Genomic DNA, 57,671 nt, shown 5'->3' on the forward strand with positions numbered 1-57,671 from the left:
TTCAATCACACGCCCTCGTTCATCGACAAAGCAGGCGTAATGAACATGCTTAGCAATGTCCATACCGACAACGAGTGTATTTTCAGTAACTTGATCAAGGGAAAACAGCTGAAGAGCTTGTATTTCTTTACCGTCAGGTAGAGGGAATACGAGCCCCACAGTTGCCTAAAGCAAAGCTTCTTATTAAAGTAGCGAAGCAATCTATCGGAATAACAGAAGGGACACAGATGGCACAACATGAAATCGCCACGCTCCTACGTCAGTATCGCCTATTAGAAAGCGAAATTGAATCTGTAAATAATCAATTAGCCGAAATGGCTAAAACAACGATGGAATATGATTTACTTGCATCAGTTCCAGGTTTAGGAGATGCAACGATTGTTGATTTACTTTCAATCCCTTATGTGGAAAGCAATCAATGGTGGTACTGTGTGGTAAATTACTGAAGGTATTACATGGTATTTGTAAAAAAAAAGTCCGTTTTAACGAGAAACATATGATGAAAGACCTCTACTGTCTCGCAGAGGCAGGATAAACAAATTCTTTTCATCGAACTATGACAAGAAAGATGACACGGAGAAGCCAGCAACATAACTAAACTTAGACCAAGAGTCCCCGGGGCAGCTTAGCAGGCCTCTGCCTTATGAATAGACCGAACGAAGGAATGTAAGCGCACTGACGCTAAGAGACATGGGAGGGTACGTCGTCATAAGCATTGCAGAGATCCATTGTGCATCAAATAATGGACTAAAAAAGTTAATGATTTTCATTAGTTTTAGCGAAGCGTACGCTAAAATTGGTAATAAAAACTATAAATTCAATCATCTGTTTACAAAAGAGATGAAAAATATTTTTCTTACATCACTAAGTGATGAAAACCGTTGATACTTCAATGTTTATAGAGGGAGTTTAGTTCAATAAGGGATCTGCTAATTAAAGGAAATTAAAGCTTTTTGTAGAATGAATATTAATAAGTTGGAGGAGGGATAACTTTGCAAATTTCTATTTATCCAATAGCTATAGTAAATAATAATCGTAAAGCTATTGAAGATGATAATTGGGGTTCAATTATATCAACCATTGAACTTGCAGAAAATATAAATGAATCTTCTTTGAAAGGTATTAATGAATTCTCTCACTTAGAAATCATTTTTTACTTTGATAAGGTTGCTGATGATAATATTCAATTTGAAGCAAGATATCCAAGAAACAATAAAGAATATCCTAAAGTTGGTATTTTTGCACAAAGGGGTAAAAATAGACCTAATAAGTTAGGAGTTACTATTGTGGAACTTTTGGAAATAAATAATAAAAAATTGATTGTTAAGGGATTAGATGCAATAGACGGAACTCCTATTATTGATATTAAACCAGTGATGAAAGAGTTTCTACCAAAAGGAGAAGTAATGCAACCAAATTGGTCAACATCTTTAATGGATAGATATTGGAACTCCTAACTGATGGGGCAAGAGCTGAAGATCAGGGCTGTCATTTAGACGGCTTTTTCTTATGCTGCTAGGCAGCCTCAAAACGGAACACGTTAATATACATCTTGGGGTTTCCCTTTTTTGATAAACAATCAAATAAAGGGTAAAGTTTGTGAATAAATGCACTTCAACTAAACCAGCTAATAGTTTGTCAATAATTTTCTTTGAAAAGTTTAATAGGCAAGTGCTATACTAAAAAGTGTATGACAAATAACCTTCCTAAAGTTTATTTTTGGAAGGTTTTGTTTGATATAGCTGTACTTACTTATCAGGCTAAATCTTGGTACATAGTTCTGTTTTTTAATAAGGCAAAAATCCAATGTAATAGTTTATTAACACAAGCTATCATCGCTACTTTAAAAGATTTTCCTTCGTTACGTTTTTTATCATAAAATTCACGTAATTTCTTGTTTCGAGGAATGATTTTATCGTCTGTTTTAGTTTTCCTGCAATCTCGTATTGCACAACGAACAGCCATGAACAAGGAATGACGAAGTCTACTTGAACCTCGTTTTGTAATTCGATTCTTGGTCGCTGAAAACTTACCTGATTCGAAAACACTTGGATCAACACATAAAGGGCAAAAACATATCTCCAAACGAGGAAGAAAGAGACTTAGATATATTCTGTTTAAAGTAATAGTACCACTCATTCGTCACAATGAAGCACTCAAGAAGCTTCATGAATATTACACAACACGCCAACAAAATCCCTTACGTGGAAAGCAATCAATGGTGGTACTGTGTGGTAAATTACTGAAGGTATTACATGGTATTTGTAAAAAGAAAGTCCGTTTTAACGAGAAACATATGATGAAAGACCTCTACTGTCTCGCAGAGGCAGGATAAACAAATTCTTTTCATCGAACTATAACAAGAAGGATGACACGGAGAAGCCAGCAAAATAACTAAACTCAGGCTATGAGTCTCCGGGGCAGCTTAGCAGGCCTCTGCCTTATGAATAGACCGAATGAAGGAATGTAAGCGCACTGACGCTAAGAGACATGGGAGGGTACGTCGTCATAAGCATCGCAGAGATCCATTGTGCATCAAATAATGGACTAAAAAAGTTAATGATTTTCATTAGTTTTAGCGAAGCGTACGCTGAAATTGGTAATAAAAACTATAAATTCAATCATCTGTTTACAAAAGAGATGAAAAATATTTTTCTTACATCACTAAGTGATGAAAACCGTTGATACTTCAATGTTTATAGAGGGAAGTTAGTTGAAGAAGCAGGTATTTTTAGAATGGCGTTGAAGTAGTATTATGGTAAAAAAAGTGGGGGAATTAAAAATGAACATAAAACAATTAAGGAGAAAGTTAAAATGAGATTAGAGAGTGAGAGAATTTATTTAAGACCTCTTTGCGAGTTAGATGCACCTATTATATTAGAAAATACAATGGATAAAGAAATACGTTATATGACTGGAACGAATTCTAATTTTTCACTGGTTCAAATTAAGACACATATTGAAAATATTAATAATGATTCAAGTCGCTATGATTTCGCTATTTGTTTAAAAGGCACTGACGAAATGATCGGGGAGTTATCGATTTTCGATATAGATGAGGAGAACAAAAAAGCAGGATTCAGAATATCGATGGCTTCTATTTCATTAACAGGTAAAGGATATGGTACTGAAGCTACAAAAATTGTTCTAAGTTTTGTTTTTGAACAACTCCAATTAAATCGTTTACAGTTAGAAGTATTTAGCCATAATTTGCGTGGAATTAGAGCGTATGAAAAGGTTGGGTTTGTAAAAGAAGGAGTCTTACGTCAATCCTTATATTATAACGATTCGTACTCAGATGAAATTATTATGGCATTACTTAAATGTGATTTTAAAAGTATGCTATTGTAATAATCCAAAATGATACAAGTGTAACGTTGATAGCTTTTTAATACATAAATATGGAATCATTCAATTAGCAGATTGTGAAGTAATATACTTAAACTAACGGGGTGCTTTAGTTGAAGAAGATAGCCAAACTAAAAGCAACAATCTTTGAGAAAACAGCCAAAAATAAACATGAGTATATTAAATGGGTTTCATAGTACAATAAGAGCTAAAACATGTCTACGGTTGTTTTATAGACATGTTTTTAATTTCGTAAAATTTGATGTATTCTGTATTAAAATGAAAAAACAACATTTTCGAGAGTGCTTATGGCATTTGAAAAAAGGTCATAAATAAAACTTATTACAATCTATAATATTAATGTAATTTACTTATGAACAAATTTAGTTTATTATTATTGGTGGAGAAAAGAAGCTATTTATAAAGCCTTTTCATTAGTTAATTAGAGGGGGAACCAACCTATGGCAATCAAAAACTTGCATAACAGCCGTGCTTCATTCGATGTAAATGGTAAACAGTATAACTTCTACCGTTTAGCTGCAATCGAAGAAGCTGGTATCGCAAAAGTATCACGCCTTCCTTATTCAATCAAAGTATTATTAGAATCTGTTTTACGTCAATACGACGGCTATGTAATCAAAGAGGATCATGTTGATCAATTAGCAAAATGGGGCGCGGATGTAGATCCTAATGCTGAAGTTCCTTTCAAACCATCACGCGTAGTATTACAAGATTTCACTGGTGTACCAGTAGTAGTTGACTTAGCATCTCTACGTTCTGCAATGAAAGAAATGGGCGGAGACGCTAACGAAATTAACCCTGCAATTCCAGTTGACCTTGTAATTGACCACTCAGTACAAGTTGACAAATACGGTACTGCAACAGCTTTACAAGCTAACATGGACCTTGAATTCGAGCGTAACGCTGAGCGTTATAACTTCTTAAAATGGGCTCAAACATCTTACGACAATTTCCGTGCTGTACCTCCTGCAACTGGTATCGTTCACCAAGTTAACCTTGAGTACTTAGCTCCAGTTGTACACGTGAATGAAAATGCAGACGGAACTTTCGAAACATTCCCTGATTCAGTTGTTGGTACTGACTCTCATACTACGATGATCAACGGTATCGGCGTACTTGGATGGGGTGTAGGTGGTATCGAAGCTGAAGCAGGTATGTTAGGTCAACCTTCATACTTCCCAGTTCCAGAAGTAATCGGTGTTAAATTAACAGGCGATCTTCCAAACGGAACTACAGCTACTGACTTAGCTCTTAAAGTAACTCAAGTTCTACGTGCTAAAGGTGTAGTTAATAAATTTGTTGAGTTCTTCGGTCCTGGAATCCCTCAATTACCACTAGCTGACCGTGCAACAATTTCAAACATGGCTCCTGAATACGGTGCTACATGTGGTTACTTCGCAATTGACGAAGAATCACTAAACTATATGCGTTTAACTGGTCGTGACGAAGAGCACATCCAAGTTGTTGAAAAATACTTAAAAGAAAACAACATGTTCTTTGATCCTGAATTAGAACCAGTTTACACTGACGTTGTAGAAATTAACCTTGCTGATATCGAGCCTAACTTATCAGGTCCTAAACGTCCGCAAGATTTAATTCCACTTTCAAACATGAAAAAACGTTACCACGAAGTAGTCGTAGCTCCTTCTGGTGTACAAGGTTTCGGTTTAACTGAAAAAGAATTCGAAAAAACTGCAACTGCTAAATTCGCTGAAGGCGATGTAGAAATCCCTGCAGGTGCTGTAGCAATCGCTGCAATCACTTCATGTACAAATACATCTAACCCTTACGTATTAATCGCTGCAGGTTTAGTAGCTAAAAAAGCTGTTGAAAAAGGTTTAACTGTTCCTAAATGGGTTAAAACTTCATTAGCACCAGGTTCAAAAGTTGTAACTGGATACCTAAACGATTCTGGTCTAACAACGTACTTGGACGAAATCGGTTTCAACACTGTAGGTTACGGCTGTACTACATGTATCGGTAACTCAGGTCCATTACTTCCTGAAATCGAAGAAGCGATTACTTCAAATGACTTATTCGTAACTTCTGTACTTTCAGGTAACCGTAACTTCGAAGGTCGTGTACACCCACTAGTTAAAGCTAACTACTTAGCATCACCACCACTTGTTGTTGCTTACGCATTAGCTGGTACTGTAGATGTAGATCTTCAAAATGATTCATTCGGTAAAGATAAAGATGGCAACGATGTATTCTTCGCTGATATCTGGCCTACTACTGAAGAAATCAACAATGTTCTTGGTAAAGTTGTAACTCGTGATCTATTCCAAAAAGAATATGCACGCGTATTTGACGAAAACGAAAAATGGAATGAAATTGAAACATCAACTGATTCTCTATACACATTTGATGAAAAATCAACTTACATTCAAAACCCACCATTCTTCCAAAACCTTGCGCCAAAACCAGAAGACATTAAAGGACTTTCTGGCTTACGTGTACTTGCGAAGTTCGGTGACTCTATCACAACTGACCATATCTCTCCTGCAGGTGCGATCGGTAAAGATACACCAGCTGGTCAATATTTACGTGCTAACGGTGTAGAACCACGTAACTTCAACTCTTATGGTTCTCGTCGTGGTAACCACGAAGTTATGATGCGAGGTACTTTCGCTAACATCCGTATCCGTAACCAAGTAGCTCCTGGTACAGAAGGTGGTTACACTACTTACTGGCCAACAGGCGAAGTTGAGTACATTTACGATGCAGCTATGAAATACGCTGAAAGTGGTACTGGTTTAGCTGTTCTTGCTGGAAAAGATTACGGTATGGGATCTTCACGTGACTGGGCTGCTAAAGGTACAAACCTTCTAGGCGTTAAGACAGTTATCGCTGAATCTTATGAGCGTATTCACCGTTCAAACCTAGTAATGATGGGTGTTCTTCCATTACAATATGTTGATGGACAAAACGCTGAATCTCTAGGCTTAACTGGTAAAGAAGAAATCTCAGTTAATATCGCTGAAGGTGTTAAACCTCAAGATATCTTAACTGTAACTGCTAAAGCTGAAGACGGTTCTGTTAAAGAATTCAAAGCTCTTGCACGTTTCGATTCAGAAGTAGAAGTAGACTACTACCGTAACGGCGGTATCCTACAAATGGTACTTCGTAACAAATTAACAAAATAAGTTAGGTTGATTCATTAAGAATTTACCTATCATTGTATACATGTGTAGCGTATCTTAATTGTATGCTACACATGTATTTTTTTGTTTTAAGTTGGAAAATAAATGATATTTTGAATCAATCTGAGAAAAAAATAGTAGAGGTGTACCGATTGGGATTTATGAAAAAGAAACTACTTCAATTTTCCGCATACTCAATTGCCTTCATAATTGCCTTTAATGTGCCTTTTGCCTATATGAGTGCAGTATATGCAGCACCAGTAAAGGAACAACATAAAGAGGGTTATGAGGAAGCTGAGATAGGCGAGACAGTTGTACCGCAAGAAGCAATTACAATAGAAGAAACATCAGATACATCGGGAAAACAAGATAAACAATCATCTGTAGAAACACCAAATAATCCTGAAAGAATTGAAGAAAAAGCGAATGTAGAATCACCAAATCTTATATATACATATGTAACAGTGAAAGCAAACAGTCTACTATACGAACCAAATAACACTACAAAAGCTCTGTTACAATTAAATGATTCGTCAACTAAATACCATGTAAATCGAACAGATAATGAAGATTGGTATGAATTATCAATTGGTCAAAGTACATATTGGATCGCAAGTGAAAACTTGAGTGAAGCAAACTTAGATGTAGTTACACCTGAAGTGAAAAAGTCAGTGAGTATTACAACTAAGAATACCTTCAAAATTTACAATCAACCAAGCACTACTTCGACAGTATTAGCGGTAGGTTCACAAGCAATAAAGTTTAAAACAATCGATATTGTTGACAACTACTTTGTACTAAAATTAGGAGATCAAACTGGCTATATTGCATTCAAAGATGTCGATTTATCGTTCAAATTAACAGATAAAGTCGAAATAGTAAATAAGTCAGTAGCGTTATATACTGTCATAAATAGTAAATTCAAAAAAATTGGTACATTAAAAACAGGTGCCATTTTTAAACCAACAAAAACAACGAGTAAGTATCATTACATTAAGAAGAGTGGCAAACAATACGCAATTTCAATAGCTGGTACAATGCCTACGAAGAAGGCGGTATCATTAGCAAAGCTGAAATCAGCAACGTATCCAATCACACTGTATACGGAAAAAGCTTCTGCTGTATATGATCAAAATGGTGTCAAAATCGGTTCTTTAAACAAAGGGCAAACTGTACATTTAAAAGGTATTTCTAAAGGCCGTGGCATAATTGAGTATTTAGGTCAGTCTGGATATGTTGATTTATTGAATTTCTATCATAAAAACATCGTTAATCCTACAAAAAACGTTACCTATAAGGCGTATTCTTACTATGTAAAAGTTTTCGCTAAATTATATCCCGAATTTACATCTTTAGAGAAAATTGGTGAATCTGTCGAAGGTAGAGCAATCTATGCTTTAAAAGTGGGTAATGGTAAGAAAGAAATTTTAGTAGATGCAGCCATTCATGCTCGTGAGCATATGACTACTAACGTTGTGATGGAAATGATTGACAACTACTCTTATAGCTACAACAAAAAGACAAGCTTTGCTGGCTATAAAGTACGTCAAACTCTAGATACAACAAGTATTTGGTTTGTACCAATGATTAACCCTGATGGTGTCACATTAGTGCAGAATGGTATAAATAGTATGGCAAATAAGAACTTGATCAAGAAGATCAATAAAAGCTCGAATTATAAACGTTGGAAAGCTAATGCCCGTGGTGTCGATTTAAATCGAAATTTCGATGGTGAATGGAAGTATGTAGCGTTTACTCCAAAAACCTATAAAGGTTACAAAGGGCCTCGCGTATTCTCAGAACCTGAAGCGCAAGCACTAAAAGCTTTCGTTGAACGTCACAAATTTAAATCTGATATTTCATATCATTCATCTGGTCAAATGTTATACTGGTTTAACTTCCAAAATAGTACTAATTATAAGCGCGATTTGGAGTTAACACGTCAAATTAGTCGTGTAACTGGCTATTCAATCATCCCACCTATGTATGCAAAAGGTAGTGGATCATCTGCTGATTGGTTTATCATGTCACAGAAAAAGCCTGGTATTACAGTTGAAATAGCACCGTATGCAGGTGAAGGTCCAGTATCCCATAGACATTGGAATAATGTATGGAAAAAAAACAAATCAATCGGTTTATTAGTATCAAAAGAAGCTAGTAAGCGATAACAAAATACAAAGCTAGTGGTTTCTTCTTTTATTATATAGATGTATAAATTCAATAGTTTGATGTCGAATGCGCTATATATAAGGCTTTTATGAGTAATTTCAGCTAGACTTCTGTATAATAGAGTTATGAGGTGAATTAAATGTTTGTTAGCAATAAAGAGATAGAAATCCGTTATGCGGAAACAGACCAAATGGGTGTAGTATATCACTCAAATTATATCATTTGGCTTGAAGTGGGACGTACACAGTTAATCCGTGATTTGGGGTTTTCAGTAAACCAACTTGAAGCGGATGGTTATGTATCGCCAGTGATGGATATTTCCATTCAATACAAAGCTGCGATGAGATATGGTCAAGTTGCGACAGTTCGAACTTGGATTGAGTCCCACGGGAAGTTACGTACAGTATATGGCTACGAGGTTCTTCATGAAGATGGCTCTGTAGCGGTAACAGCAACATCAGAACATATTTTAGTGAAAAAAGAGAATTTTAGACCTGTTTCTTTAGGAAAAGTAGACCCTAAATGGGATGAAAAATATAAAGAAATTGAAAGAAAAGAAGCTTAATGGCATTAGGTGTCACTAGAGTGGAGCTTGAATTATGGAAAGAGCGCGTGATAGCTGGTGAAATCGCTTTTCTTACACATTATTGGAAGGACGAGCGTTTCCCGGGTTGTAAGACAGTGACAAAAGTAGGTTGTGCGGACGTTGAAAAACTCATCAAATGGGGGGCAAACTATGGTTTAAAGCCCGAGTGGATCGATTATAAGCATTACCCTCATTTCGATCTTTTTGGTGACTATGAACGCCAGATTTTGTTAAGTGAAGGGCAATTACAGCAGTACAATCGCTTTAATGCATAACAAAAGCATGGCGCACTTCACATTGGCGCCATGCTTTTCATTTGTCTTATTAAGCTTCTTTTATATAATCATATTTAATCTCATTAAGTGTTGCATCCACTAAAATGTGAAGATCGTGATTGTCGAAAAACCACAAATCATCTTCTTCGATGTAGAAAGTTGTATTATTCTTTTCAACTTCAACTGCAGGATTCATTGATTGTTCACGATTCATACCAAGTGAAAAACCTTCATGAAAAGGGCTAGAGCCACCATAACGAGCATAAAAACGAATTTGGTCCCCGTCTTCTATATCCATTTCTTTTTCAAACCATTCTAGTGCTTCAGCTGATACGACAATTTTCATGCGGTGTACACTCCTTGTAGTTTACAACCATTTAACCTTAGGCTCAGTGCCTGCTTTAATACGTACAATATTCGAACGATGTCTGTAAAAAATAAAGGCTGCTAAGATTGTAATGATGATTAATAAAAAATAGTCTTGCTCAAAGAACGTATATATAATAGCATAAACAAAAGCTACTACAGAAGCAAACATAGAAGAAAAGCTGACCATTTTGGATACTTTTAAGCAAAGTATGAATGCAATAAATAAGATGATGAAAATTGGCCAATGGTAACCTAATACTACACCAGCTGAAGTGGCTACTGCTTTACCACCACGGAATTTTGCGAATACAGGGAACATATGACCAACAACTGCAAGCGCTCCTACAACTAGAGGATGAATGCCACTATCAGCAAAGTATGCGAGTGTTGGTAATAGCGTCGCTATCGTTCCTTTTAAGATATCCATAAGTGTTACGACAATACCTGCTTTTTTTCCGAGAATTCGGAAGGTATTTGTAGCACCTAAGTTTCCGCTGCCGTGTTCGCGGATATCGGTCTTATAAAATAGTTTACCGATCCATAAACCTGAAGGAATTGAACCTATCAAGTATGTCAAGATGATTAATAGAATCATATGCATATAAAACTCCTTCTTTTTTAGTAGTTGGTACTAATAGTTTATCATAATACTATATTGGTACACAATATACACATCTTCTTAGAGTATTATCTTATTCTTATTTTGTTTTAGATTCAACGTTTGGTACAATAAACTCTATATGAAATTAAATTACCTCTTGTTGACAGTAAAAGAGAAAGTGCGTAATATAATTTTAAGTGGAACGGGTGTTTGTATTTAGGGGGAATTTTTTTGACAGATAAACAAACAGTCATGTCTTACAATGATGATGCAATACAAGTACTTGAAGGATTAGAAGCTGTTCGTAAACGTCCAGGTATGTATATCGGTTCAACTGATAGCCGAGGATTACATCATCTTGTTTATGAAATTGTCGACAATGCAGTCGATGAAGCATTAGCTGGCTTTGGTTCACATATCATTGTGAAAATTCACGAGGATCAAAGTATAAGTGTACGTGACTACGGTCGAGGCATGCCTACAGGTACTCACAAAACAGGTAAACCAACACCAGAAGTTATTTTTACCATTCTGCATGCAGGTGGTAAATTTGGACAAGGTGGCTATAAAACAAGTGGAGGATTGCACGGTGTAGGTGCTTCCGTAGTAAATGCATTATCCTCATGGCTTGAAGTCACTATTCACCGTGACGGCACAAAATATAGAATGCGCTTTGAAAATGGTGGTAAACCCGCTACTACATTAGAGAAAATAGGGACAACAAAAGAATCGGGAACATGTATACATTTCCTACCAGATGACACTATATTTTCAGCGACAAAGTATAATTTTGACACCCTTGCTGAACGGTTAAGAGAATCTGCCTTTTTATTAAAAGGCTTAAAAATCGAGCTAATTGAAGAACAAACAGGCAATCATGAAACGTATCATTATGAAAATGGTATCGAGGCTTTCGTTGCTTACTTAAACGAAGAAAAAGACGTTTTACACCCAGTCAAGTATGTTGAAGGATCACAAGACGAAATTGCAGTCGAATTTGCTTTCCAATTCAACGATGGCTACTCAGAAACGATTTTATCATTCGTTAATAACGTTCGTACTCGTGACGGAGGCACACATGAAACCGGTGCCAAGGCAGCCATGACACGTGTATTCAATGAATATGCACGCAAAATCGGCTTATTAAAAGAAAAAGACAAAAACTTAGACGGCTCTGATATTCGTGAAGGCTTAGCAGCTATTATCTCCGTTCGAATTCCTGAAAACTTGCTACAGTTTGAGGGACAAACGAAAGGGAAGCTAGGTACTAGTGAAGCTAGAAGTGTCGTCGATTCGGTTGTGTCTGAGAAATTACTTTACGTGTTAGAGGAAAACGCTGAGCTTAGTGCTTCCCTTGTACGTAAAGCAATTCGTGCGCAACAAGTTCGTGAAGCAGCGCGTAAAGCACGTGAAGATGCACGTAACGGCAAGAAAAACAAAAAATCTAGTGCGCTATTGTCTGGAAAGCTAACTCCAGCACAGTCCCGTAACGCCGCTAAAAACGAATTATATCTTGTCGAAGGAGATTCTGCGGGCGGTTCAGCAAAACAAGGCCGTGACCGTACATTCCAAGCCATTTTGCCACTTCGCGGTAAAGTCATTAACACCGAAAAAGCAAAATTACAAGATATCTTAAAAAATGAAGAAATCGCTACGATTATTCATGCAGTTGGCGCAGGAGTAGGAGCTGACTTCACTATTGAAGATGCTGCATATGATAAAGTCATCATCATGACCGATGCCGATACAGATGGTGCCCATATCCAAGTCCTGTTATTAACTTTCTTTTATCGCTATATGAAACCGCTAATTGAAGCGGGTAAAGTCTATATCGCACTGCCACCACTTTATAAAGTTTCAAAAGGTGTAGGTAAAAAAGAAGTATTGGAATATGCTTGGACTGAAAAAGATTTACAACAAGCGATTGATAAAATTGGTAAAGGCTATATTTTACAACGTTATAAAGGTCTCGGTGAGATGAATGCCGACCAATTATGGGATACAACGATGAATCCAGAAACAAGAACATTAATCCGTGTTAAAATCGACGACGGTGCTAGAGCTGAACGCCGTGTTACAACGCTAATGGGTGATAAAGTAGAACCACGTCGTAAATGGATAGAATCAAACGTTGATTTTGGTCTAGAAGAAGACTCCAATATTCTTGACAATGAATTCATTCAAAATGAGGAGGACTTAGTATGACACAGACCGAAAGTTATCAAGATTTACCACTAGAAGAAGTCATCGGCGATCGGTTTGGTCGATACAGTAAGTACATCATTCAAGATCGTGCCTTACCAGATGCTCGTGATGGTTTAAAACCAGTACAGCGCCGTATATTATATGCAATGTTTATGGGTGGTAATACACATGATAAACCCTTCCGTAAATCAGCAAAAACAGTCGGTAACGTAATCGGTAACTATCATCCACATGGTGATAGTTCTGTTTATGAAGCTATGGTGCGTATGAGTCAAGACTGGAAAGCGCGTCATATGCTTATTGAAATGCATGGTAATAACGGTTCTGTCGACGGTGATTCAGCGGCAGCAATGCGTTATACAGAAGCGCGTCTTTCTGCTATCGCAGCCGAGATGCTTCGTGATATTCAGAAAGAGACAGTAGATCTTGTACCAAACTTTGATGACCAAGATATGGAGCCGACTGTATTACCTGCTAGATTTCCAAATCTACTTGTTAATGGCTCTACAGGGATTTCCGCAGGTTATGCAACGGATATTCCTCCGCATGCATTACACGAAGTATTAGATGCTGTTTTAATGCGTATGAAAAACCCAAATGCGACTGTTAATGAACTTATGACCGTTATAAAAGGTCCAGATTTTCCAACCGGCGGTATTATCCAAGGTGTGGAAGGTATTAAAAAAGCATATGAAACAGGTAGAGGGAAAATTATCGTCCGTGCAAAGGCCGAGATCGAAACGCTTAAAGGTGGCAAAGAGCAAATCGTTGTCACTGAAATACCTTATGACGTCAATAAAGCAAATTTAGTTAAGAAAATTGACGAAATGCGTTTAGATAAACGTCTTGAGGGGATTGCAGAAGTACGTGACGAATCAGATCGTACAGGTTTAAGAATGGTCATTGAACTAAAAAAAGAAGTTCCAGGGAAACCAATTCTGCAATATTTATATAAAAACACTGACCTTCAAATTACGTATAACTTTAATATGATTGCGATTTATAAACGTCGTCCAACGATGATGACATTGCCATTACTATTAGATGCATATATCGATCACCAAAAAGAAGTAGTTACAAGACGTTCTCAATTTGACTTAAAAAAAGCGAAAGATCGCCTACATATCGTAGAAGGATTAATGAAGGCATTATCGATTTTAGATGAAGTTATTCATACAATCCGTCAGTCAAAAGATAAAAGAGATGCTAAAAACAACTTGATGTTAAAATTCAACTTCACTGAAATTCAAGCTGAAGCAATTGTTTCATTACAGCTATATCGTTTAACAAATACCGATATTACGGAATTGCGTGAGGAAGAAGAAGAGCTAAAAGTGAAAATTGCTGAATTACAAAGCATATTAGAAAGCGAAGCAAAACTAATAAGTGTCATCAGAAAAGAATTACAAGATGTGCGTAAACGTTTTGCTGAACCACGTCGCTCAATTATTGAGGCTGAAATTGAGGAAATAAAACTTAACTTAGAAGTTTTAATTCCAAGTGAAGATGTCGTAGTGACGGTTACAAAAGACGGTTATGTAAAACGTACAAGTCAACGTTCTTACAATGCTTCGAACGGTAAAGACTTTGCGATGAAAGATTCCGATCATTTATTGTTCGAATCTCAAATTAATACGCAACAGCATTTACTGCTATTTACAAGCAAAGGACATTATATTTATCAGCCAGTACATGAGCTACCTGATATTCGTTGGAAAGACTTAGGTCAACACATTTCAAGTATAGTACCAATTGATTCAGATGAAGAAATCATCAATGCTCGAGGGGTAGAAACATTTGAGCCCGATGTATTTGTGATGACAATCACTAAAGGTGGACAAATTAAGCGTTCACCATTGAATGAATACGTGGTACAACGTTATTCAAAACCAATTAAAACAATGAACGTCAAAAAAGATGACGAAGTAATTTATGCTGATCTCGTAGCGATTACAGATGAAGTTATTTTGACTACGCATTTTAGTTATTCAGTTCGATTCCTAATGGAAGATGTACCAGTTACAGGTGTTAAAACAGCTGGTGTTAAAGCCATAAACTTAAAAGAAGAAGATTATATTGTGGCAGCAAATGTCATTCCAGAAAATGATAATGGTGATTTACTGCTTGTTACACATCGTGGTGCTGTGAAGAAAATGGCTGTCTCTGAAATTGAAGTGAGCGGTCGTCCAAAACGTGGCGTCGTAACAGTGCGTGAACTAAAAAAGAATCCACATCGCGTCTATACAGTCATTTATGTTCATAAAGGCGATGTTTTACTTCTAGAAACTGAAAAAGGTGTCCAAGAGCAAGTTCAAGAAGATAATTATCGTGGAGCGGATCGCTACTCAAACGGTTCATTTGTAATTGATATTGATACTGATGGTGAAATTACAAGAGTTTTGAAGATGAATCCTACACAATAGAATAAGATGATATACATTTTGAAAGGAGCTCATTGTAGCTCCTTTCTTTTTAAGGAGAAAAATATGTGGAAAAATCGAAATGTTTGGATTGTTTTGTTTGGTGAATTAATCGCAGGGTTGGGGTTATGGGCAAGTATAATTGGCAATCTAGAATTTATGCAAGAAAAGGTGCCTTCTGATTTTATAAAGTCAATTATTCTATCAAGTGGTTTACTAGCAGGAGTGTTGATGGGACCATTAGCTGGGCGTATCATTGATCAATCGCGTAAAAAAACGGTGCTAATTTATTCAAGTATAGGGCGAGTTGTGAGCGTATTATTTATGTTTATAGCATTAGCAACAGGTTCTATTTGGTGGATGGTTGTCTTCTTAATACTTATACAAATTTCTGCATCTTTTTATTTTCCTGCACTGCAAGCGACTTTACCTCTAATTGTAAGTGAAAGAGATTTATTGCAACTAAATGGTTGGGATATGAATGTTTCGACAGTCGCTCGTGTTGCAGGGACAGCCTTAGCGGGTTTGATATTAGTTTATTCAGCAATAGATACACTTTATATCCTCTCATTCGCCGCTTATTTTGCATTGCTTTTATTTACTTTTATGTTGAAAATCCCAGAGGAGAAACCTCAAAGAATTGGTCGATTTGGAGAGGGTACCAAAAAGGGAAGCGAATTTAAAGAAGTGTTCCCTATGCTACAAGCTAATCTTAGCGTGAAGATGACGCTTATTTTATCGTTTATACCCGTCCTATTTTTAGGTTCATTTAATTTATTAGTCATTAAGATAAGTGAATTTCAAGATTCGGTGATGATAAAAGGGATGATTTACACTGTTGAAGGTATTTCCTTTATGATTGGTTCTTTTGCCATCAAATACATAGGGGAGAAATGGAGAATAGAGCAAATCTTATTTGTTTGTCTCATTGTCATTGGAAGTGGGGAGATGCTGTTGTATTTTGCTAGCAGTTCCTTACTGACATTAGTTACTTTTGGAATTTTTGGATTCGCGGTTGGTTGTTTCTTCCCAACAGTGATGACAATATTCCAAAAACAAGTACCAAAAGAATATCATGGTCGTTTCTTTTCTTTCCGAAACATGTTAGATCGGATCATATTTCAAATCGTCTTATTGTCTACTGGTGCTTTACTAGATTTTATTGGCCTGCAACTCATGGTGATAGTCTTTGGTGCTATCAGCGTGCTGACAACGACCTATTATTGGTTGCAAATGAGACGTGGAGGGGTACGGATAGAAGCAGAGCAGTATAGAAAAGTTTAAGTTTATTCTCTTTTTTAAAGGATTTTCTCATTTTTCATAGAATTTGAATTTTATGGAGGATTACTTTGACCGAAACATTTAAAAAGTTTTTAGAAAGCTATTTAGAAATTTGGAGAACGTGCCCATTTGAAGAAATGAAAGTACTAATAAACTTATTTTGAAAGCCTTTCATTTACATGCTGTTAATAATTTACGATTATTTAAAATATTTATTATGGAGAACAATTATGATATGTATATATGCAATGAAAATAACAAAAAAAATTGATCTAGGTGTATTCCAACAACTTGAAAAAATAATTTCTACTGAAAGAAGGGAAAGGGTAAAAAAATACCACTTCGAGGAAGATAAAAAGCGTTCCATAATGGCAGAAGTCTTATTACGACATTCTTTAAAAAAAGACTTCGGAATTACTCGCGAACAGATCCAGTTTACTAATAATAGTTTTGGTAAGCCCAAGCTCAAAAATTTTGAACAAATTCATTTTAATTTAGCTCACGCTGGTGATTGGGTTGTGTGTGGAGTTAGCGATGTTCCTATTGGCATAGATGTAGAAATAATTAAAAATAACGATTTAGGTGTTGCAAAAGCGTTTTTTACAAGTAGTGAGTATAAGGATATTTTAAACCAACCAAAAGAAAAACAGATTAAGTATTTCTATAAACTTTGGACATTGAAAGAAAGTTATGTGAAAGCAGAAGGAAAAGGATTATATATTCCACTTGATTCATTTTCATTTTGTATTCTTCCTGGCGTAATACAAATGTATGAGTGTAATCAACTTTCAAAAAAATATTGTTTTCAGGTGTTCAACCTAGATGATTTTCATATAGTTGCAGTGTGCTCTAAGAAGTTATCTGAAGAGGCAATTTCAATTGTTTCTATTGAAAATATAGATATATGTTGAAGCAACCTCTGCAGTAATGTCATATGGAGAAGACAAATTAGGACTAACTTACATTGAAGCAACCACAGCTCAAGAGAATCAAGCTTTAACCGCGCTTTTCGAAAAATTCGGATTTCGATTTGAGAGATTGGTTCAGCTGGGCAATTATCCCGAAAGAGATTAAGTTTTTTGTATTTGACAAAATAGAAAACCACATCAAAAAACAGCGGGAATCTCAGAAACAAAAGTGATTCAAGAGATCGATTAATTATGTTTCATAAAAAATCAACTACAAGCCATTAGCCCAGCCATATAATAATCATAAAGATTAATAACAAAAGAATATTATTAATTCACAATAGCGACTAACTGTGATAAACTGAAAGCAAGTTAATAAATATGGTTTGAGCTATTGAGAGACCTAACGACATTATTGCGTTTTTGCAATGATGTGCGTTTTGGTCTCTTTTTTTGTTGTCTTAAAACATAGAGAAGGGAAGGAAAAATAATGGTTCAATTTTCAGCAGTAAAAAGAAATGCAACATTAGAAAGTATGGGGAAGGAGCAATTTGATTTACTTGTAATTGGGGGAGGAATCACAGGAGCTGGTATTGCGTTAGATGCTGTGACGCGCGGTTTAAAGGTTGCGCTTGTGGAGATGCAAGATTTTGCCTCTGGAACATCTAGTCGATCTACAAAGCTTGTCCACGGAGGCTTACGTTATTTAAAACAATTTGAGATTAAAGAAGTAGCGGAACTTGGGAAAGAACGTGCAATTGTATACGAAAATGGTCCACATGTTACTACGCCAGAATGGATGTTGCTTCCTTTTCATAAAGGAGGTACTTTTGGGAAAGTATCTACTTCGTTTGGATTAAGAGTTTATGACTTTTTAGCAGGGGTGAAGAAAGCAGAAAGAAGACGTATGCTTTCTAAGGAAGAGACGATTAGTAAAGCACCTCTTGTAAAAAAAGAAGGCCTACTAGGCGGTGGTTTGTATGTTGAATACCGTACAGATGATGCTCGTTTAACGATAGAAGTTGTAAAAGCTGCTGCAGAAAAAGGTGCATCAATCGTGAATTATGCAAAAGCTGATAAGTTTATATACAATAATCAGAATAAAATAATTGGAGTAGAAGTATTAGATGTTCTGACAGGAAAAAGTGCTCAAGTTCAAGCAAATAAAATAGTAAATGCAACAGGACCGTGGGTTGATAAATTAAGAGAAGTAGACGGTTCTAAAAGCAATAAGAGCTTAATCTTATCAAAAGGTGTCCATCTTGTGTTTGATCAATCCATTTTCCCGCTTCATCAAGCTGTGTATTTTGATACAGCAGATGGTAGAATGGTGTTTGCTATTCCAAGAGATAAAAAAACGTATGTAGGAACGACGGACACTTTTTACAAAGGTAACCCAAAAGATATGAGTGTTTCAAAGGAAGATCGCCATTATATTTTGAATGCTATTAAGTATATGTTCCCCGAAATAAACGCTTCGGAAAAAGATATCGAATCTAGTTGGGCTGGTGTTCGCCCATTGATTCATGAGGATGGTAAAAATCCGTCTGAGATTTCGAGAAAAGATGAAATTTGGGAATCTGAGAGTGGGTTAATTACGATTGCTGGTGGTAAGTTAACTGGTTACCGTAAAATGGCAGAGACTGTCGTTAATATGGTTGTAAAAAAATTAGATGGTGAACAGAAGTTTGGGGCATGTTTAACAAGAAACTTACCAATTTCAGGTGGTGAAGTTGGCGGTTCTTCAAAAATGGACCAATTCGTAATTGAAAAAGTAAAAAAAGGGCAAAGTATGGGCTTAGAAGAACAAGAAGCAAAACAACTTGTAAAATTGTATGGTTCTAATGTGGATTTTGTGTTCTCTTACTTACAAGAAGGTAGTAAAAACCTCCCTCAAAGCTTGTATATACAGCTAATGTACGCAATTTATCATGAAATGGCTGTTAAACCCGTCGATTTTTTTATAAGAAGAACCGGGAAGCTCTTATTTAATATTGAAATAGTGTATGAGTGGAAGGATCAAGTTATTTCTGAAATGTCATCTATTTTTAACTGGACAGAAACGGAACGATTAAAGTACGAAGAAGAGTTAAATCAAGAAATTCTTTGCGCAACGACTGTTTTATAAATATGATGGTAAGGTATCAAAAGAAATCGTAAATGGTTTAAAAGGAGGGGAATGATATGTCTTTTCATAATCAAAATATTCTTCCGGCAATGCGGAATCTAAAACAATTAGAGCAGTTGTTAGAAAGTCACTTTGAATATATCGTTTTGCTAGAAGTACATTTAAGCAATCTAAAGTCAATTAAAGCAGAAGCTAATAGGCATGGTAAAAAAATAATAATCCATGCAGATTTAATTCAAGGGTTAAAAACGGATGACTACGCTGCAGAGTTTCTTTGTAATGATATCTGTCCAGCAGGAATTATATCAACTCGAGCAAATATGATTTTGAAAGCAAAATCAAAAGGAATCATAGCCATTCAAAGAATGTTTTTATTGGATACAATTGCTTTAGAAAAAAGTTATTCTTTACTCGAACGAACAAAACCAGATTTTATAGAAATTTTACCTGGAGTTATTCCGCAGCTAATTAGCGAAGTTCATGCTAGAACAGGAATTCCGATTATTAGTGGGGGATTAATCCGTACGGAGGAACATGTGCAAGAAGCATTAAATGCTGGAGCTAGGGCAGTTACAACATCAGATGCTAAACTTTGGGCTGCATTCAGCTGAAAATTAACATGCACTTTTGGGGATTAATAACTCCATTTAAATATAAAACATATTGACAATTGTTAAAATGCTTTATAGAATACAGGTAGGTTAACAAATAGTGGTTGAGTTTTGAGCTCCACATTTTCTCATTCTGCCATAGGCGGGTGATTAGATGTGGAGTTTTTTGTGCTTTTTCGTAACCGCTTACAATTACAAAGGGGGAAAAGAAATGACTGCGTTTTTTGGGGAATTAGTTGGAACAATGATTTTAATCGTTTTTGGAGCCGGAGTTGTTGGTGGCGTCGTGCTAAAAAAATCCAAAGCAGAAGGTTCAGGCTGGATAGTTATTACTGCTGGATGGGGGCTTGCTGTTACAATGGGCGTCTATGCAGTAGGGAATTTCAGTGGGGCGCATTTAAATCCAGCAGTAACTATAGGAATGGCATCGATTGGTGAATTCCCATGGGCTGATGTACCAGGGTATATTTTAGCACAAATGATTGGAGCAATAATCGGGGCAGTTATCATATACTTTCAATATTTGCCGCATTGGCAGGAAACAAAGGATAAGGACGCAAAACTGGGTGTATTTGCTACAGCACCTGCGATTCGTCATCCACTTTCCAATTTAACAAGTGAAATTATCGGTACTTTCATCTTACTTCTTGGATTACTTATGATAGGTGCAAATGAATTTACAGAAGGTTTAAATCCGTTAATTGTTGGTGCGCTTATTATGGCAATTGGTTTATCATTAGGCGGAACAACAGGCTATGCCATTAATCCAGCACGTGATTTAGGGCCAAGAATTGCGCATTTCATTCTTCCTATTCGTGGTAAAGGTTCATCGGACTGGAGTTATGCTTGGGTACCAATTGTTGGTCCAATTATCGGTGGTGCATTTGGTGCGCTATTTTATCAACAAGTTTTCACAGGAGTTAATAGCGTAGCATTTTGGATAGTAGGGGCGATAACACTTGTCGTTCTTATAGGTGCCCAAATTACTCTAAAACAAGAATTAGAAGAAAAGTAACGCTGAGGACCATAAGAAAAACATATATTTGGAGGAGATTATATGATAGATAAATATATTTTGGCACTAGATCAAGGAACAACAAGTTCTCGTGCAATATTATTCGATAAAGAAGGCTCTATTTTCCATACTTCACAGCAAGAATTTGCGCAATATTTCCCTAAATCTGGATGGGTAGAACATAATGCAGATGAAATTTGGAGTTCAATTTTGGCCGTTATTGCTGGTGTATTATCTGAAAAAAATATAAAACCAGAACAAATTGCGGGAATTGGTATCACAAATCAACGAGAAACAACCGTCGTTTGGGATAGACATACAGGAGATCCGATTTATAATGCGATTGTTTGGCAATCTCGTCAAACAGCTGATATATGTGACAAATTAAAATCACAAGGTTATGCTGATACATTTCGTGATAAAACAGGACTCTTAATAGATGCCTATTTCTCAGGTACAAAAGTAAAGTGGATTTTAGACAATGTGGAAGGAGCGCGTGAGAAGGCGGAAAGAGGAGACTTACTATTCGGGACGATTGATACGTGGCTTGTTTGGAAGTTATCGGGCGGAAAAAGACATGTAACTGACTATTCGAATGCTTCTAGAACATTGATGTACAATATATTTGATCTGAAGTGGGATGACGAGTTACTTGGAATTTTAGAAGTTCCTGCTTCTATGTTACCTGAAGTTCGTCCTTCTTCAGAAATATATGCTTATACAGCAGAGGATTGTTTCTTTGGTCATGAAGCGCCGATTGCTGGTATTGCGGGAGATCAACAAGCAGCACTTTTCGGTCAAGCATGCTTTGACAGTGGAATGGTAAAAAATACGTACGGTACCGGCTGCTTTATGCTGATGAATACAGGAGAAAAGGCTGTTAAATCAGATCATGGTTTACTAACAACCATTGCTTGGGGAATTGACGGTAAAGTGGAATATGCTTTAGAAGGAAGCATATTTGTTGCAGGATCATCAATTCAATGGTTACGAGATGGTCTAAGAATGTTTAGAAACGCTCGTGAAAGTGAGCAATACGCTGAGAAAGTAGTTTCAACAGATGGCGTTTATGTTGTTCCGGCATTTGTTGGATTAGGAGCTCCTTACTGGGATAGTGATGTAAGAGGAGCAGTATTTGGGCTTACTAGAGGTACTACCAAAGAGCACTTTATACGCGCAACTTTGGAATCGCTTGCATATCAAACGAAAGATGTTCTGGATGCAATGGAAGCAGACTCTGGCATTTCACTAAAAACGTTACGTGTGGACGGAGGAGCAGTAGCAAATGATTTTTTAATGCAATTCCAAAGTGACTTATTAGATGTACAAGTTGATCGTCCAATAATCAATGAAACAACAGCACTAGGAGCCGCTTATTTAGCAGGTTTAGCAGTTGGCTATTGGGAAAATAGAAATGAAATTTCAGAGAACTGGAAGAATGACAAGTCATTCCAACCTGAAATGGAACAAGAGAAACGCGATGGATTATATGAAGGATGGCAAAAAGCAGTAAAAGCCGCAATGGTTTTCAAATAAATCACTTCAGTCTCACGCTTGTTCGAACAATTAATCTCCTAATCTATGTATTAGGGGATTTTTTTGTAAGTATAATGGTGTAAATAAAATTGATTTTGACAAAAAGATAAATAAAGGATTATGTATTAACATTTTAGCTAGGTAGCTTGTGTTTGGTGGTTCACCTTCTCTTACTTACAGTGGTAATAAAAATGCTAACAAAGCAATAGCAGAAGAATCAAATGATGCTATCAATATAATCGTAGATGATCACGAACCAGAAAAATTACTATAAAAATTCAATCATCTATTATATAACTTAAGATATAATCGTATGATTTCTTTAAGGGAAATTCGTTAAAATGAGCAAACTTTTTTTAAAAGTAATCAAATAAAATATGTTTAAAGCCAATTTTGATGAATATTTATCAAAATGGCTTTTTTCTATGCTGATAATCAAACCTATTTAATAAAATTTTGATAAAACTATATTGTATAACACATCCCCGCAATTCACCTAAAAGGTAGTATCAAATTGAAATAAAAGTTTATACTTCTAATGAGGTCATTTGTTCAGCAAGCCAAATAAAGCTAGATTATTGAAGATATAATGTTCATTATCCAGCTAGAGTTGGGTTAACCTAATCAAAAAATTGTAAGAGGTGCTTATGGAAAAGAAATTTTTGTTTTTATGTCTTATTGTAGCTTTCTTTATGTATCCATCTCAAAGCAATGCGATTTCAGTGCCATGTAGTCTTATTTTGGAGCCGGTTGATAAGAGTTTGACAAATGCCAAAGGTGAAGCATTGATTTATAAAGTGCAATTAAATCCACCAAGTTTTGCACGAACTAATATAAGTATTCTTGCTGTTCACCTTCCAGAGACTTCATCTTATGGAGACTATGATAGTTATGAAGGGTTTGCTTTTATTCCAAAAGAAATAAGTTGGCGTTTTAGACTTTATCCTACTCCAGAAGAGGATAGTCCAACTTGGGCTGGACGATTTGATTCAATTACAGCAGAAATGGAGAATGTTGAAGTTCAAGTGCGTCTTTCTAATTCCAAAACTGAAAAGTTGGGACCAAGTATTCTAACAAGCAGTATTAACTATTGTAAGTAGCAGGTACTGTTATTCAATTTAAATTTTCAATAAGTATCGTAATTTATAACGAATTATTGGAGGAATAATTTATGAAGAGAGTTATTAAACCATTAAGTACACTTCTTTTTCTATTACTTGGTGGTGGATGGTTTATACATCAGTTTCAAGTTCATGTAGAAGCTTCAACGAATCATTCTTTGACTCAGAAAGATCGCGAGGATGAGCTCAAATCAGAGAATTTTTGAAAAGGCTAATAAAGCTATTAGAACTAGACTCAAAGAAGAAAACATTCCTTATCAAATCTCAATCGCCATAACTTTCTCAGAGGAGAGAGTGGATGTACTGATCGCAGGTAGACAAACTTATATAGATGAAAATGAAAAAAATATCAAAAAAGCTACTCAAGAGGCAATACGAAACACAATTTATAAAGGTTATTCAGTCCATGTCAATAAGACTTTTACGTATTCCATTGAAACAGATAAACAATATAATGAATTAAATAAAGAAAAAATAAGGTGGATTCTTAAAGATAAAGGATATGCAAAAGTTCAAAGAGTTTTGAAAGAAATAGAACCAAATTTCGTAGGCTTAAGTATATTGACAAATATACGTCCCAATGATGGCACTAGTACTAGGTACGGGAAAGAAATTAATAAAGATCTACGAAAGGCACTAGGCAAAGAAATTAATACACTAAAAAAAGATAATGTATTAGTAGAAATTCATATTTATTACATAAGTGGTGAAAAAGTGATTTAAATGTTATTTTGATGAACAAAAGATAGAGAATGAGGTTGGTCTTTATGAAAGCCTATAATAATATAAGATGGTAATAAAAGCTATAGCAGAAGGAATCGTAAATAATTACGAAGCAGAAAAATTTAATAATGATTCAATCAGATTGTTTTAACTTTAAGAAAATAAAACAAATGGCATTATCTTCGCCATAGCTCAAGAACAAAAAATTGAAGCTAAAAAAGCATCTCCATCGGAATAATGATCTCCCTGGAAATGCTTTTTGTGTTTATGGAATTGAACTTGTAATTTGTCTTTTTTCGTTTTCGTTGTTCTAGTATGTGTGCTAAATGCAACTTCTCCGCGCTGTGTTGTTACATCTTTGCCTAAATTACGTAATACATGCTGTCTATGACGTTTTGCTTTTGAGGCCAAAATGGTATCACTCCTTCTTTGATTTGTTCTTAGCATACATGAAGAGGGGAATAGAAGCAATAAAAATACAATCTTATTTTTCATTTTATTTAATGATACATATAATCCAATAGCAATTCAGGATTGGCAATAGTTGAAGAGGTTTTTTATAAATCAACGTTGAATACAGTTTATAGATTAATAATTTTGTGCTAAAAAGCAATACGTGAAAAAGAGCTTTAAAATTGTTCTCACTTACTTACTTTTATAATGCATATCGAAGGTACTTGAAAAAATAGTAATGTTTAGAAAACAATCATTAAGAGATCAATCAGAAACGTAAAAGATGAAACATATATTGGAAAGGAAGTGAAACGGTGAGCTATCCTCCAAACGATAATCCTACATTGGGTGGCATATTAATTTACACGGATATAAAAACACATCAGTAGAATATGTATATAGAGATTAGCTACTAAATTTGTCTATAAACAAAGTAAAAGGGGATACAGATGGGAAAATTACTCGATATAAGATCATTGTTCTTAAACAATTGGTTAAAAGTTAGTGAATTATTATTAAAGGATATTCATTCCTTTATTTAAGGTGGTGAATGTCTATTAAAGTACAAGATGTTCAACTAAAGGGCAGGTAGCTTAACAAGAAAAACTAATATTAATTGATATTTAAACAAAGAGGTGAGTAAAATTATACAATTTTTAACAATAAATCAAAATAAGATAGAGATATTTCAAAAAGGGAAAAATGGGACACCAATAATTATCCTTACAGGAATGGATTGTTCATTCGATGAATGGTACGAAGTGACAGAGTCATTAAGTAAATCAAATAGAGTTATAATGTTTCATAGACCCGGTCAAGGTGCAAGTGAAATTCGTAATGAAGTCCGTAATACACAGACAGTCGTAAATGAAGTAAGTGAGTTGATGCATTCACTTAAATTATCAGAACCCGTAGTATTAGTTGGTCATTCCTATGGTGGGTTACAGCATTTTGTGAAAGAGCATCCTAAAAAGGTTGCTGGAATAGTATTAGTAGATTCAACTTCTGTTGATTTAAAGGTTTTAGATGATTTGGATTTACCTGTTTTAAATGAAGGGTCAACCGATGAAATTTGGATGGAAAAATGTCATTCTTATTCTCAAATGACAAGGGAAGAATTAAGAGAAGTTATTAACCCTACTCTAACAGAAAAACAAAAGCTACTCCCTAATGATATTCAACAACGCTTAATAAGTTTCCAGATAAATCCTTCTTTATATAAAGCAATGTATTCTGAAATTAGCAACTGGAAGAGAGATGGAGATATCATAAAAAAATCGGTAGAATACCTAGATATACCCTTAATTGTTATTGGCCGAGATAAAGAGTATAACATTAGGTTAGGTACTATGGAGGGTTTACCAGAGTGGGAGTTAAGATTATTTGAAGAAAAGTGGCAAGGACTTATCATGAATCAAGTTAATCTTACTTCAAATAGTAAATTTATAATCGCACAAGGAGCAAGTCATTCAATACATATTGATAGACCTGATATTATAGTTCAATCAATTAATAAAATAAATCCCTTATTTAACTAAACCAGCTAATAGAATGTCAAGTAAAACATTTTAAATGGAAAAACACTTCATGTTATACTAAAAATGCATAACACAAATAACCCTCTTTATTCAATGTGGAAGGTTTTGGTTTTATCGGAAAATAATGTTACTAAATAGTTTATTGAAGAGGGGGATGAAGCTTGTTTTTTGTTCAAATGTCAGGTTTTCCTGGTTCCGGCAAATCTACTCTTTCACGTGAGATTATTAAAAGAACAGGGGGGATTATCATTGATCACGATATAGTAAAATCGGCTCTATTAAATTCCGTTGACTCCATTGAAGTTTCAATCGATGGAAAACTTGCAGGTAAGATTTCATATAATATTGATTGGTCTCTTGTTGACTTTCATTTATCACTAGGACAAAACGTAATACTTGATAGTCCGTGTCTATATGGAGAATTGGTTGATAAAGGAACAAAACTATCAGTTAAATACAATGTTAAATATAAATATATTGAGTGTTATCTTGATGACTTCAAAGAGATAAATTATAGATTGAAAAATCGCGAAAGAATGGTTAGTCAGATAGAAGAGATAAAATCAGAAGCCGCTTTTAAACATACGCTTCAAAATAGCAAAAAGCCTTCGAACTATAGGTGTATCACTGTGAATACAGGACAACCATTGGAAAACTATATACAAGAAGTATTGGATTATATAAATAACTGATTATCTGTTTACTCTTTTTCAACTAAACCAGCTAATAGAATGTCAAGTAAAACATTTTTAATCGAAAAACACTTCATGTTATACTAAAAAGCACAAGATAAATAACCCTCCGAATTTAATTTGGAAGGATTTTGTTTTATTTTAAAATACTGTAACTAAATGGTTTTTTGGAACGGTGTTTTCGTTTTTAAAATCGCATAAATCCAGTGTAAAAGCTTATTAGCACAAGCAATAATAGCTACTTTATACGGTTTACCTTCTTCGCGTTTTAAATCGTAGAGGCTCGTAATCGTTTATTTCGTGCATGGGTTTCATCTGTTGTTTTCTTTTTACGGCTATCTCGAATTGAACAACGGACGGCTGTGTAAAGCATGCGGCGAAGTCTAGCTGAGCCGCGTTTGGTAATGTGATTTTTTGTGCCTTTAAAGCGCCCTGATTCAAACACACTTGGGTCTAGTCCCGCAAAGGCTACTAACTTTTTTGGATGATTAAACCGCTCAATTTCCCCAACTTCTGAAAGTATCGTGGCTGCGATTTTTTCACCTATACCGGGAAGCGATTGGATTAATTCATATTCTTCGAGTTGTGCCGCCAATTGATTAATCTCACGCTCTAACGTAGAAAGTTGTTGTCGGGATCAAGTCCCACGGGTGCTTCCGTTCTACCCTGGCTACTATCAATCTATAAATTGAATACAAAATAGTCAACCAGATTCTCTGGCTGACCTTATAATACGAACGGGGTGCTTGAGTCTAATAAAAAGGAAAGGGCGTTACATATTAGTCATATAAAATATGTAACGCCCTTTTATTTATTTGCCTTCTTTTAATTTAGGTCTTGATAGTAATAATTAGTAATGCACATTTTTTGTTATAGAGTATTCGATCTTTTATAGTACAGGGGCGCTTTTAACGGATGTTTCTGTATTGACTTTGTTTTGAGCGCCAGATGGATCAAATTCATTTTCAGATTTTGCTACGATAACAGTTGCAACCCCGTTACCGATTAAGTTTGTTACGGCACGAGCCTCAGACATGAAGCGGTCAACACCAATTAGTAAAGCAATACCTTCAACAGGAATCATCGGGAAGGCAGCTAAAGTAGCAGCTAGAGTGATGAAACCTGAACCTGTAACACCTGCAGCTCCTTTAGAAGTTAACATTAATACCCCAAGTAACATAATTTGTTGCCAGATTGATAGTGGTACGTCATACGCTTGTGCGATGAACATCGCAGCCATTGATAAGTAGATGGATGTCCCATCAAGGTTAAAGGAATAGCCAGTTGGTACAACTAACCCAACTACTTGTTTCGAACATCCGTAGTTTTCAAGTTTACGCATCATTGATGGTAGGGCAGATTCAGAAGATGAAGTACCTATTACTAGGAAGATCTCATCTTTTATATATGCGATAAATTTGAAAATACTAAAGCCGAAGTATTTTGTAATCGCACCTAAGATAAGGACGATGAATAAGAACATTGTGATATATACAGATACCATAAGCAGACCTAAATTAAATAGTGACTGAACACCGAAGTTTCCAATAGTATAAGCCATAGCACCGAACGCACCGATAGGCGAAAGTTTCATCACCATACCAATTATTTTAAAGAAGATTTCTGATGTTTGTTCAAATAATTTAATAACTGGTTTTGAAGCTTCTCCAAGAGACGCTGAAGCGACACCAAACAAAACAGCACAGAATAGAACCGGTAGTAATTGTCCAGCGGCAAGAGAGCCGAAGAAGTTATCTGGAATGATACTCATGATGAAACCAATTAAGCCTTCACTTTCAGCTGCCGCACTCGTATATGCCGAAACATCGCTACCAACTGCTGCAGAAGTATCTAAACCTTTACCAGGTTGTACAATGTGTACGACTAACAAACCAATAGCTAAAGCGATCGTTGATACTACTTCGAAATAAAGTAATGCTTTTCCTCCGATTTTACCAACTTTTTTCAGATCACCCATATTACCAATACCGATGACAACGGTTAGGAAGATAATTGGTGCAATTAACATCTTAATCATTTTGATGAAAATATCAGCTAAAACTTTCAGTTTAGCTCCAAATTCAGGGAACACTGCTCCTACGACAACACCAAGTATAATGGCGATAATCACTTGAACAGTTAGGTTTTTAAAATTGATTTTCATAAGTGACCTTCTTTCTATAATGTGTTTTGTTAACGTTTTCATTGCTATTATCATAAGTGCTAAGAAAACGTTTTCATATATTTTGGTGATAATGTTCTTTTCGGTCTTTTTGGTCTTTTGTATTTTAGGGTATTGAAAATGCTCTCAAATGCAGACGGCGCAAGGGGTTGTGAATATCTACAATATTCTACAAAAGGTTCTTTATTTTTATAGTACAGATAATAAAAATCATTATGTATTAGTACAGCTGGAACTTTCTTCTATAGTTTCGGAGTTGAGTTTATATCAAAATAGTAGGGAAATCCTCAGTTTTGAGACATCAGAATACTAGGCGAATTTGGAAAGGTATCTGAACATAGAAGGCATCAAGATCATATTATTATGTAGATTATCGTCAGGCTCCACGAAGCGAAATAGGATACTGGGAAGTAGACACAGTAATTGGTAAAGGTCAAAGCCAGATTCTCATACTTACAGAACGTATGAGCAGATTTACAATCGTTCAAAAATTAGTATCTAAAACTGCCTACGAAACAGCTAGAGAAATTATAATCTTCTGAAAAACCTCCCAAAAAAACTAGTGAAATCAATAACAGCCAATAGGCGAAAAGAATTTCACATGTGAACCGAAATTGAAAAAGGACTAGAAATCCTATTAGACTTTAACAAGTTTACTCGAAACGAAATCATGACGTTTCTCTTGAATTTCAATCAAGTACCTAGAAAAGTCCTTAATTTCAATACGCCTTTTGAAGTATTTATGAGTTATCTGACATGTTCGACTTGAAATGACAATTTATATAACAAATAAAAATAGGAGTGATTTTTTGATGAAAAGTAGTATAGATACAGATTTTTTAAAACAATTCGTAAAAGGATTTTGCAAAATTAACAATATTCCTCCCTAGAAACCTAGATTTGAATTCATCGAAAATATTGTAGTTATTAGTATTAAGAACCATTTAAAAGATGGAGTGGACTTACAATGTTTTAAAATTTTAAACTGGATCTACCAAATAATTGGACCTTCAGGGATGAAATTCAATCAACAATTCTACCTCTATCCAAATTCAGAAAGACTGGCTAGAGTAACTGTATCTAGATTGTTGAGCTGTTCAGATAGCTCTTTTTTTATTCAACTAAAGGGGGAATGCCGTTTATGTAAATAAATCTTTATAGTATTACAAAGAACTTTGCGGAATGGAGAGGTTCGTTTTTTATTTTTCCCTATTTTAATTAAAATCAACTGTTAGTTAAAATAAAAAGAGCACAGTTACAGAACTGTACTTCTTTTTATTGATATCTCCCTTTTGCTTTGCGAACATTATAAGAAAGTATAATTAATTCTTCAATCAAGGACAAATTCATTAAGATCGATATCGATAATTCCCTCTGTTGAAAGTCTTATCGCTTATCTATTAGACCTTATTCAGTAATTTATTTAAAACATTATTAGCAGGAACACTTTTAAGTACAGGATTATTAGTGGGTGTTGCAGTAGTTACAGAGGATGTGAAAACGGACAAACTAAAATCAAATGAAAAAGTAGAATGGAAACAAACAAAAGTAAAAAAGAACCCGTTACAAGAAATGTTGATGGAACTTGAAATATGATGATAACGTCAGGTAAGTAGTAATAGAATCCCTGTGCATATAGCGCAGGGATTTTTGATACGCAAAAGAAATACATAGTGACTCCCACTACACTAGTATAGTGGCCTTTATTAACAAGCAACATCAATAATTTAAAAGGAGAACATTTTATGAGTAAGAGATTAAGAGAATTAGATTCAATACGAGGATTAGCGGCTTTTGCAGTGGTATTTGGACATTTTTGTTTAATGCTACCATCGTTGCCTAATTATGTTAAATTCTCCCCGCTTAGGTTTTTATGGGCTGGCGGGGAAGCTGTAATCGTTTTTTATGTACTCAGTGGTTTTGTGTTATCTATGGCACTTTATCATTCAAAAACAAATTATTGGGGATATTTAATTAAGCGATTTGTACGAATCTATATCCCTTATTATGTATGGATATTCATCACCTTTGCTTTATTTATTTTGTTTTCGTCGTATGAAGTAACAGGACTACGGGATTGGTTCTATGATAGGTGGCAAGGGTCTATAACAATATTAGATATTATTAATCACCTTGTGCTTCTTAATAACTTTTTTACGGAAAATTATAATCCAGTTATCTGGTCATTGGCTCAAGAAATGCGTATATCAATCGTGTTTCCTTTGTTATTCCTTCTTTTTTATAAACAGAGTTGGAAGAAAACGATACTATTTGCCATGAGCTTTTCTTTAATTAGTATTTTCTTTAATATGTTGCATATTGGGAAAGCTGAGGGATTTTATAATGGTTATGCAGATACACTGCATTTTACATCTATGTTTATGGTAGGAATGTTACTTTTTAAGCATCAGGAAAAACTTATCTACTTATATAGGAATATGAAAAAATTAAATAGAAGACTTCTTACTGCATTAGGGATTATTCTATATTTATATTCCATTTTGATTTATGGATTTTCTCAAAATGATACTACTTTCTTATTAAAAGATTGGGGTGTCGTAATTGGTATTTGTATACTTATTATAATGGCTATGAGTAACCTAAAAGTAAAAGCAATTTTAAATAAGCGTGTATTTGTATACTTAGGAGAAATTTCATATAGTATCTATTTGTGTCATTTTCCAATCATGATGGTACTATTTAAACTTTTGTATGCAAAGATACCTATCCCTTTCCTTTTTATCTTATGTATTACAATGACAATACTTTGTTCTATATTATCGTATCATTTAATTGAAAAAAAATGTATCATTTGGGCGAAACAAAGAACAACAAAGTTTCAAAAAAAAGTGTGATACTTGGAGGGATTTTATTGCTTTAGTAAATATACGAATATTACCGGTTCCTAAGTATATTAGGAATCGGTTAATTCGTATAGACAAATCGGAGCGGGTGAAGAATTTGAAGGTGAGACATTAGTCATTACAGAGTATAATTTAGAGCACTCCAATGATACAAAAGTTTTTCTCAACCTGTATATATTTTTCGCGTACAGTTAAAAGAGAATGACGTAGTTCTTACGGCTCCACCTATTTCTGCAAGGAAATAATGTGAATTTTTTTGTTTTGTATATATGATCATCAGGGTTGCCGTCGACGTTAGTTTTTTCGACAGGCAGATAGAAATAATCTTTTAAAGCAAAAGATCAACCTTCCCCTTCCCAGTTTGGATCAATAGTGCTTAAAAAGGACAATACTGATTGGCGAAAAATTTTGGGAACAAAAATTCAAGGAGTAGTTTGGATTTTTCGGGTTTAGCAGATATTACAGGTGATGGTACAAAGGAATACTTAAAATAAACGAAAGCATATTCAACTAAATGTTGAATGACAACAAGGTCGGTAAACAGATAAAAAACTTAGAAACTGACATTCAACGGTATAAATGAAAGTAAAAAAATAAAATCAAATAAAAAACTCGATCCATTATGGGTCGAGTTTTTTTTAGTTAAATTTATTTAAGGCTGTTTTCTAAGGATGTTTGTTCTTCAACTAACGAAGCAGGTTACTTTAAGAAGGATTTATAATTCTTTTCTAATTGGGAAAATTAATTAGAAAAGTGCCCATGATAAAACTTGCAATGCCGTGTTCAGATTTTGCAGCCTGTTTTGTGAATTGCGCTACATCACTTGTAGTTGCAGAAGAAGTATCTAAACCTTTACCTGGTTGAATAATATGTACAACGATTAATCCTATTTTTAGAGCAATAGATGACACGATTTCAAAATAGATTAATGCTTTTCCTTCGAATTGGAGCAATTAACATTTTAATTAATTTAATGAAAATATCAGCAAGCACTTTTAATTGTGACCCGAAAGTGGGGAACAATGCGCCTACTACAATTAAGCATAATTGCACAGATAACTTGAACTGTTAAATTTTTAAAGTTAATTCTCATATGACAGGCCTTCTTTGTAGTTATTATTGATACGCTTTCAATGATTCCATCATAACGCTGTTGTTAAAGTTTTAAATGTTATGGTGATAAAGTTCCTTTTGGTCATATTGGTCTTGAATTGTGTTGAAATTTATATTCCCTCCAAAACATAGTCATATCAAGGTATAAGAAAAAGCCTTGTAGAAAACCAAGGCTTAAAAAAAATTATATTACACATAGATTAAACTTGTGTTGTAATAGTACAGAAGTGTAGCTGATGTTATTTCTTGTTGATTTCTTTTTCGATTTCCTGCAAAAAGGTTTCACTTACCTGTTTACGATAATTATCGTAAATTGGTTTGAAAAGTTTTTGCCATCTTTGTTTTTCATCATTCGATAACGTGTTGATTTGAACATCGGATATTTGTTGTAAACTCTCCAAATCTTTATCATTCATTTGCTTAGAATGTTCAAAATTCCAAGCTGTAGCCTCATTTATAGCCTGAACAACTTCTTCCTGTAAATCTGATGGTAAGCTATTATAAAAATCCTCGTTCATCATAATAGCATAGCCTAGTACACCATGATTTGTAATAGTTAAGTTTTTTTGTAGTTTATAAAAGCCTTTAGAGTAAATGTTGGAAATTGTATTTTCTTGCGCATTTAGTTCTTTTTTTTCTAATTCTGTATATAGTTCATCAAAGGAAGTTGCAAACGGGGTAGCGTGAAATAACTTAAATTGCTGCTGCAAGACTTTACTTGGCATGGCACGCACTTTTAGTCCCTCAAAATCTTCTGCGGTAAGTATTGGTTCACCAGAAGATAATATTTGTTTAAAACCATTATTCCAAAAAGCTAACCCCTTAATATTAAATCGCCCTAGTTGATTTAATAATTGTTCTCCGAAAGGCCCTGTTAAAACCTGTTCGACTTCATCTTCCGTATGAAATAAATAAGGTAAATCTAATACTTGCCATGTCGGCAGCATTGTCGTCATTTTCGAAAACGATGGTGCAATCATCTCAACATCTCCGCGTTCCAAAGCATCCAACTCATTATTATCATTATAGAGTAAGCCGTTTGGATAGATTACAACGCGAATTCGACCATCTGTTTTTTGTTCTAATAATTCAGCGAATTTTATTGCAGTTTGTCCCTTAGGTGTATCTTCTGCTACAATATGGCTAAAATTGATGACGATTTGGTCATTTAATCCGCCTTGTTCTTCATCGATTGGTAATGTAGAATCTAGTCCAGACTTTTGTTGATAGCCTATGATACCAATAAGTACTATTAAAGTGATGATAGCTGTAGTAATATATAGACGCATTTATGTTCTCCATTACATTCTGACATTTTTCTTTACATTCTAACACAGTTTCTAATGTTACAATGAAGGCATTCTAAAAATATTCAAGGGGAAGCGCGATGAAAACAAAGCAAATATCAATGAATAGTAAAATAATGTCGCTCACCTTTTTCCTTATCGTTTTTTCACTATTAGTTGCGGGAATTTTCGTTCTCGGAAATATTATGAAAACAAAAGAAAAAGAGCTCGGAACTGAAGCAATGTTAATAGCAAGGACGGTAGGGAAATTACCAGAAATACGAGAGCATCTTGTTTCAAATACATCGTTTGAAAAAAAATCTGCTACAATCAATCAAACAGTTGAAGGCATTCGTGTCATAAATAAGGCAGATTATATTGTTGTTTTAGATATGGAACATAGACGATTATCACATCCTGTCAAAAGCATGATAGGACAAACCTCTAATACCGTTGATGAAAGTGCAGCTTTTGTTGAACATTATTATATTTCCAAAGCAAAAGGTGAAATCGGTAACGTGGTTCGTGCATTCGTTCCAGTAATGAATGAAGAGCACAAGCAGGTTGGGGTTGTGATCGTTGGCTACAGTTTACCATCTGTTTTAGAGATTATTAATAGTATTCAAAGTGAAATAATAATAGCGACCATGCTTAGCCTCTTTTTTGGAGCGTGGGGGGCGTGGGTATTAGGTCGTCATATGAAAAAGCAGATGTTCGGCTTAGAGCCACATGAAATTGCAAGACTTTATGTAGAGCGAACAGAAACATTTAATGCGATGCATGAGGGTATTATCGCGATTGACAATGAATCTACAGTGACCATTTTTAACAACAAAGCTCGGCAAATCCTTGGTGTAGAAGGTGACGACTTTATTGGCAAGAAAATCTATCATATTTTACCTGATACACGTTTGCCTGAAATTCTTGACTATAACAAACCTGTATATAACAAAGAGCTCTTCATTAATCAGCATAGTATTATGAGCAATCGTGTACCAATTGAAGTTAATAATGAAACAGTAGGGGCTATCGCTATATTCCAAGACCGTACAGAAGTGAATAAGCTTGCGGAGGAATTGACAGGGGTTCAAGAATTTGTACAAGCATTGCGTATTCAAAATCATGAACATAAAAACAAAATGCATACTGTAGCAGGGCTATTACAGCTTGGGCACTACGATCAAGCGCTAGCTTATATTGTAAAAGTAAAAGAGCAACAAGATGGTATTACAAATTTTTTAGATGAGAGGATAAAAAACCAGAACATCTCTGGCCTATTATTAAGTAAAATTAATCATGGCAAAGAGCTAGGTATTGAAGTAGAAATTGATATGAACAGCCAGCTGTCCTATATACCTGAAAGCCTAGCATTCAATGATTTCGTAATCCTTCTAGGTAATCTAATCGAAAATGCTTTTGATGCACTACAGAATGTAAAAAGAGAAGAAAAGCATGTTCTGATAAGTATTGATCAAGACGAACATACTCTATCTATTCTAGTAGAAGACAATGGAACAGGTATTCATGAAGACAAACTGGAGCAAATTTTTCAGAATGGTTTTACAACAAAAGCACAAAAAAATCACGGCATCGGGTTATACTTAATTGATGAAATTGTGAAAAAAGGAAACGGTACAATTGAAGTGTCCAGTAAACCTGGTGAAGGTACTAGCTTTTTCATCACTTTTTATTTATAAAGGAGGGCTAGAGTATGCTTCCCATTTCTGTGTTATTAGTAGAAGATGACCCAATGGTACGCCAAGTAAATCGTCAATTTATCGAACGTGTCAAAGGATTTCGCATAGTCGGTACTGCAGGGAACGGTATTGAAGGGATGAAACAGATTAAGCAGTTGAAGCCAGATCTAGTCGTCATGGACATATTCATGCCAGAACAAGACGGCATTAAAACTCTGCAAAAGCTTCGTGAAAGTGATACAAAGGTGGATGTCATCACAGTGACAGCCGCTAACGATATGAAAACGATTCAACATGTGTTACAACTCGGAGTATTTGATTACATTATGAAACCATTTACATACGAACGCATTAAACATACTCTTGAAAATTACATGCATTTTAAAGAGAAAGTATCCGAAAAAAACGAATTGACTCAACGTGAACTCGACGAATTATTACATCATCAACAAAATACTAGAAAAGAGCCGAATAACTTACCAAAAGGTCTAAACGGTTCTACATTAGAGAAAATTGTTTCTTATATTGAAAAACAAGAAGCAGCCATTTCTGCTGAAGAAGTTGCCAATGGTGTCGGCCTTGCACGTGTCACTGCACGCCGTTACCTTGATTATCTAGAAAAACAGCAAAAAGTCGTCATCGATATTCAATACGGGGGTGTAGGTAGACCGGTTAATCAATATCGGATTATTCATTAATATGGTAATACTGCGATTAGTTGAATTTTAGGAACTGTTGAAATTCTACTATACTTACAAAAAGGCATACCAGTTAGTGAGCAAATTAAAGGTGGTGAAAATATGTTAATTAAAACTAATAAATTATTGAAAGCATTTCCAACTGAATTAAAGGAAGATGTGAGTAGAGTTTTAAGTATGATTAAACAATCAAACAAGCTAGACTTTTCATCTGGTTTTGAGGTTAATTTTAGTGGAAGTAAGTTGATTATTCCTGAACGAATATATATGAATGAACCTTCCTTATTGCAATACAACACATTAACAGATAGACAACAAGTAATATTAAATTGTTTATTTACAAGACATCATGATGGGTTTATTAGAGAAGAACATTTAAAAAAGATAATTAATCAATGTAATAACTACAATTGGATAATTCCCTATATAATTCAACTTGCAGGGGAGTATGTAATCGAAATTTTAAAAGTGATAAAAGATAATTTAGATAATATTGATAAGGCTATAACAACAGAGTTTATTGCAGAAAATGCAACATTTTATAATACAATTGAAAGTAGAGTAATCAGTTATTGGAATTGTTATTATCGAAGTAAATATCCAGCAAAAACAGATTATGTAGGTTATGAAATCATTGAGTATTTCAATGCGTAAATGTTCTTTATATTAGGTTAAGTTTAATTTAAAGGGGGGGATTCTTTTTTTGAATCCCCCTAATTTTATTTGAAAAATTCAAAATGCAATTTTCGAACTCATCTTCAAATGATAAAAATTCCCCTACCGATATTCAATAAAAAATTTATCTAACAAGGTGATACAACACTTCAATGAAAACGTATCTATAATGATAGTAAAAAGCTTGTGATTTTGGAAATCAACAAGCTTTTTTATAAACCTTTAAATATCTTGGAGTGTACCCCATACTACAGAAATATATGGCTTCGTATTAACAATCAAATCTTTCATTAATGAACCTTTGAATGATACTTGAATAGATTCCTCGCCATTATTTTTAGTAATGACTAAACCTGCTACTTCTTCTAAATCTAATTCCATTCGTATCCTTTTTTCGTCTCTCCAAATTAATCTTAGTCGATTTATCGCAGGTTCAATAATTACTTCAAGTATTTCGTTATTTCGTCTCAATACAAATGTGAGTTCGTTATAATACCAATCTAAGTCTTTGTCTAATATCTCTGGTATTGATTCAAATATATCAATCAGTTCATACATTTCTGGGAAAGTTTCGATTGTATTCATCTTCTCTCTAATGTTGCTATAGTATATCGATTATTAAAACGTTTTCTATAGTATAAATGATTATTATTAAAATAATAATCTCTTTTTTAAATTTTGAATCAGTTATCTCTATGTAAAGAAGACAATTGGTTTTATTCACATATTTATTACTGCGAATTGTATTAGAGTTCGCCTATTTCCCCAGTTAACTGCATAGATTAGTGTTAGCAGACAAATAGTAGAATGAAAGATTTTATTTGTGCAACAATTTAAGCTTATGTAGTTTTCATAGGGGGTAAGATGGTGAAGAAAATTATTAATCAACCTGAACAAGTGCTAGTGGATATGTTGGCGGGATACAAACTAGTCCACTATGACGTGACGTATTTAGAAGATACACATGTCATTACACGCTCTCAATTTACAACAAATAAAGTCGGTATCATTAGTGGGGGTGGAAGTGGGCATGAGCCTGCACATGCAGGTTTTGTTGGTCAAGGGATGCTAGATGCAGCAGTATGTGGACATGTTTTTACCTCTCCTACACCCGATCAAGTATTTAGTGCCATAAAAGCTGCAGATCAAGGCTCAGGTGTTTTCCTTGTCATTAAGAATTATAGTGGGAATTGCATGAATTTTGAAATGGCAAAGGATCTGGCAGAGTTAGAAGGTACTGCAGTAGACTACGTTATAGTCAATGATGATGTTGCTGTATTCGATAGTAGCTATACAGAGGGGCGTCGCGGAGTTGCCGGTACAATAATAGTGCATAAAATTATCGGTGCAGCCGCAGAAAAAGGGGCCTCTCTTGAAGAAATTAAAACGCTAGCAGAAAGTGTCGTAGCACATCTTGCCACTGTTGGCGTTGCTATAAAACCTGCCATTGTTCCTGAGATTGGTAAGCCTGGTTTTGACTTAGACAAGGATGAAATGGAGTTTGGTATTGGGATACACGGAGAACCTGGTTATAGCCGTGAAAAAATCAAAACTTCTCGTGAAATTGCAGAAGCGTTAATTCATAAAATTGAAGTGGAAACCAAATGGACGACGGATCAAACTCTTGCTGTACTTATTAACGGTATGGGTGCTACGCCACTTATGGAGCAATATATTTTCGCACATGATTGTTTAAATATATTGCAGGAAAAAGGCTACAAAGTACAATTTAAAAAAGTCGGGAATTACATGACTGCTATTGATATGGCAGGTGTGTCTTTAACATTATTACAATTAGAAGATGCGAAATGGCTTGAATATTTAACTGAAAGTACACTAGCACCTGCTTGGTAAGGGGGAGTTTCTAATGATCATCACAAAAGTGTCTGCACAAAAATGGTTCACCTTATTTGCAGAAAAAGTAATTCAAGATAAAGAACAATTAAGTGAATACGATCGTATTATTGGTGATGGAGACCACGGCATGAACATGGCAAGGGGAGCGCAACAATTACTCTCTTCATGGCAAGAAACGCCACCTGTTCATTTAGCAGATGTATTTAAGCATGCTGCGATGAAATGGATTAGTGGGGTAGGTGGCGCTTCAGGCCCTCTATATGGTACGGCGTTTCTAGAAATGGCAAAAGCCATTGGCACGAAAGAAGAGTTACAGCATGATGAATTAGTAAATGTAATCAAAGCCGGATTTGATGGGATAAAAAAACGAGGGAAATCAGATGTCGGTCAGAAAACAATGCTAGATTTATGGGCGCCAGCTATTGAATCCTTAGAAGAAAAACAGCTAACAACAGAGATTTTAGAAACAACCCTAACAAAGGTTACCGAGTTAAAGGCAACTAAAGGCAGAGCATCCTTCCTAGGCGATAGATCTATAAAGGAAATAGACCCAGGTGCCGCGTCCTCTAAACTATTTTTTGAAGCACTTTTAGAAGCAGGTGATTTAAATGGCTACTAATATTGGCATAGTATTAGTGTCACATAGTAAGGATATCGCTAAAGGTTTATATGATTTAATACACCAAGTTGCACCTAATGTGTCTATAACATATGTCGGTGGAACAGTGGATGGTGATATTGGCACCAGCTTTGAAACAGTTCAACATGCGATTGAGGAAAATACATGTGATCAACTTTTTGCTTTTTATGATTTGGGTAGTGCCAAGATGAATCTTGAAATGGTTGCGGAACTCTCAGAGAAAGAAATTGAGATTATGGATGTCTCGTTTATTGAAGGTGTCTATTGTACAGCTGCATTATTTGAAATGAATACAGATTTACCTTCAGTAATAAATGAGTTAGAGAAATTAATGATAAAAAGATAAGACTAAATTAACTCTAAAAGTCTTTTAAAGTTCTATAAAAACCACCTCTTTTGTTATAATAGAGGTGATTTTTTATTGTATTTTTATGTTAAAGTTGATGTGGAGATAATGAAGAAATGTACTTAAACAAAAAGGTCTGTTTGGTTGATCAAGGAATGCATTAAAATGTTAATTATTCTTGTAGTATTTAATTAACACGAAAAATGGGAGTGATTCATATGGGAAATACGCTATTTACCGCATTTAGTCTTTCAGGTAACAATGGATTAAAAAGCCATTTAAAAATGAGAGAGAAATCAAATCGTTTTACCCTCATTCAATCTAAGGTAATATCTAACAATGTAATGCAGTATCTTTATGAACGCAACGGAATACAAATTTATAGCTTTGGATTTCTATTAGAGGACGAAAACGGCATTGATTCGTATCTTTTTATTGAAAACAATGAAATATATGAACAATTTGTTTCACATCTAAAGGAAAAAGATGCAAATGAGCTAAGCATTGACGTATATTTAGATGTTCATAATAACGAGGAAACAGAGCAGAAGTTAAGTCAATTGTTCCAAAAAGAAAAAGATTCGGAAGAGGAATCGTATTATTGTCATTTATTTGGTCAACAAATGTGGAAAGGTAATGCTTATATGGTTGCGAATCGAGCTGCATTACTAGGAATAAAAGAGGCGATTGAAGTTGCTTTAGAAAATGAAGAGTCAAGAGTAACAATGTTTCCTTCTGATGGGGAAGCCTATGATTTGTTTATCAAATGTACAAATGAAGGGTTTGATTGGGAACAAATTAATTTACCTTATCATAATCCAGAGGTAATTGAAAATGAAAAAGACCAAACAAAAAAACCTGCTAAATTTTTTGAAAGATTTAAAAGGATATTAGCATTTGCGGATTAATATAGGTTAATTCAAGGGAAAGTGAAATAGTTAAAATTAATTCTAAATCTACAATTGATGACCTTTTTCTAAAATCAATAGTTACATACTAAGTTCGTTTTACTGTTATTATGAAATCAAAATCCGTTCTATTATATCAAATATATTCATATAAAGTTAAAATTTAGTTGACACTGGAATTTACTTTATGCTATATTTCGTGTAATAGCTTTGAAGGGATGATGAGTGGACAATGGTAAACTAATTCTATTTTTTACAAAAAAGTATAAACATGTACTTGTAAAATAGGATTAGTCTGCTCATTTATCATATTTCGAAGAACCTAATGCGTTAGAAATAGGTTTATTTGACATGAAATGAATAAATATATGAATCGACTAATCCTTCCAAATTAATGGGGGGATTTTTTTGTTTCCTCTCATACTAGAGGTGATTTGAATGACAGAGAATATTCTTATAAAAAATGTGACATTTAAATACTTATCGATGTTAAAACCGATTTTTAAAAATGTAAATTTAAACATCAACGAAAATTGGAAGTTAGGACTTGTTGGCAGGAATGGTCGAGGAAAAACAACCTTTTTAAAAATACTTTTAAACCAACTTGAGTACAAAGGTTCTATACAGTCAACATTAGGTTTTAAATATTTCCCGTCATATCCAGACATTAATAATAAGTTAACCGCGTTAGAAGTATTACTTAAACAAAACCCGCATATCGATATTTGGCAAATTGAGCGTGAGTTAACCTATATGGATTTATCGCATGACATTTTAGATGGAAATTTTAATGTATTAAGTGGTGGGGAACAAACAAAACTTTTGCTAATTGAGTTATTTTTGAATGAAAATTCATTTCCTCTAATTGATGAACCGACAAATAATTTAGATTTGCATGGCAGAAAAATCGTTAGTCAATATTTAAAGAAGAAAAAGGGGTTTATTGTTATTAGCCATGATGAATCTTTTTTAAATCAATTCGTTGATCATGTTTTAGCAATTAATAAGGAATCTATTGACATAATTAGCGGCAATGTAGATACGTGGATGAAAAAGCAAATGCAGATATGCTTTCTGAAGAAAAGAATGCCCAACTAAAAACGGAAATTAAACGACTAAATGATGTTTCCAGCCAAATGAGTACCTGGGGGCTAAAAAGAGAGAATAGTACAAGAGATGCCTCAGCAAGACGATCAGCTGCAAAACAAATGAAAAGAGCTAAAGCAGTCAAAAAACGAACAGAAGTGATGATTGAAGAAAAGGAAAGTCTCCTTCATAATATCGAAAATGTTTCTGAACTTAAAATGATTGTTAAACAGCCAAGAAAACAGATATTATTCTTTCGGGATTTTTCGATTTTAAGAGATGGGATACCTCTTTTTGAACCGATTAATATAGATGTTTATCCAACTGAACGATTCTTTATTGAAGGGAAGAATGGAGTGGGTAAATCTACTCTATTAAATTTTATCCTTGGAAGAGAACAGCTAGAAACTATAGGTGAATATCGAATAAGTTTACCTGAACACCGATCTATACTAAGTCAAAAAAAACAAGAGGATTTAGATTATTTTTCCCTGCTCAATCAATTATCTACAAAAGAAGAAAAGGAAGAATATTGGCATCTATTATATCAATTAGGAATTGAACGTTCTAGTTTTTCTGATAAATCAAGTGAGAATTGGAGTGCTGGTGAACAGAAAAAAGTACTATTAGCAAATGCATTATTAGGTAAAAATGAGTTGTTTATTTGGGACGAGGTAACCAATTATTTAGATATGTTCGTGGTAAATCAGCTGATAGATTCGATAAAGAAGTATCAACCAACTATGATTGGTGTAGACCATAATGAATATTTCGTTAATGCTATAGCTACTAAAAAGATAGAATTAAACTCTTTTATTAATAGATAATTTCTATGCTAATTATTGTAAATATATAGGTGTGCATCAATAAATAATTTTGTTGTTGTAGTAAATGAGGTTTATACCATAAAACACGCCTTAATCGGCAAAATAACACAATGATTTTCGTAAATAATTGAAATAATTTCATGAAATAGAAACATACTATATTTTAAATAGCCAATTCATATTAGCGTTTCCATTTTGAATATATTTAAGAGATTAACTAAAAGGGGACAAAATACATTGACTAAAAAGAAAACAATTATTTTATTAGTTGGATTTTTTCTCTGCCTCTGTGGATGGCAATCCGTTAAATCATCAGAACAAAGGAGTATAGAAAAAGACTATTATAACTTAGGTTACAAATCTGTTTCAGATGCAATACAGGAAGCCGAATCTTATTATAAAACAAACTTAGATTTACCAATAAAATTGCCACCATTAGATTTTACCCACTCTTTCGGACGATTTGACCAAGGAAATGAGAATCTTGAGATTGAATATTTAAATGAGCAAAAACATTTTAATTACATTATAAATGTCTCCCCTTCTAGAAAAGGTAATACTTTACTTAATCGTACAAATCATTCTAAAATAATACCTCTAAAAGACGGAACAAAAGCTTATTATTCAACAGCAGGAATAGATAAAAATATTTCAAGTATTCTTATGTTTAATAAAAATAATTGGACTTATATGTTAAGTATTGAGAAAAGTCTATTAGACAATCCTGTTACAACATTGGTGGAAATTGCAAATTCGTTATGAAATTAATGCGCTATAAAGTCCCCAATAAATAGAGTTGATTCTGCATAAGCAGAGAATCAACTCTATTTATCTTTTGTTATTTTAGAGTAAATTCTAAAAAGGCTCCTTACCAAAATCTATTTTTTGTACCCTATTAAAGTCATACGACTGTTTATTTGACGTTCGAAGTCTGTTCGTTTATATCCGATTTTTTCATATAAATAACAATTGCTATTTTCCTGTAATATCGTTTGAAGTTCCCATACATTGTATTCAGAGAATAAGTCTTCAGCAAGTAACATCGCTTTTTGTGCGATTCCTTTACCTTGATATTCAGGGAGAATAAAGATAGGACTAATCCAGTTGCTATTATTTCGTTGAACGATTCTTATTGCACCAACAAATTTATTGTCAGATATGATTTTGAAAAAAGAGCCGTTCTGTATTTTTTCTGTCAAACGTTCAATCGATTCATTTGCTGGATTGGTTTCATAATCTTGGTATTTATCTAATAATTTTTGAAACGCCTTCTTCTGCATTGCATGAAGCATATGTACTTCTTCTATTTCCATTTTAACCAATTCAACAACCACAATGCCTACCTCCAATGTTATATAAATAAAACTACCTTTAAGAGATTATATTCGACAAATATTTCCTTAAACCTTTTAAAGAAAGCGAAAAAGGATGCCTAACTTTTTCAACGTGAGACATCCTTTTTCATTGGAATTAAATTATCCTTTAAGTTGTAAAGTGCAATTCATCGCTATCTAGGATAGTAAGAAAAGCCAGGGAATTTAACGACTGGATATTTGACTTTATTCAAGACATCCAATAATTCTGGTCCGACATTTAAATTTCCTTCAATTAGGTCATGAGGAGTAAGTGCCATCCACTGATTTAACGATACATCGGCAAATCGATCGCTTTTGAACATTTCCAAAAACCATAAGCTTTCAGTACCAGTATTTTGGATATAGTGTCCATTAGCAAAAGGTACATAGCCGACATCACCAGCACGATAATCAAATGTACGAGCAATACCGTTACCACCAAATACAGTCATTCGTCCCTGTCCTGATAGGTAATACTGCCACTCATCGTTATTTGGATGCCAATGGAGTTCTCTCATCGCACCCGGTTCAATCTTCACAAGGGCAGCTGCAATTTTTTTAGAAATAGGAAAATTAGAGGAGTCTACAATTCGTACAGTGCCTCCAGGGATTTTCATTGGTTTTTGCGCTAGTAACTTATGCTTAAAGCTTTCAGGAATGGTTCCATAAGGCGATTGTACCTTTTCACTTTGCAGGGGACCTGGAACCTTATCTTGAAAAATATAGACCTGCTCTATTGGAATGTTATCGAAAGCATTAATAGGTACTCCAAAATTAGCAGACAGTACATCTTTGGGTGTGTGAGCAAACCAATCTGAGATGGATAAAGTACTCAAATCGGAAAAGGAGCCGTCATCGAAGACGAGTAAGAATTCACAGTGTTCTAACCCTTGGATTGAGTGTGGTAGACCAGGTGGGAAGTACCAAAGGTCGCCTGGGCCAACATCAGCAATGAAGTTACGACCTTCTGAATCAATGGATGTGATTCGTGCATGACCGGATATCATAAAAGACCATTCTGCTTGTTGATGCCAATGCAATTCTCGTACACCTCCAGCAGTCAAGCTCATATTTACTCCTGCAAGTGTTGTCGCAATGGGCAATTCCCTAACTGTGATCTCTCTTGACCATCCACCATGATTTAACGTCATAGAAGTGTCTGAAAACGAAAATCGCATGTTAGGGAGCAAACCACCATCCGTCTTTGGTGGTACTAGTAAGTCAGGGTTTTCAAGATCCCTCATAATATCCCTGGGACCTGTATCATAACCTCCTTCACCGTTATTACGGATAGGCTGAGGTATATTTTCTTCTATATTTCGGTTTGGATTATCCAATTCATAGACTCCTCTCACTATATAGCATTTTCGTGCATTCATACTAAATGATATATGTTACGGGATTTGTCTAAATGACTATTTCCATTTATTGTGATAAAGTTATTTGAAAGAAGAGCAAAATAAATATATTTAAGAAGGTGAGTTACATGGAAATAAGAATATTAGATACTACTCAAAATGCACCTATGGATTTGTTGTTACAAGCAGATCCTTCCGAAGATATTGTTTCTGAGTATTTGCAAAGGGGAGAATGCTTTGTGATGGAGGACGAAGGGAGAATTATTGGTGTATATGTATTAATCACTACACGCCCTGAAACTGCGGAGTTAGTGAATGTTTCTATTCAAGAAGACCAACAAGGAAAAGGGCTAGGGAAAATGCTAATACAGCATTCGATTGCTACTGCCAAGTCAAAAAAATTTAAAACAATTGAAGTAGGAACAGGCAATTCAAGTATTTCACAAATTGCTCTTTACCAAAAGTGTGGATTCCGACTTACTCATGTAGATAGAGATTTCTTTATACGTCATTATGATGAGCCTATTTTTGAAAATGGGATTCAATGTATAGATATGGTCCGACTTTCTCAAGATTTATATTAGAGGCTCGACTGTAATATAAAACAATTTAGCTATCTACATACACTTGTACAATTAACGGAGTTTCTGACTACTTGTCGATACAAAAGGTGATGAATTTAATTTTTAAAAAGAATTGAAATCATCAGGTATTAATGTGGCCATTAGAAGTCAATTTGGAATTGATATAGATGCTGCTTGTGGTAAATTGTATGGAAATTATCAAAAGAACAACAAGCAGTAATTTGAGGTAAAGATGATGCTAAAAATTGTATTTCATAAAAAATATTGTTAATATAAAAATACAATTATGAGAGGACTGATGGATGGACAATGGTTAACTAATTTATATTTTTATTTGAAATGAATAGCTTCAAACTACAAAATATAGGGTTAGTCTATCCATTTTTATATATCAGTTTACATTTTATTTGTCATGATTCCAATGGCAAAAAAGAACTTATTTAATATAAGTGAAAGACTAACCCTTCCAATTACAAATTGGGAGGATTTTTTATACTCTCATAATTAAGATTTAAATTTTTTAACTGTAACTTTAATCTAATAAATAAAGGAGAGAGAGAAATGAGCAATTCAGACACTATTGTTACACATGTAATACTCCGTATAAGTCGTTAATATCCATCAAACTTATATGGAGAAATTTAGAATAGATGGATGTGCCGACTTTGTATAAATAATAAAAAGTTAATATACAAAGGAGGAATTATCATGTCAATGATACAAGCTCAAGACTTAACTTTTTCTTATCCAGGTAGCTTTGACAATATTTTTGAAGGTGTAAACTTTCAAATAGATACGGATTGGAAACTTGGATTTATCGGTAGAAATGGACGAGGTAAAACAACATTCTTTAATTTATTATTAGGGAATTATGAGTATAGTGGGAAAATCATTTCTTCGGTAGAATTTAATTATTTCCCTTATCCAGTTTCGGATAAAAACAAGTATACTCATGAAATCTTTGAAGAAATTTGCCCCCAAGCAGAAGATTGGGAATTTCTTCGTGAAATATCCTATCTAAATGTTGATGCCGAGGTCATGTACCGACCATTTAAAACATTATCAAATGGAGAACAAACAAAGGTGTTGCTTGCTGCACTTTTTTTGACTGAGGGTCAATTTCTATTAATTGATGAGCCAACCAATCATCTAGACACTGATGCACGAAAGGTGGTCTCTGATTATCTAAGTAAGAAAAAAGGGTTTATTTTAATTTCACATGACAGAATCTTTTTAGATGGATGCGTTGACCATATCTTATCTATAAATAGGGCAAATATTGAAGTTCAAGGTGGTAACTATTCTTCTTGGAAATTAAATTTTGATAGACAGCAGGAACACGAAGAGGCAATAAATCAGCGTCTACAAAAAGACATAGGGAGATTAAAACAGTCTTCAAAGCGTTCAGCAGGTTGGTCTAATCAAGTGGAAGCTTCTAAAAATGGAACAACGAATTCAGGTTCAAAGTTGGATAAGGGCTTTGTAGGACATAAAGCGGCAAATATGATGAAGAGAGCAAAGAACCTTGAATCAAGGCAACAAAAAGCTATTGAAGAAAAGTCAAAACTGCTAAAAAATGTAGAAAAAACTGAGTCATTAAAATTAGAACCATTGGAATTTCATTCAAATGAATTGATTGTTTTGGCTGATGTAACTGTTAAGTACGATGACCAAATAGTGAATAAGCCAATTAGCTTTAAAGTTGAACAAGGTGAACGAATTGTACTTGATGGAAAGAATGGAAGCGGAAAAAGTAGTATCCTAAAACTAATTCTAGGAAATCCGATACAGCATACAGGCTCAATGAATTTAGGTTCAGGCCTCGTTATTTCTTATGTTCAACAAGATACTTCTCATTTAAAGGGACTGTTATCGGACTTTATTGAAGAGCATAAGATTGATGAAACGTTATTTAAATCCATCCTACGTAAGTTGGATTTTGACCGAATTCAATTTGAGAAAGATATATCTCATTATTCTGGTGGACAAAAGAAAAAGCTGCTTATAGCCAAAAGTTTATGTGAAAAAGCACATTTGTATATTTGGGATGAACCGTTAAATTTTATTGATATTTATTCGCGCATGCAGATTGAAGAGCTTATTCAAAGATTTAATCCCACAATGCTTATTGTTGAGCATGATCAGGCATTTCAACAAACAGTTGCAACAAAAACTATATCTATGTAGTTAAATATGGAAAATTGAAGATTTAATCAGTAAATCAGCTTATTAAACTATATGGTGCTTTAGTTGAAGAACGTAGCTAAAATGATCAAACTTTTTTTATGAAAACTAAACATAAATCTGTTAAAGAAGAATCCATTTTGATCAAACTTTTTTCAAAATGGATTCTTTTATTTATCTTAAAATACTGGTTTATGAGGTATTTTTGGACAAACTTTATTATAAAGCAACAATTATATTCGAGGCCAAATTTTCCTCATTAATCATGCGTTGACCAACCTTTAGTTCATATGAAGCAGTGTATTAATTAGAAAAAACCTGAAAAAGGTGGTACTTCATCTTAATTTGGGGTGCCTTGCCCATCATCTTGCCACTTACAAAGTTTACATATATCATCTTCTCCTCGTTCATATAGTGTAGGAAAACCACATTAAGAATTTATTTCAAGCTACATTTATTTTCTCCTCCAAAGTTTTCATTATTAAGTTATTGGCATGAGTTTAATTGTGGCATTCTATTGTACCTTTCCTTCCTATTATATTGCATTCTAAGCACAGTTTAATCTCAAACTGAATTCCACAGGTTCAATTTAAGATGTTTAGATTAATTAAGGTTTACTTAAGATTTACTTAAGATTGGGTATATATAATGAAAATACTAATACACGCAAGGGAGTAAACAGCAATGAAGATTTTAATATTGAATGCCCGTTTCGGTATGGGGCACTATTCTGTTTCAAAGGCGTTAGAGCAGGAAATAAAAGAATACGATATCAATGCTGAGGTACAGCTTATAGATATTTTTGATTATTGTCTACCAAGGAATAGTAAAAAAATATATGGTTCGTATAATTATTTTATTAATAAAGGTGCGAATATTTATAATGCCTATTACCATTATACGAATAATAGAAAATCCAATATAAAAATTCCTTTTCAACATTATTTTATAAAAAAAACTGGCCAGTTAATTAATAATGAGAAACCGGATCTTATTATCTCAACTTTTCCTATATGCTCACTGTTAGTTTCAGAATACAAAAAGATTAGTGATGATAATATACTATTACTCACTTGCATAACAGATATATCTGGTCACAAAGACTGGTACCATAAAAATACTGATTTTTATTTTGCTGCCTCATCTACGACAAAAGCAGAAATAATTAATAGAGGAGTTCTTCCTGAGCAAGTCTTTATTAGTGGCATTCCAGTAAAAAAACAGTTCAAGGTTAAACGAGATATACAGAAAAGAAATAGTTGCAACGAATATCTCGTTAATAAATCTAGAAATATATTATTAATGGGTGGGGGCTTAGGGATGTTACCAGATGACGAAGCATTCTATAAGCGTTTAAACATGCTCGAAAATGTAAAGGTTACAATTATTACTGGTACGAATAAAAAGATACATAGGAATCTCTATGGAAAGTTTGATCATATTGATGTTATTAGTTATACGGAACAAGTGGATCAGTATATGAAAGAAGCAGATTTGATTATTACTAAACCAGGAGGGATTACATTATTCGAATCAATTGCTTCAGAGTTACCTATATTAGTGTTTCAACCATTTTTAGCTCAGGAAATCCATAATGCCGATTTTATAGAAAGAAACAAAATTGGAAAAGTAGTTGAAAAAAAATTAGAAGATAGTCTGGAAGAAATTTTTAATTTATTGTCAGATGAGTCTTTCCTAGAAAATTGCCGGGGAAATATGAGGAATATTCAAAATGAAATTGAAACAACTACTATCAAAAATTTGCTTAGTACATTGGAGGAAAAGCTTTTCGATAATGGACAAACACAATTAATAGGATCAAGAAAGTATGTACAGCAAGATTTAATACATCGGAAGGAAGGAACGGCTTTATGATGGTGTTAGAAGTAATGATTGGTTTATGTGCAGTAGGCATCGTCTTTTATGGAGTTCTTCCAACGGTATATTACCGATATATAAGTTTATCAGCAGTTAGTAAGTTAGAAGGTACCAGCAAAAAGAAAGAAATTGCTTTGACATTTGATGATGGACCTGATAGTGAATATACCATGCAATTACTTGATTTATTGAAGAAAAATAAAGTAAAAGCAACATTTTTCTTTGTAGCGAAAGAAGCTGATAAACATCCTGATATTATAGAAAAGATTATAGAAGATGGGCATACACTAGGTCTGCATTCATATGAACATAAGCATGCATGGCTAAAGGGGAGAAAGTACACTAAGCAAGATTTCGAAAAAAGTGTAGCGATTGTCAAAAAATACAATTGGACAGTCGCTTTTTATCGGCCGCCATGGGGGAACTGTAATATATTTACCATAAATGAGGCCAAAAAATATGGACTACAACCAATATTTTGGAATGTAATGGCGCAGGATTGGAGAAAAAACATCTCTCCAGAACAAATTGAACAGAGGTTGTTACAAAGAGTAAGAAACAAAGCTATCATATGTCTTCATGACGGTAGAGGGGCAAAGGGGGCACCTGGACGAACAATTGAAGCCTTAAAAAAGGTTATTCCAGAATTAATTAAGAATGGGTACCATTTTAATTCTCTTTATGATAAAAGGTAGGGATGAAAATGAAAAAAAAGAATTATTTTATCGGAAGTTCATTATTATTCCTTCTAGTAGTAGGAACACTCTATTTTATTTTGCGTGAACAATCATTTTCAGATATGTATAGCGTCATTACGAAAGCAAATCCTCTTTATTTAGGACTTGGTATCATTTCCATGTTAGTTTTCATTTTTTTTGAAGGATATTGCATTAAAGTTGTCATGGATTCTTTAGGCAGACGTATTACTTTAATTGATAGTTATAAATATGCATTTATTGGGTTCTTTTTCAGCGCAATCACTCCAGGTGCTTCAGGAGGACAACCAGCGCAAGTATATTATATGAAGAAAGATGGACATGAAATTACACTTTCAACATTGGTGCTATTAATTGCATTAGCTTTTTATCAGATAGTTATGCTTGTTTTAGGTTCTATTTTGATTTTATCTCGATATTCGCTAGTTGTAGGTCAAGTTGAGGGATATAAGATGTTTTTTGTATATGGAGTTATTTTCAATATTGCGATGGTCATCTTTTTGCTTTATATGATCTTTGCTAAGAACGTTGCTTCGAGTATCATTAATAATTTTATCCGCTTTCTAGGGAAAGTTCGAATTATTAAAAATGTAGAAAAAATGATTGATAAAATTGAGCGCTTAATGGAGCAATATAAACAAGGAGCAACACATATTAGGACAAATCCAATTATCTTTTTAAAATTGTTTATTTTGACCATTTTTCAATTTGCTGCATCATGGTCGGTTCCCTATTTTGTATACCGATCTTTAGGGTTAAACGGAACTAAATATCTTGATATAGTATCAATGCAGGCGGTTTTAGATATAAGTGTGGCTTCCTTACCACTACCTGGAGGAACTGGAGCAGCAGAAAATGGATTCATCCAACTATTTTCAGATTTGTTTGGTCCCAATATGGTTATTCCCGGAATGATGTTATCTAGAGGTATTAGTTTTTATTCACTTTTGATTATTAGTGGGGTTATAATAGTTTTCTCATTTAAAAGAAAAAAATCTTTTTTTTAAAAGATTAGTTAGCATTAAATATGAACATCCCTCCATTTTAGTAGGTTTTTAAGGTTTTGTGAAAATCCTTAATAAAATCAAGTAAAAATGCATCTTTTATAAAGGTAATTGATAAGTATGGTGTATATTTGAAAAGAGCTGACATTAGTCAACTCTTTTTCTAATACAACCAACTATAAAGTCAAAACCAATTCGTTAGGTACCCAAAAGTGTGGATTCCGTATCACACATGTAGATAGAAATTTCTTTATACGTTATTATGCAGAGCTTATTTTTGAAAATGGAATTCAATGTATAGATATGGTCCGACTTTCTCAAGTTTTATAATTGGGATGCATTAATCTAAATTTCTTTTCTTTACTGCCATCTTCCACGAGAATTGAAATGTATTTAGCATCAGGATCGAACTCATTTCAATGCAGAGTCCAATCTTTGAAGAGGGCTACAAGAATATCAGATTTTTATGTTTTACAAGAAGGGGATTATGATGATGAATCCTTTAGATGACAAGTTACAGAAATTAAACACAATAAAACGTTCACAACTGAAGAAATACATACACTTGAAAAACTTTCGAATAGGTTTGACCATATGCCTAAAAGTAAAATCAATTGGCAATTCCCTGTAGTGCTCGCATCCGCTTTTGTTGTCTGTATCATCTTATTTCTTACAACGCTTAATGGACCCTTGCAAAAGGTATCATTAACAACAGCTACTGAATCACTAACTAATTTTACTTCTACTGTAAAGCTAGGCCGCATATATTATATTGATTGGTCAAAAGATATAAGGTTGGACAGCTTTTTAGTAAGGTCTTCAAAGCTCTACTTGGATATAAATACAATTGAAAATCAACAACAACTTTCAATATTCAGCAATTATTTTAGTCACCTAAAAGAAGTGCAGCATATAAATAAGAGTGTACTAACACCCTTTAATGACTTCATTCTGAAAGCAAAAGACGGACGGGAATGGAATATTAAAATCTATGAAAATCCAGGTGAGCCACCCATTTTAAGAGACATGGAAACCAATCGGTATTTTGAGGTTAAAAAAGAAACTGGCAACTTTGATGATGATTTAATTAAAGCAATGATGTCAGAAACAAATTTCAAGAGTATATATAATTACAATTGTGCAAATTATCCCTAATTTAATCTTGTTAATACAATATATAGCAACAAAAAAGTTTCATATTATTGATATACCAAAACTTCAAAGAAAAAATCGAGATCGTATTATCCAATTGTTAATTGCGATCACTTGTTTACTCACAATTGTTTTACTTGCTATGTATTATCAACCAATTAACGCACTGGTATTATTATCCATCTTCACTTTAGTTATATTGAGTAAATTCTTTTTTGATTGGAAATTCATTCGAGAACAGCATGATTTTATGGTTCAACACAAATATAAGATGTACTTATTCATACAAACCTCTATCTACTTACTTACTTATGATTTGTACACTAATTATCATCATCCACTAATCATACTCATAATCGCCCTAATAATCTAAATTTCGACGAATAAATTATGTTGAACTTTCCAATGATGTATTTAGACATACAGAAAAGGGGAAAACATGTTAACTAAGAAATTTATGAAGGGGGATTAAGAAATGGCGTTTCTGTTTTTTCTAATAATCGTGGTACTTTGTATGATCCCTTTGCTTCTATTGGATTCACGGATAGGAATGAAAGAAGCGAATATAGATCGTGCAATTGAAATACTTGATGAGGAACTAGAAACTGGCAAGATAAAATTGTTTAAAAAACCTCAATTCAAACTAAACTTCAAATTAACAATTGCTCATATGAAACAAAAAACAGCTGGTAGTTGGCAAAGCCTTAAAGATAGGTCTATACGCTACAAAGATAAATTCCAATCATGGCAGCAAAATTTAATCAATTCTTATCGTAAATAATGAGTAAATGAAAAATACCTTAGCATTTAATTTTTATTAAAAGTCAAGATATAAGGTGAAACTATTATAAATAGTGAATTCTAATTTAATGTCACACATTATATGCATAGAAATTAAAAGGATAGTTAGAGCTTGAATAAATTAGCTCTAACTATCCTCTTTTTTTCCACAAATGACCCTATTTACTACAACAACTAATTTGTTCGTTCATCAATCTATTGTTGCGGTAAATCAAAAGGATCTTAAATCACTTATTAAATGTACATTAAAGCCTATTTCTTAAACTACTAAGAAATAAAAGGTATAAGATCTATTTTTAGAAATTGTTACTCTTGACTTCCTTTTCTTCTTCAACTAACGGGGTAATTTAGTGGAATAATAAGGTTTTTTTAGAAAATTGTTGAATAATTTAAAGCGTGTAAACTTTTGAACAAAAGTGATTTACTTTCGGCTGGGACAGGCACTTTTATATTGAACTAACAAGAAGGTTTGTTGAACAAGAAGTTGGAGGGATAAGATGAAGGAATGGTTTGGTTCCGCAGCAATTTGTATTAATTAGGACAAAGAAGTTTTAATGGTAAAAAGCAGCAGCTGCTACTGAAAGTCAAGTAATTCAGGCGATTAATATGGCCGTATCTGTAATGTAAACTAAAAAAGTACCCGAGCAATTATTGGTTAAAAGGTTAAATGAAATTACTGAAGGTAAGTTTATAAGTTAAGTTTCTTAAACATGAGCCTTGAAATATAGCAATATAGACAAACACCCGCCTTGGGTGAAAATGAAGTCAGTTGGAGGAGATATAATGAATCATAATGAAGTTGCTGAAATATACGAAGCTTATTTAAGTCCACTAGTATCAGAGTTGTACGAGTTGGAAGGCTATGAAACAAGTCTAATTAATGCTCATGCCGGAGGGCGAAATGTCGTTTATAACTGTGAGAAAGAGGGCGCTAGTGCAAAAATACTCAGAATCGCCTATTTAAATGACAGGAGCCGAGAGGATTTGTTGGGCGAAGTTGAATATATCCAATATTTATTAGAGCATGGCGGTAGTGTCTCGAATGTGATCAGCTCTCGGAAGGGGAATCTACTGGAAGAGATCACTCATAATAATCACACCTTTTTTGTCTGCCTGTTCGAAAAGGCTAGGGGAAAAATGCTTGTAGAAAATCATTATCAGTATCGCGAAGGAGTTCCTATTACGGAATACTATTATAACTGCGGTAAAGTTCTCGGGAAGCTGCACCAATTGTCGAAAGGCTATGCTCCTGTTCATCGCCGGTATAGTTTCTTTGATAAATACAATATCGAGTATATCGATAATCTGATACCGGGTACGTTACCACTGCTTAAGAGAAGATGGTAGAGCTTCTTAACACTTTAGAAGGATTGGACAGGAACCGTGAGTCTTTCGGTATGGTCCATTTTGATTACAATGATGGGAATTATTCGATAGATTTTGATACTGGGCAAATTACCGTATATGATTTCGATAATTCATGTTACTGTTGGTATATGTTTGATTTGGCAGGTCTTTGGACACACGGAGTTGGCTGGATACAATTTGAACCAGACGCCGGTAAACGGAAAAAGTTCATGGATAATTATTTTGAAACAGTTCTCGAGGGATATAAATCCGAGACCAGAATAGAAAATTCAATATTGGATAAGTTGCCCTTATTTATCCAAGTAACCGTCATGGAAGGTATTGTAGATGCATTTGAGGTAATGCGGAACAATGGTGAAGAACCGGAGTGTGATGAGGAGTTGTCGTATCTCATAAAATGCTTGGAGGACGATATTCCGTATAAAGGTTTTTTCCATGAAATTTACTCGTGTGAAGAACCTTTCGAGTGTGAGGAACGAAATATTTAATCCACCAATTTCCGAAGATGACGACGGTGTATCGTCATCTTCAAGTTTCTATTCTTGTTTGGCTGCTTCCACATATAAAATTATTAACGACTTTTGAATAAAAAGTAGTCAACCAGATTCTCTGGCTGACCTTAAAATACGAACGGGTGCGTTAATTAAAGATCATTGAGTTGCATAGGCAGCTCTTAAAAATCGAAAAATCCCCTTACCTTTGTTAGGCGTTTCTTAAGCATGTATCATCAGAAGCTTCTTCGCACTATTTCAACAAAGTTCGCCGAAATTAGGCATACACTCTGTCTTGGGTGAATATCTTAATGGGAAATTACTTTTTAATAATTGGGGTGATACACTTGGGATACTTTGTAACTGTCGAATCAGGGGTCAACGTATTTATAGAGGACATCAATCCGAAGGGAAATAAAACGATACTTTTTATTCATGGATGGCCGCTAAACCATAACCAGTTCGAATATCAGTTCAACTACCTTCCAACGCTTGGATATCGTTGTATCGGAATGGATTGGAGGGGATATGGCAATTCGGATAAACCTTTTAGCGGGTACAGTTTCGATAGATTAGCAGATGATGTCCGCATGGTCATTGAGGCGTTACAGTTAAAAAACATAACACTGGCAGGACACTCTACAGGAGGCGCGATCTCGATTCGTTATATGGCTCGTTATAAAGGGTATGGGGTATCTAAACTCGTCCTGATCGACGCTGCCTCTCCATCTAGCGTTCCAAAAGAATTTACAAATAAAATCATCGAAGATACAAATCATGACCGACCGCAAATGCTGCAAGACCAAACGGGAATTTTTTTCTTTCAGTATATTTCCGAACCGAAATCCGATTGGTTCGTTTTAATGGGATTACAAGCGGCGAATTGGGCGACTTCCGCCATTATGGTCACGCTTAGAGATGAAAATGTTTACAACGATCTCGGTCAGATCGATGTACCCACATTAATTATTCACGGAATTCATGATAAAGTCGTTCCGTTTACCCAAGCTGAGGAAACAAATAAGCTGATCAAAAATTCGAAGCTAGTTCCGTTCCAATACAGCGGCCATTGCGCTTTTTTAGAGGAGCGCGATAGATTCAACCAATTATTATCTTCTTTTGCATAACGACTCGGAATAGCAACACCGTCGCCAATTAATTCGTAAGCGTCAAAAAGCCCCCACCTTAAATAGATGAGGGCTAATTGTAATTCTAATTGAGACGAATATAATTTTGTTGTGAGCAGAAGTTTATTAACTTCTGCTATAGCTGAGTTCACTAAGACTAAACATCCTGAATATACACATGAATTACACACCTTTGTTGATAAAATCAGACCGTATCTAAATACTAATTAGTGTACAGTAACAAAAAAGTTGTTTAATTTACAATAAAGTCGTATGTTAGCAGAATTAGTTACTTATAAAGTAAAAATTAAAACAACAACAAAATGTATAT

At 34.3% G+C, this 57,671-nt stretch carries 51 protein-coding genes and 8 pseudogenes; 46 read left to right on the forward strand and 13 right to left on the reverse strand.

Features of this window, described 5'->3' with window-relative positions; all coding sequences use genetic code 11:
* A pseudogene (locus tag ACQKMD_RS13350) lies at positions 1-123 on the reverse strand (IS110 family transposase); the annotation flags it as partial.
* Between the two features lie 38 nt (positions 124-161).
* On the opposite strand from ACQKMD_RS13350, the gene ACQKMD_RS13355 reads away from it, so the two are divergent.
* Together ACQKMD_RS13355 and tsaA are read left to right on the forward strand one after the other, a co-directional pair.
* Positions 162-446, forward strand: coding sequence for a hypothetical protein (locus ACQKMD_RS13355; RefSeq protein WP_427752621.1), 285 nt, complete (start codon positions 162-164; stop codon positions 444-446).
* 546 nt (positions 447-992) lie between these two features.
* The gene (tsaA, locus tag ACQKMD_RS13360) at positions 993-1,457 is read left to right on the forward strand and encodes a tRNA (N6-threonylcarbamoyladenosine(37)-N6)-methyltransferase TrmO (protein WP_427752622.1); all 465 of its coding nucleotides are present in this window, start codon (positions 993-995) and stop codon (positions 1,455-1,457) included.
* Between the two features lie 298 nt (positions 1,458-1,755).
* On the opposite strand, the pseudogene ACQKMD_RS13365 reads toward tsaA, so the two are convergent.
* Positions 1,756-2,058 (reverse strand): annotated as a pseudogene (locus ACQKMD_RS13365) (transposase); the annotation flags it as partial.
* A gap of 1 nt (position 2,059) precedes the next feature.
* Between ACQKMD_RS13365 and ACQKMD_RS13370 the strand changes: the two are divergent.
* The 6 genes and pseudogenes from ACQKMD_RS13370 to ACQKMD_RS13395 form a co-directional block, all read left to right on the forward strand.
* A pseudogene (locus ACQKMD_RS13370) lies at positions 2,060-2,335 on the forward strand (IS110 family transposase); the annotation flags it as partial.
* A gap of 479 nt (positions 2,336-2,814) precedes the next feature.
* Positions 2,815-3,351 carry a GNAT family N-acetyltransferase gene (locus ACQKMD_RS13375; RefSeq protein WP_427752624.1) on the forward strand — a complete coding sequence of 179 codons (537 nt, stop codon included), beginning with the start codon at positions 2,815-2,817 and terminating at the stop codon, positions 3,349-3,351.
* Positions 3,352-3,809: 458 nt separating this feature from the next.
* On the forward strand, positions 3,810-6,515 hold the full coding sequence (gene acnA, locus ACQKMD_RS13380) for an aconitate hydratase AcnA (RefSeq protein ID WP_427752626.1): 2,706 nt from the start codon (positions 3,810-3,812) through the stop codon (positions 6,513-6,515).
* A gap of 158 nt (positions 6,516-6,673) precedes the next feature.
* Positions 6,674-8,680, forward strand: a complete 2,007-nt coding sequence (locus ACQKMD_RS13385) for a M14 family zinc carboxypeptidase (RefSeq protein ID WP_427752681.1) — start codon at positions 6,674-6,676, stop codon at positions 8,678-8,680.
* Positions 8,681-8,820: 140 nt separating this feature from the next.
* Positions 8,821-9,246, forward strand: a complete 426-nt coding sequence (locus ACQKMD_RS13390) for an acyl-CoA thioesterase (protein ID WP_427752627.1) — start codon at positions 8,821-8,823, stop codon at positions 9,244-9,246.
* Positions 9,246-9,542: a hypothetical protein gene (locus ACQKMD_RS13395; RefSeq protein WP_427752628.1), complete on the forward strand. Its 297-nt coding sequence runs from the start codon at positions 9,246-9,248 to the stop codon at positions 9,540-9,542. The genes ACQKMD_RS13390 and ACQKMD_RS13395 overlap by 1 nt, the downstream gene beginning before the upstream one ends.
* Before the next feature lie 49 nt (positions 9,543-9,591).
* Here ACQKMD_RS13395 and ACQKMD_RS13400 read toward each other — a convergent pair whose 3' ends face one another.
* Entirely contained in the window at positions 9,592-9,888 is a 297-nt protein-coding gene (locus tag ACQKMD_RS13400) for a HesB/YadR/YfhF family protein (RefSeq protein WP_427752630.1), read from the reverse strand.
* A gap of 21 nt (positions 9,889-9,909) precedes the next feature.
* Positions 9,910-10,512 carry a glycerol-3-phosphate 1-O-acyltransferase PlsY gene (plsY, locus tag ACQKMD_RS13405; protein WP_427752631.1) on the reverse strand — a complete coding sequence of 201 codons (603 nt, stop codon included), beginning with the start codon at positions 10,510-10,512 and terminating at the stop codon, positions 9,910-9,912.
* Positions 10,513-10,764: 252 nt separating this feature from the next.
* Between plsY and parE the strand changes: the two genes are divergently transcribed.
* The 12 genes from parE (at position 10,765) to ACQKMD_RS13465 (ending at position 24,460) form a co-directional block, all read left to right on the forward strand.
* On the forward strand, positions 10,765-12,717 hold the full coding sequence (gene parE, locus ACQKMD_RS13410) for a DNA topoisomerase IV subunit B (RefSeq protein ID WP_427752682.1): 1,953 nt from the start codon (positions 10,765-10,767) through the stop codon (positions 12,715-12,717).
* On the forward strand, positions 12,714-15,140 hold the full coding sequence (gene parC, locus ACQKMD_RS13415; RefSeq protein ID WP_427752633.1) for a DNA topoisomerase IV subunit A: 2,427 nt from the start codon (positions 12,714-12,716) through the stop codon (positions 15,138-15,140). The genes parE and parC overlap by 4 nt, the downstream gene beginning before the upstream one ends.
* A gap of 63 nt (positions 15,141-15,203) precedes the next feature.
* Positions 15,204-16,421, forward strand: a complete 1,218-nt coding sequence (locus ACQKMD_RS13420) for an MFS transporter (protein WP_427752634.1) — start codon at positions 15,204-15,206, stop codon at positions 16,419-16,421.
* Between the two features lie 227 nt (positions 16,422-16,648).
* Positions 16,649-17,329 carry a 4'-phosphopantetheinyl transferase family protein gene (locus tag ACQKMD_RS13425; protein ID WP_427752635.1) on the forward strand — a complete coding sequence of 227 codons (681 nt, stop codon included), beginning with the start codon at positions 16,649-16,651 and terminating at the stop codon, positions 17,327-17,329.
* A 16-nt stretch (positions 17,330-17,345) separates the two neighbouring features.
* Positions 17,346-17,492, forward strand: coding sequence for a GNAT family N-acetyltransferase (locus ACQKMD_RS13430; RefSeq protein ID WP_427752637.1), 147 nt, complete (start codon positions 17,346-17,348; stop codon positions 17,490-17,492).
* Between the two features lie 324 nt (positions 17,493-17,816).
* A complete protein-coding gene (locus tag ACQKMD_RS13435) occupies positions 17,817-19,454 on the forward strand; it encodes a glycerol-3-phosphate dehydrogenase/oxidase (protein WP_427752638.1) in 1,638 nt (545 codons plus the stop codon).
* Between the two features lie 56 nt (positions 19,455-19,510).
* Positions 19,511-20,065: a glycerol-3-phosphate responsive antiterminator gene (locus tag ACQKMD_RS13440; RefSeq protein ID WP_427752639.1), complete on the forward strand. Its 555-nt coding sequence runs from the start codon at positions 19,511-19,513 to the stop codon at positions 20,063-20,065.
* A gap of 211 nt (positions 20,066-20,276) precedes the next feature.
* A complete protein-coding gene (locus tag ACQKMD_RS13445; protein WP_427752640.1) occupies positions 20,277-21,080 on the forward strand; it encodes an MIP/aquaporin family protein in 804 nt (267 codons plus the stop codon).
* Between the two features lie 42 nt (positions 21,081-21,122).
* Complete coding sequence (gene glpK / locus ACQKMD_RS13450; protein WP_427752641.1) at positions 21,123-22,616, forward strand: glycerol kinase GlpK; 1,494 nt, start codon at positions 21,123-21,125, stop codon at positions 22,614-22,616.
* A gap of 647 nt (positions 22,617-23,263) precedes the next feature.
* The gene (locus tag ACQKMD_RS13455) at positions 23,264-23,716 is read left to right on the forward strand and encodes a hypothetical protein (RefSeq protein ID WP_427752642.1); all 453 of its coding nucleotides are present in this window, start codon (positions 23,264-23,266) and stop codon (positions 23,714-23,716) included.
* A gap of 71 nt (positions 23,717-23,787) precedes the next feature.
* Positions 23,788-23,943, forward strand: a complete 156-nt coding sequence (locus tag ACQKMD_RS13460) for a hypothetical protein (RefSeq protein WP_427752643.1) — start codon at positions 23,788-23,790, stop codon at positions 23,941-23,943.
* Positions 23,918-24,460, forward strand: a complete 543-nt coding sequence (locus tag ACQKMD_RS13465; RefSeq protein ID WP_427752644.1) for a hypothetical protein — start codon at positions 23,918-23,920, stop codon at positions 24,458-24,460. The genes ACQKMD_RS13460 and ACQKMD_RS13465 overlap by 26 nt, the downstream gene beginning before the upstream one ends.
* A 192-nt stretch (positions 24,461-24,652) precedes the next feature.
* On the opposite strand, the gene ACQKMD_RS13470 is transcribed toward ACQKMD_RS13465, so the two are convergent.
* Positions 24,653-24,871 carry a hypothetical protein gene (locus tag ACQKMD_RS13470; protein ID WP_427752645.1) on the reverse strand — a complete coding sequence of 73 codons (219 nt, stop codon included), beginning with the start codon at positions 24,869-24,871 and terminating at the stop codon, positions 24,653-24,655.
* A gap of 677 nt (positions 24,872-25,548) precedes the next feature.
* Here ACQKMD_RS13470 and ACQKMD_RS13475 point away from each other — a divergent pair.
* Positions 25,549-26,451, forward strand: a complete 903-nt coding sequence (locus ACQKMD_RS13475; RefSeq protein WP_427752647.1) for an alpha/beta hydrolase — start codon at positions 25,549-25,551, stop codon at positions 26,449-26,451.
* 161 nt (positions 26,452-26,612) lie between these two features.
* Positions 26,613-27,143, forward strand: a complete 531-nt coding sequence (locus tag ACQKMD_RS13480) for an AAA family ATPase (protein ID WP_427752649.1) — start codon at positions 26,613-26,615, stop codon at positions 27,141-27,143.
* A gap of 155 nt (positions 27,144-27,298) precedes the next feature.
* Here ACQKMD_RS13480 and ACQKMD_RS13485 read toward each other — a convergent pair.
* A pseudogene (locus ACQKMD_RS13485) lies at positions 27,299-27,777 on the reverse strand (IS110 family transposase); the annotation flags it as partial.
* Between the two features lie 255 nt (positions 27,778-28,032).
* Positions 28,033-29,307, reverse strand: a complete 1,275-nt coding sequence (locus ACQKMD_RS13490) for a dicarboxylate/amino acid:cation symporter (protein ID WP_427752651.1) — start codon at positions 29,305-29,307, stop codon at positions 28,033-28,035.
* Between the two features lie 1,485 nt (positions 29,308-30,792).
* Here ACQKMD_RS13490 and ACQKMD_RS13495 point away from each other — a divergent pair.
* Both ACQKMD_RS13495 and ACQKMD_RS13500 read left to right on the forward strand, forming a co-directional pair.
* Positions 30,793-30,921, forward strand: a complete 129-nt coding sequence (locus tag ACQKMD_RS13495; RefSeq protein WP_427752684.1) for a hypothetical protein — start codon at positions 30,793-30,795, stop codon at positions 30,919-30,921.
* Between the two features lie 149 nt (positions 30,922-31,070).
* Positions 31,071-32,180 carry an acyltransferase family protein gene (locus tag ACQKMD_RS13500; protein ID WP_427752652.1) on the forward strand — a complete coding sequence of 370 codons (1,110 nt, stop codon included), beginning with the start codon at positions 31,071-31,073 and terminating at the stop codon, positions 32,178-32,180.
* A gap of 767 nt (positions 32,181-32,947) precedes the next feature.
* Here the strand turns inward: ACQKMD_RS13500 and ACQKMD_RS13505 are convergent.
* Both ACQKMD_RS13505 and ACQKMD_RS13510 read right to left on the reverse strand, forming a co-directional pair.
* Positions 32,948-33,282, reverse strand: a pseudogene (locus tag ACQKMD_RS13505) (cation:dicarboxylate symporter family transporter); the annotation flags it as partial.
* Between the two features lie 259 nt (positions 33,283-33,541).
* Positions 33,542-34,591: a DctP family TRAP transporter solute-binding subunit gene (locus tag ACQKMD_RS13510; RefSeq protein WP_427752653.1), complete on the reverse strand. Its 1,050-nt coding sequence runs from the start codon at positions 34,589-34,591 to the stop codon at positions 33,542-33,544.
* Between the two features lie 98 nt (positions 34,592-34,689).
* On the opposite strand from ACQKMD_RS13510, the gene ACQKMD_RS13515 reads away from it, so the two are divergent.
* The 3 genes from ACQKMD_RS13515 to ACQKMD_RS13525 all read left to right on the forward strand — a co-directional run bounded on the left by ACQKMD_RS13515 (position 34,690) and on the right by ACQKMD_RS13525 (position 37,637).
* Entirely contained in the window at positions 34,690-36,285 is a 1,596-nt protein-coding gene (locus tag ACQKMD_RS13515) for an ATP-binding protein (protein ID WP_427752654.1), read from the forward strand.
* Positions 36,286-36,299: 14 nt separating this feature from the next.
* Entirely contained in the window at positions 36,300-36,983 is a 684-nt protein-coding gene (locus ACQKMD_RS13520) for a response regulator (RefSeq protein WP_427752655.1), read from the forward strand.
* 102 nt (positions 36,984-37,085) lie between these two features.
* Positions 37,086-37,637 carry a hypothetical protein gene (locus ACQKMD_RS13525; protein WP_427752656.1) on the forward strand — a complete coding sequence of 184 codons (552 nt, stop codon included), beginning with the start codon at positions 37,086-37,088 and terminating at the stop codon, positions 37,635-37,637.
* A 243-nt stretch (positions 37,638-37,880) separates the two neighbouring features.
* Here the strand turns inward: ACQKMD_RS13525 and ACQKMD_RS13530 are convergent, their stop codons facing one another.
* Positions 37,881-38,243 (reverse strand): hypothetical protein, encoded by a 363-nt coding sequence (locus ACQKMD_RS13530; protein WP_427752657.1) that lies wholly within the window; start codon positions 38,241-38,243, stop codon positions 37,881-37,883.
* A 282-nt stretch (positions 38,244-38,525) separates the two neighbouring features.
* On the opposite strand from ACQKMD_RS13530, the gene dhaK reads away from it, so the two are divergent.
* From dhaK to ACQKMD_RS13565, 7 genes are all read left to right on the forward strand, one after another.
* Positions 38,526-39,512, forward strand: coding sequence for a dihydroxyacetone kinase subunit DhaK (gene dhaK, locus ACQKMD_RS13535; protein ID WP_427752659.1), 987 nt, complete (start codon positions 38,526-38,528; stop codon positions 39,510-39,512).
* A 13-nt stretch (positions 39,513-39,525) separates the two neighbouring features.
* The gene (gene dhaL / locus ACQKMD_RS13540; protein ID WP_427752660.1) at positions 39,526-40,134 is read left to right on the forward strand and encodes a dihydroxyacetone kinase subunit DhaL; all 609 of its coding nucleotides are present in this window, start codon (positions 39,526-39,528) and stop codon (positions 40,132-40,134) included.
* Positions 40,124-40,501, forward strand: a complete 378-nt coding sequence (gene dhaM, locus ACQKMD_RS13545) for a dihydroxyacetone kinase phosphoryl donor subunit DhaM (RefSeq protein WP_427752661.1) — start codon at positions 40,124-40,126, stop codon at positions 40,499-40,501. Before dhaL ends, dhaM begins: the two co-directional genes overlap by 11 nt.
* A 218-nt stretch (positions 40,502-40,719) precedes the next feature.
* Positions 40,720-41,409 (forward strand): hypothetical protein, encoded by a 690-nt coding sequence (locus tag ACQKMD_RS13550; RefSeq protein WP_427752662.1) that lies wholly within the window; start codon positions 40,720-40,722, stop codon positions 41,407-41,409.
* Positions 41,410-41,847: 438 nt separating this feature from the next.
* On the forward strand, positions 41,848-42,507 hold the full coding sequence (locus ACQKMD_RS13555) for an ATP-binding cassette domain-containing protein (protein WP_427752663.1): 660 nt from the start codon (positions 41,848-41,850) through the stop codon (positions 42,505-42,507).
* The gene (locus tag ACQKMD_RS13560; protein ID WP_427752664.1) at positions 42,453-43,322 is read left to right on the forward strand and encodes an ATP-binding cassette domain-containing protein; all 870 of its coding nucleotides are present in this window, start codon (positions 42,453-42,455) and stop codon (positions 43,320-43,322) included. The genes ACQKMD_RS13555 and ACQKMD_RS13560 overlap by 55 nt, the downstream gene beginning before the upstream one ends.
* A gap of 237 nt (positions 43,323-43,559) precedes the next feature.
* Positions 43,560-44,084 (forward strand): hypothetical protein, encoded by a 525-nt coding sequence (locus ACQKMD_RS13565; protein WP_427752665.1) that lies wholly within the window; start codon positions 43,560-43,562, stop codon positions 44,082-44,084.
* A 116-nt stretch (positions 44,085-44,200) separates the two neighbouring features.
* On the opposite strand, the gene ACQKMD_RS13570 is transcribed toward ACQKMD_RS13565, so the two are convergent.
* Together ACQKMD_RS13570 and ACQKMD_RS13575 are read right to left on the reverse strand one after the other, a co-directional pair.
* Entirely contained in the window at positions 44,201-44,602 is a 402-nt protein-coding gene (locus ACQKMD_RS13570) for a GNAT family N-acetyltransferase (protein WP_427752683.1), read from the reverse strand.
* 227 nt (positions 44,603-44,829) lie between these two features.
* Positions 44,830-46,014 (reverse strand): oxalate decarboxylase family bicupin, encoded by a 1,185-nt coding sequence (locus tag ACQKMD_RS13575; RefSeq protein ID WP_427752666.1) that lies wholly within the window; start codon positions 46,012-46,014, stop codon positions 44,830-44,832.
* 149 nt (positions 46,015-46,163) lie between these two features.
* Between ACQKMD_RS13575 and ACQKMD_RS13580 the strand changes: the two genes are divergently transcribed.
* The 3 genes and pseudogenes from ACQKMD_RS13580 (at position 46,164) to ACQKMD_RS13590 (ending at position 48,806) form a co-directional block, all read left to right on the forward strand.
* A complete protein-coding gene (locus tag ACQKMD_RS13580) occupies positions 46,164-46,619 on the forward strand; it encodes a GNAT family N-acetyltransferase (RefSeq protein ID WP_427752668.1) in 456 nt (151 codons plus the stop codon).
* 106 nt (positions 46,620-46,725) lie between these two features.
* A pseudogene (locus ACQKMD_RS13585) lies at positions 46,726-46,839 on the forward strand (23S rRNA (adenine(2503)-C(8))-methyltransferase ClbB); the annotation flags it as partial.
* A 488-nt stretch (positions 46,840-47,327) separates the two neighbouring features.
* Positions 47,328-48,806, forward strand: coding sequence for an Lsa family ABC-F type ribosomal protection protein (locus ACQKMD_RS13590; protein WP_427752669.1), 1,479 nt, complete (start codon positions 47,328-47,330; stop codon positions 48,804-48,806).
* Between the two features lie 337 nt (positions 48,807-49,143).
* Here the strand turns inward: ACQKMD_RS13590 and ACQKMD_RS13595 are convergent.
* Positions 49,144-49,221: pseudogene (locus ACQKMD_RS13595) on the reverse strand (CPCC family cysteine-rich protein); the annotation flags it as partial.
* Positions 49,222-49,487: 266 nt separating this feature from the next.
* Between ACQKMD_RS13595 and ACQKMD_RS13600 the strand changes: the two are divergent.
* The 9 genes and pseudogenes from ACQKMD_RS13600 to ACQKMD_RS13640 all read left to right on the forward strand — a co-directional run bounded on the left by ACQKMD_RS13600 (position 49,488) and on the right by ACQKMD_RS13640 (position 57,340).
* Positions 49,488-50,678, forward strand: a complete 1,191-nt coding sequence (locus ACQKMD_RS13600; RefSeq protein ID WP_427752670.1) for an MGDG synthase family glycosyltransferase — start codon at positions 49,488-49,490, stop codon at positions 50,676-50,678.
* Positions 50,675-51,376: a polysaccharide deacetylase family protein gene (locus ACQKMD_RS13605; protein WP_427752671.1), complete on the forward strand. Its 702-nt coding sequence runs from the start codon at positions 50,675-50,677 to the stop codon at positions 51,374-51,376. The genes ACQKMD_RS13600 and ACQKMD_RS13605 overlap by 4 nt, the downstream gene beginning before the upstream one ends.
* Positions 51,377-51,384: 8 nt before the next feature.
* Positions 51,385-52,404, forward strand: a complete 1,020-nt coding sequence (locus ACQKMD_RS13610) for a lysylphosphatidylglycerol synthase transmembrane domain-containing protein (protein ID WP_427752672.1) — start codon at positions 51,385-51,387, stop codon at positions 52,402-52,404.
* A 204-nt stretch (positions 52,405-52,608) separates the two neighbouring features.
* Positions 52,609-52,731: pseudogene (locus ACQKMD_RS13615) on the forward strand (GNAT family N-acetyltransferase); the annotation flags it as partial.
* A 264-nt stretch (positions 52,732-52,995) separates the two neighbouring features.
* Positions 52,996-53,556: a hypothetical protein gene (locus ACQKMD_RS13620; RefSeq protein ID WP_427752673.1), complete on the forward strand. Its 561-nt coding sequence runs from the start codon at positions 52,996-52,998 to the stop codon at positions 53,554-53,556.
* 472 nt (positions 53,557-54,028) lie between these two features.
* Complete coding sequence (locus ACQKMD_RS13625; protein WP_427752674.1) at positions 54,029-54,334, forward strand: hypothetical protein; 306 nt, start codon at positions 54,029-54,031, stop codon at positions 54,332-54,334.
* Between the two features lie 803 nt (positions 54,335-55,137).
* Complete coding sequence (locus ACQKMD_RS13630; RefSeq protein WP_427752675.1) at positions 55,138-55,701, forward strand: hypothetical protein; 564 nt, start codon at positions 55,138-55,140, stop codon at positions 55,699-55,701.
* A 50-nt stretch (positions 55,702-55,751) separates the two neighbouring features.
* Positions 55,752-56,210, forward strand: coding sequence for a phosphotransferase (locus tag ACQKMD_RS13635; protein ID WP_427752676.1), 459 nt, complete (start codon positions 55,752-55,754; stop codon positions 56,208-56,210).
* Between the two features lie 350 nt (positions 56,211-56,560).
* Positions 56,561-57,340: an alpha/beta fold hydrolase gene (locus tag ACQKMD_RS13640; RefSeq protein ID WP_427752677.1), complete on the forward strand. Its 780-nt coding sequence runs from the start codon at positions 56,561-56,563 to the stop codon at positions 57,338-57,340.
* The last annotated feature ends 331 nt before the right edge of the window (positions 57,341-57,671 follow it).

This window comes from Viridibacillus sp. NPDC096237, assembly GCF_050278625.1.
Taxonomy (GTDB): domain Bacteria; phylum Bacillota; class Bacilli; order Bacillales_A; family Planococcaceae; genus Viridibacillus.

Bases quoted from the DNA above. Each gene is read 5' to 3' on its own strand.
- ACQKMD_RS13375 (WP_427752624.1), top strand. From the start codon at position 2,815: ATGAGATTAGAGAGTGAGAGAATTTATTTAAGACCTCTTTGCGAGTTA.
- acnA (WP_427752626.1), top strand. From the start codon at position 3,810: ATGGCAATCAAAAACTTGCATAACAGCCGTGCTTCATTCGATGTAAAT.
- ACQKMD_RS13385 (WP_427752681.1), top strand. From the start codon at position 6,674: ATGAAAAAGAAACTACTTCAATTTTCCGCATACTCAATTGCCTTCATA.
- ACQKMD_RS13390 (WP_427752627.1), top strand. From the start codon at position 8,821: ATGTTTGTTAGCAATAAAGAGATAGAAATCCGTTATGCGGAAACAGAC.
- ACQKMD_RS13395 (WP_427752628.1), top strand. From the start codon at position 9,246: ATGGCATTAGGTGTCACTAGAGTGGAGCTTGAATTATGGAAAGAGCGC.
- ACQKMD_RS13400 (WP_427752630.1), bottom strand. From the start codon at position 9,888: ATGAAAATTGTCGTATCAGCTGAAGCACTAGAATGGTTTGAAAAAGAA.
- plsY (WP_427752631.1), bottom strand. From the start codon at position 10,512: ATGCATATGATTCTATTAATCATCTTGACATACTTGATAGGTTCAATT.
- parE (WP_427752682.1), top strand. From the start codon at position 10,765: ATGTCTTACAATGATGATGCAATACAAGTACTTGAAGGATTAGAAGCT.
- parC (WP_427752633.1), top strand. From the start codon at position 12,714: ATGACACAGACCGAAAGTTATCAAGATTTACCACTAGAAGAAGTCATC.
- ACQKMD_RS13420 (WP_427752634.1), top strand. From the start codon at position 15,204: ATGTGGAAAAATCGAAATGTTTGGATTGTTTTGTTTGGTGAATTAATC.
- ACQKMD_RS13425 (WP_427752635.1), top strand. From the start codon at position 16,649: ATGATATGTATATATGCAATGAAAATAACAAAAAAAATTGATCTAGGT.
- ACQKMD_RS13430 (WP_427752637.1), top strand. From the start codon at position 17,346: ATGTCATATGGAGAAGACAAATTAGGACTAACTTACATTGAAGCAACC.
- ACQKMD_RS13435 (WP_427752638.1), top strand. From the start codon at position 17,817: ATGGTTCAATTTTCAGCAGTAAAAAGAAATGCAACATTAGAAAGTATG.
- ACQKMD_RS13440 (WP_427752639.1), top strand. From the start codon at position 19,511: ATGTCTTTTCATAATCAAAATATTCTTCCGGCAATGCGGAATCTAAAA.
- ACQKMD_RS13445 (WP_427752640.1), top strand. From the start codon at position 20,277: ATGACTGCGTTTTTTGGGGAATTAGTTGGAACAATGATTTTAATCGTT.
- glpK (WP_427752641.1), top strand. From the start codon at position 21,123: ATGATAGATAAATATATTTTGGCACTAGATCAAGGAACAACAAGTTCT.
- ACQKMD_RS13455 (WP_427752642.1), top strand. From the start codon at position 23,264: ATGGAAAAGAAATTTTTGTTTTTATGTCTTATTGTAGCTTTCTTTATG.
- ACQKMD_RS13460 (WP_427752643.1), top strand. From the start codon at position 23,788: ATGAAGAGAGTTATTAAACCATTAAGTACACTTCTTTTTCTATTACTT.
- ACQKMD_RS13465 (WP_427752644.1), top strand. From the start codon at position 23,918: ATGAGCTCAAATCAGAGAATTTTTGAAAAGGCTAATAAAGCTATTAGA.
- ACQKMD_RS13490 (WP_427752651.1), bottom strand. From the start codon at position 29,307: ATGAAAATCAATTTTAAAAACCTAACTGTTCAAGTGATTATCGCCATT.
- ACQKMD_RS13500 (WP_427752652.1), top strand. From the start codon at position 31,071: ATGAGTAAGAGATTAAGAGAATTAGATTCAATACGAGGATTAGCGGCT.
- ACQKMD_RS13510 (WP_427752653.1), bottom strand. From the start codon at position 34,591: ATGCGTCTATATATTACTACAGCTATCATCACTTTAATAGTACTTATT.
- ACQKMD_RS13515 (WP_427752654.1), top strand. From the start codon at position 34,690: ATGAAAACAAAGCAAATATCAATGAATAGTAAAATAATGTCGCTCACC.
- ACQKMD_RS13520 (WP_427752655.1), top strand. From the start codon at position 36,300: ATGCTTCCCATTTCTGTGTTATTAGTAGAAGATGACCCAATGGTACGC.
- ACQKMD_RS13525 (WP_427752656.1), top strand. From the start codon at position 37,086: ATGTTAATTAAAACTAATAAATTATTGAAAGCATTTCCAACTGAATTA.
- ACQKMD_RS13530 (WP_427752657.1), bottom strand. From the start codon at position 38,243: ATGAATACAATCGAAACTTTCCCAGAAATGTATGAACTGATTGATATA.
- dhaL (WP_427752660.1), top strand. From the start codon at position 39,526: ATGATCATCACAAAAGTGTCTGCACAAAAATGGTTCACCTTATTTGCA.
- dhaM (WP_427752661.1), top strand. From the start codon at position 40,124: ATGGCTACTAATATTGGCATAGTATTAGTGTCACATAGTAAGGATATC.
- ACQKMD_RS13550 (WP_427752662.1), top strand. From the start codon at position 40,720: ATGGGAAATACGCTATTTACCGCATTTAGTCTTTCAGGTAACAATGGA.
- ACQKMD_RS13555 (WP_427752663.1), top strand. From the start codon at position 41,848: ATGACAGAGAATATTCTTATAAAAAATGTGACATTTAAATACTTATCG.
- ACQKMD_RS13570 (WP_427752683.1), bottom strand. From the start codon at position 44,602: ATGCAGAAGAAGGCGTTTCAAAAATTATTAGATAAATACCAAGATTAT.
- ACQKMD_RS13580 (WP_427752668.1), top strand. From the start codon at position 46,164: ATGGAAATAAGAATATTAGATACTACTCAAAATGCACCTATGGATTTG.
- ACQKMD_RS13590 (WP_427752669.1), top strand. From the start codon at position 47,328: ATGTCAATGATACAAGCTCAAGACTTAACTTTTTCTTATCCAGGTAGC.
- ACQKMD_RS13600 (WP_427752670.1), top strand. From the start codon at position 49,488: ATGAAGATTTTAATATTGAATGCCCGTTTCGGTATGGGGCACTATTCT.
- ACQKMD_RS13605 (WP_427752671.1), top strand. From the start codon at position 50,675: ATGATGGTGTTAGAAGTAATGATTGGTTTATGTGCAGTAGGCATCGTC.
- ACQKMD_RS13610 (WP_427752672.1), top strand. From the start codon at position 51,385: ATGAAAAAAAAGAATTATTTTATCGGAAGTTCATTATTATTCCTTCTA.
- ACQKMD_RS13620 (WP_427752673.1), top strand. From the start codon at position 52,996: ATGCCTAAAAGTAAAATCAATTGGCAATTCCCTGTAGTGCTCGCATCC.
- ACQKMD_RS13625 (WP_427752674.1), top strand. From the start codon at position 54,029: ATGGCGTTTCTGTTTTTTCTAATAATCGTGGTACTTTGTATGATCCCT.
- ACQKMD_RS13630 (WP_427752675.1), top strand. From the start codon at position 55,138: ATGAATCATAATGAAGTTGCTGAAATATACGAAGCTTATTTAAGTCCA.
- ACQKMD_RS13635 (WP_427752676.1), top strand. From the start codon at position 55,752: ATGGTCCATTTTGATTACAATGATGGGAATTATTCGATAGATTTTGAT.